This window comes from Suilimivivens aceti (assembly GCF_025567405.1).
GTDB lineage: Bacteria > Bacillota > Clostridia > Lachnospirales > Lachnospiraceae > Suilimivivens > Suilimivivens aceti.
This window is the reverse complement of sequence record NZ_JAOQKJ010000002.1, coordinates 229767-287437: the sequence shown is the minus strand read 5'-3', so window position 1 is coordinate 287437 and position 57671 is coordinate 229767. Positions and strand designations below refer to the sequence as shown.

The 57671-nt window shown below is 44.7% G+C and carries 48 protein-coding genes and 1 pseudogene (2 of these 49 cut by a window edge); 42 read left to right on the top strand and 7 right to left on the bottom strand.

Annotated elements, in window-relative coordinates:
- The 9 genes from OCV77_RS03115 to OCV77_RS03075 form a co-directional block, all read left to right on the top strand.
- Positions 1-172, top strand: partial view of a hypothetical protein gene (locus OCV77_RS03115; protein WP_118796864.1) — the 3' portion only. 122 nt of this gene lie to the left of the window's left edge; 172 of the gene's 294 nt are visible here — the last part of the coding sequence; the start codon falls outside the window, past its left edge; its stop codon occupies positions 170-172.
- A gap of 104 nt (positions 173-276) precedes the next feature.
- Positions 277-891: a PilZ domain-containing protein gene (locus tag OCV77_RS03110; protein ID WP_262573252.1), complete on the top strand. Its 615-nt coding sequence runs from the start codon at positions 277-279 to the stop codon at positions 889-891.
- Between the two features lie 121 nt (positions 892-1012).
- Positions 1013-2194, top strand: coding sequence for a class B sortase (gene srtB / locus OCV77_RS03105; protein WP_262573250.1), 1182 nt, complete (start codon positions 1013-1015; stop codon positions 2192-2194).
- 49 nt (positions 2195-2243) lie between these two features.
- A complete protein-coding gene (locus tag OCV77_RS03100; protein ID WP_262573249.1) occupies positions 2244-7322 on the top strand; it encodes a leucine-rich repeat protein in 5079 nt (1692 codons plus the stop codon).
- Between the two features lie 19 nt (positions 7323-7341).
- Entirely contained in the window at positions 7342-10098 is a 2757-nt protein-coding gene (locus OCV77_RS03095) for a leucine-rich repeat domain-containing protein (protein ID WP_262573248.1), read from the top strand.
- Between the two features lie 66 nt (positions 10099-10164).
- Positions 10165-11076, top strand: a complete 912-nt coding sequence (locus tag OCV77_RS03090; RefSeq protein ID WP_262573246.1) for a S8 family peptidase — start codon at positions 10165-10167, stop codon at positions 11074-11076.
- A 61-nt stretch (positions 11077-11137) separates the two neighbouring features.
- On the top strand, positions 11138-12550 hold the full coding sequence (locus tag OCV77_RS03085) for a beta/alpha barrel domain-containing protein (protein ID WP_262573245.1): 1413 nt from the start codon (positions 11138-11140) through the stop codon (positions 12548-12550).
- 17 nt (positions 12551-12567) lie between these two features.
- Positions 12568-13266 carry a GntR family transcriptional regulator gene (locus OCV77_RS03080; protein WP_118796870.1) on the top strand — a complete coding sequence of 233 codons (699 nt, stop codon included), beginning with the start codon at positions 12568-12570 and terminating at the stop codon, positions 13264-13266.
- A gap of 14 nt (positions 13267-13280) precedes the next feature.
- Positions 13281-14489 carry an NADP-dependent isocitrate dehydrogenase gene (locus OCV77_RS03075; RefSeq protein WP_118796871.1) on the top strand — a complete coding sequence of 403 codons (1209 nt, stop codon included), beginning with the start codon at positions 13281-13283 and terminating at the stop codon, positions 14487-14489.
- On the opposite strand, the gene OCV77_RS03070 is transcribed toward OCV77_RS03075, so the two are convergent.
- Entirely contained in the window at positions 14484-16403 is a 1920-nt protein-coding gene (locus OCV77_RS03070) for an ABC-F family ATP-binding cassette domain-containing protein (protein ID WP_262573244.1), read from the bottom strand. The two genes, OCV77_RS03075 and OCV77_RS03070, sit on opposite strands and share 6 nt — an antisense overlap.
- A gap of 137 nt (positions 16404-16540) precedes the next feature.
- On the opposite strand from OCV77_RS03070, the gene OCV77_RS03065 reads away from it, so the two are divergent.
- The 30 genes from OCV77_RS03065 (at position 16541) to OCV77_RS02920 (ending at position 48616) form a co-directional block, all read left to right on the top strand.
- Positions 16541-17185 carry a redox-sensing transcriptional repressor Rex gene (locus tag OCV77_RS03065; RefSeq protein WP_262573243.1) on the top strand — a complete coding sequence of 215 codons (645 nt, stop codon included), beginning with the start codon at positions 16541-16543 and terminating at the stop codon, positions 17183-17185.
- An 18-nt stretch (positions 17186-17203) separates the two neighbouring features.
- Positions 17204-17839: a hypothetical protein gene (locus OCV77_RS03060; RefSeq protein ID WP_262573241.1), complete on the top strand. Its 636-nt coding sequence runs from the start codon at positions 17204-17206 to the stop codon at positions 17837-17839.
- A gap of 48 nt (positions 17840-17887) precedes the next feature.
- Entirely contained in the window at positions 17888-19423 is a 1536-nt protein-coding gene (locus OCV77_RS03055; protein ID WP_262573240.1) for an NAD(P)H-hydrate dehydratase, read from the top strand.
- A gap of 2 nt (positions 19424-19425) precedes the next feature.
- Positions 19426-20619, top strand: a complete 1194-nt coding sequence (alr, locus tag OCV77_RS03050; RefSeq protein WP_262573238.1) for an alanine racemase — start codon at positions 19426-19428, stop codon at positions 20617-20619.
- Between the two features lie 87 nt (positions 20620-20706).
- The gene (locus OCV77_RS03045) at positions 20707-21048 is read left to right on the top strand and encodes a type II toxin-antitoxin system PemK/MazF family toxin (protein ID WP_118796876.1); all 342 of its coding nucleotides are present in this window, start codon (positions 20707-20709) and stop codon (positions 21046-21048) included.
- A gap of 73 nt (positions 21049-21121) precedes the next feature.
- Entirely contained in the window at positions 21122-21988 is an 867-nt protein-coding gene (locus OCV77_RS03040; protein WP_118796877.1) for a hemolysin family protein, read from the top strand.
- Between the two features lies 1 nt (position 21989).
- On the top strand, positions 21990-22718 hold the full coding sequence (locus tag OCV77_RS03035; protein WP_118796878.1) for a YebC/PmpR family DNA-binding transcriptional regulator: 729 nt from the start codon (positions 21990-21992) through the stop codon (positions 22716-22718).
- Positions 22672-23823 (top strand): hypothetical protein, encoded by a 1152-nt coding sequence (locus OCV77_RS03030; RefSeq protein WP_262573237.1) that lies wholly within the window; start codon positions 22672-22674, stop codon positions 23821-23823. The genes OCV77_RS03035 and OCV77_RS03030 overlap by 47 nt, the downstream gene beginning before the upstream one ends.
- A 184-nt stretch (positions 23824-24007) precedes the next feature.
- Positions 24008-24739: a ClpP family protease gene (locus OCV77_RS03025; RefSeq protein WP_262573236.1), complete on the top strand. Its 732-nt coding sequence runs from the start codon at positions 24008-24010 to the stop codon at positions 24737-24739.
- Positions 24740-24804: 65 nt separating this feature from the next.
- The gene (locus tag OCV77_RS03020; RefSeq protein ID WP_262573235.1) at positions 24805-27540 is read left to right on the top strand and encodes an FtsK/SpoIIIE family DNA translocase; all 2736 of its coding nucleotides are present in this window, start codon (positions 24805-24807) and stop codon (positions 27538-27540) included.
- Positions 27541-27568: 28 nt separating this feature from the next.
- Positions 27569-29239 carry a formate--tetrahydrofolate ligase gene (locus OCV77_RS03015; protein ID WP_262573233.1) on the top strand — a complete coding sequence of 557 codons (1671 nt, stop codon included), beginning with the start codon at positions 27569-27571 and terminating at the stop codon, positions 29237-29239.
- 10 nt (positions 29240-29249) lie between these two features.
- Complete coding sequence (gene folD / locus OCV77_RS03010; protein WP_262573230.1) at positions 29250-30095, top strand: bifunctional methylenetetrahydrofolate dehydrogenase/methenyltetrahydrofolate cyclohydrolase FolD; 846 nt, start codon at positions 29250-29252, stop codon at positions 30093-30095.
- Between the two features lie 33 nt (positions 30096-30128).
- The gene (locus OCV77_RS03005) at positions 30129-31577 is read left to right on the top strand and encodes a chitobiase/beta-hexosaminidase C-terminal domain-containing protein (protein WP_262573228.1); all 1449 of its coding nucleotides are present in this window, start codon (positions 30129-30131) and stop codon (positions 31575-31577) included.
- A 19-nt stretch (positions 31578-31596) separates the two neighbouring features.
- Positions 31597-32484, top strand: a complete 888-nt coding sequence (locus tag OCV77_RS03000; RefSeq protein WP_118796885.1) for a sulfide/dihydroorotate dehydrogenase-like FAD/NAD-binding protein — start codon at positions 31597-31599, stop codon at positions 32482-32484.
- A complete protein-coding gene (gene gltA, locus OCV77_RS02995) occupies positions 32484-33869 on the top strand; it encodes an NADPH-dependent glutamate synthase (RefSeq protein WP_118796886.1) in 1386 nt (461 codons plus the stop codon). Before OCV77_RS03000 ends, gltA begins: the two co-directional genes overlap by 1 nt.
- Positions 33870-34889 (top strand): MORN repeat-containing protein, encoded by a 1020-nt coding sequence (locus tag OCV77_RS02990; protein ID WP_262573225.1) that lies wholly within the window; start codon positions 33870-33872, stop codon positions 34887-34889.
- A gap of 24 nt (positions 34890-34913) precedes the next feature.
- The gene (locus OCV77_RS02985) at positions 34914-35405 is read left to right on the top strand and encodes a hypothetical protein (RefSeq protein ID WP_262573223.1); all 492 of its coding nucleotides are present in this window, start codon (positions 34914-34916) and stop codon (positions 35403-35405) included.
- Positions 35402-35881 (top strand): 23S rRNA (pseudouridine(1915)-N(3))-methyltransferase RlmH, encoded by a 480-nt coding sequence (gene rlmH, locus OCV77_RS02980; RefSeq protein ID WP_262573222.1) that lies wholly within the window; start codon positions 35402-35404, stop codon positions 35879-35881. Before OCV77_RS02985 ends, rlmH begins: the two co-directional genes overlap by 4 nt.
- Before the next feature lie 21 nt (positions 35882-35902).
- Positions 35903-37207, top strand: coding sequence for a pyrimidine-nucleoside phosphorylase (locus OCV77_RS02975; RefSeq protein WP_262573220.1), 1305 nt, complete (start codon positions 35903-35905; stop codon positions 37205-37207).
- Positions 37208-37271: 64 nt separating this feature from the next.
- Positions 37272-37541 carry a YabP/YqfC family sporulation protein gene (locus tag OCV77_RS02970; protein ID WP_262573218.1) on the top strand — a complete coding sequence of 90 codons (270 nt, stop codon included), beginning with the start codon at positions 37272-37274 and terminating at the stop codon, positions 37539-37541.
- A gap of 30 nt (positions 37542-37571) precedes the next feature.
- Positions 37572-38804, top strand: a complete 1233-nt coding sequence (locus OCV77_RS02965; RefSeq protein WP_262573217.1) for a sporulation protein YqfD — start codon at positions 37572-37574, stop codon at positions 38802-38804.
- Positions 38805-39836: a PhoH family protein gene (locus OCV77_RS02960; protein ID WP_262573215.1), complete on the top strand. Its 1032-nt coding sequence runs from the start codon at positions 38805-38807 to the stop codon at positions 39834-39836. It begins immediately after the preceding gene.
- Positions 39772-40983, top strand: a complete 1212-nt coding sequence (locus tag OCV77_RS02955; protein WP_262573213.1) for a hypothetical protein — start codon at positions 39772-39774, stop codon at positions 40981-40983. Before OCV77_RS02960 ends, OCV77_RS02955 begins: the two co-directional genes overlap by 65 nt.
- Positions 40967-41470, top strand: coding sequence for an rRNA maturation RNase YbeY (gene ybeY / locus OCV77_RS02950; protein ID WP_262573212.1), 504 nt, complete (start codon positions 40967-40969; stop codon positions 41468-41470). The genes OCV77_RS02955 and ybeY overlap by 17 nt, the downstream gene beginning before the upstream one ends.
- A 16-nt stretch (positions 41471-41486) precedes the next feature.
- On the top strand, positions 41487-43109 hold the full coding sequence (locus OCV77_RS02945) for an MATE family efflux transporter (protein WP_262573210.1): 1623 nt from the start codon (positions 41487-41489) through the stop codon (positions 43107-43109).
- A gap of 62 nt (positions 43110-43171) precedes the next feature.
- Positions 43172-43798 (top strand): hypothetical protein, encoded by a 627-nt coding sequence (locus OCV77_RS02940; protein WP_118796897.1) that lies wholly within the window; start codon positions 43172-43174, stop codon positions 43796-43798.
- A gap of 16 nt (positions 43799-43814) precedes the next feature.
- Complete coding sequence (locus tag OCV77_RS02935; protein WP_262573206.1) at positions 43815-45038, top strand: aminoacetone oxidase family FAD-binding enzyme; 1224 nt, start codon at positions 43815-43817, stop codon at positions 45036-45038.
- Positions 45039-45107: 69 nt separating this feature from the next.
- Complete coding sequence (locus OCV77_RS02930; protein ID WP_262573203.1) at positions 45108-46802, top strand: NAD(P)/FAD-dependent oxidoreductase; 1695 nt, start codon at positions 45108-45110, stop codon at positions 46800-46802.
- Positions 46759-47355, top strand: coding sequence for a 5-formyltetrahydrofolate cyclo-ligase (locus OCV77_RS02925; protein ID WP_262573202.1), 597 nt, complete (start codon positions 46759-46761; stop codon positions 47353-47355). Before OCV77_RS02930 ends, OCV77_RS02925 begins: the two co-directional genes overlap by 44 nt.
- Before the next feature lie 16 nt (positions 47356-47371).
- A complete protein-coding gene (locus tag OCV77_RS02920; protein ID WP_118796901.1) occupies positions 47372-48616 on the top strand; it encodes a glutamate-5-semialdehyde dehydrogenase in 1245 nt (414 codons plus the stop codon).
- A gap of 45 nt (positions 48617-48661) precedes the next feature.
- Here OCV77_RS02920 and OCV77_RS02915 read toward each other — a convergent pair whose 3' ends face one another.
- The 5 genes and pseudogenes from OCV77_RS02915 to OCV77_RS02895 all read right to left on the bottom strand — a co-directional run bounded on the left by OCV77_RS02915 (position 48662) and on the right by OCV77_RS02895 (position 52991).
- Positions 48662-49720, bottom strand: a complete 1059-nt coding sequence (locus tag OCV77_RS02915; protein ID WP_262573199.1) for an ABC transporter substrate-binding protein — start codon at positions 49718-49720, stop codon at positions 48662-48664.
- A 51-nt stretch (positions 49721-49771) separates the two neighbouring features.
- Positions 49772-50537 (bottom strand): annotated as a pseudogene (locus OCV77_RS02910) (ABC transporter permease); the annotation flags it as partial.
- The gene (locus tag OCV77_RS02905; protein ID WP_262573197.1) at positions 50534-51355 is read right to left on the bottom strand and encodes an ABC transporter permease; all 822 of its coding nucleotides are present in this window, start codon (positions 51353-51355) and stop codon (positions 50534-50536) included. The pseudogene OCV77_RS02910 and the gene OCV77_RS02905, both read right to left, overlap by 4 nt.
- A complete protein-coding gene (locus OCV77_RS02900) occupies positions 51348-52424 on the bottom strand; it encodes an ABC transporter ATP-binding protein (RefSeq protein WP_262573196.1) in 1077 nt (358 codons plus the stop codon). Before OCV77_RS02900 ends, OCV77_RS02905 begins: the two co-directional genes overlap by 8 nt.
- Before the next feature lie 27 nt (positions 52425-52451).
- Positions 52452-52991 carry a helix-turn-helix domain-containing protein gene (locus tag OCV77_RS02895; protein ID WP_262573195.1) on the bottom strand — a complete coding sequence of 180 codons (540 nt, stop codon included), beginning with the start codon at positions 52989-52991 and terminating at the stop codon, positions 52452-52454.
- Positions 52992-53245: 254 nt separating this feature from the next.
- Here OCV77_RS02895 and OCV77_RS02890 point away from each other — a divergent pair, with 254 nt between their 5' ends.
- The gene (locus OCV77_RS02890) at positions 53246-54322 is read left to right on the top strand and encodes a lactonase family protein (protein WP_262573193.1); all 1077 of its coding nucleotides are present in this window, start codon (positions 53246-53248) and stop codon (positions 54320-54322) included.
- Positions 54323-54359: 37 nt separating this feature from the next.
- Here OCV77_RS02890 and aroC read toward each other — a convergent pair whose 3' ends face one another.
- Positions 54360-55460 carry a chorismate synthase gene (gene aroC / locus OCV77_RS02885; protein WP_262573192.1) on the bottom strand — a complete coding sequence of 367 codons (1101 nt, stop codon included), beginning with the start codon at positions 55458-55460 and terminating at the stop codon, positions 54360-54362.
- A gap of 223 nt (positions 55461-55683) precedes the next feature.
- Here aroC and OCV77_RS02880 point away from each other — a divergent pair, with 223 nt between their 5' ends.
- Both OCV77_RS02880 and tgt read left to right on the top strand, forming a co-directional pair.
- On the top strand, positions 55684-56736 hold the full coding sequence (locus OCV77_RS02880; RefSeq protein WP_262573190.1) for a M15 family metallopeptidase: 1053 nt from the start codon (positions 55684-55686) through the stop codon (positions 56734-56736).
- 8 nt (positions 56737-56744) lie between these two features.
- On the top strand, positions 56745-57671 hold the 5' portion of the coding sequence (gene tgt, locus OCV77_RS02875) for a tRNA guanosine(34) transglycosylase Tgt (RefSeq protein ID WP_262573188.1). 219 nt of this gene lie beyond the right edge of the window; only the first 927 of its 1146 coding nucleotides appear in the window; it begins with the start codon at positions 56745-56747; the stop codon falls past the right edge of the window.

Here is a 57671-nt window from a genome sequence, read left to right as displayed (position 1 = left end):
TGTGGGAACAGCGGGTGCTGTGACCGGGCAGACACAGATCACGGCACAGGGAATGTATGGCGCTATTCTTCTGCATGAGGATGCCGGGGGCTATGTGCTGACAGGAGTTGTTTCTTTTGCGGCGGCAGTCGTGATTACTGCATTGTGTATCAGATTGAAAGAAAAGAAATGAACTGTTGCACATTATGTAAGAATGGAAGAAGCATACATTGACTTTAGGAGCTGGATGAGGGATAATAAGCAGGATGAAAAGAACCAAATCAAAGGAGATCAGCCATGAGATTATCCGAATTAGCAGAAGGAACACCGATCAGACTGGAGGCATCCCGGGACGGCGAAAAGAAAACTGAAATCTGGGGAAAAATACGAAGGAATTCCGAGAAGAGATGCCAGATCGATATTTATTACTATGAGGGACTGAATATTGATTTGAATTCTCCGGATTATGATATAGAGGCAGTTGCATTTGACCATGGTGAAAAGAAGATCGAATGGATCAACAGAGCAGAAGTTGGTAATGAGAAAAAAGAGGACAGGCTTCAGGAAAAGAGGGAGTCGTTCCGTATCTACATAGGGATCCCGGTAGACTGCCAGATTGAGGGAGAAGACAGCTTTGTGCTGCTCGTGGATGTCAGCGAAAAGGGCTTCCGTATCGTAAGAAGAGAAAGCACAGCACTGAAGGAAGGAACTTTTGCAGAGCTTCATGTTGAAGACGAAGAATTTGACTTTGTGATTCAAGGGATTATCGTCTGGAGCAAACAGATTGATGATGGCAAGATCATGTATGGCTGTAAGCTGCTGAAAGAAAAGAGCAGCGAGGAGCTGCTTCCTTACATCAAGGTAAAGCAGAAAAAGCTTCTGGAAGAACTGACAAGAGAAATTGGACAATGAAAAGAAGGAACTGTTTTGCGGCAGTTCCTTTTTCCTATTTCGATATATAGCGAAAAGTCTTGAATAAATTTCAACATATAGTAAAATAAATTATATATGTCATAAAGGAGAAGTGGGCGCCATGACGGCAGATATGCTGACAGTAGCCGGCAGACGTTTCAGAACCAGAGCTGATTATGAAGCAGCGCTGCGGGATCTGAAAAAGATAGAGCAGATCAAAAAGAAACTGGATCAGGAGAATCCGAAGCAGGTATATGAATTATATGCAGAGCTGCAGAGTGGGAGCTTCCGGTTTGAAACAGTAGTTGGTACTGATTTTGATGATGAGATATATGAAAAAATAGAAGCTTTTAAAGCACAGGGAATCACCGCCAGTAATGCAGGCACTAAAAGAAAATACATAAAAGAGAAAAAAGCAGGAAGAAAAGAAAAATCCGCAGAAAAGAAAAAAAATCAGACTGTGCACTCAGCGCAGTTTGACAAAAATCTGGAGAAACAGATCCAGAAGGAGCTGAAGAAAAGAGAAAGAAGACGGAAGCTGATCGTAGTGCTGGCTTCCGGGATCGCAGTGGTCTGCTTTGGGTATTTTGGTTTTTATTATTTTCAGAGTACAAGGACAGGCATGGATTATGAAAGTCTTGCAGAATTAAAAGGAAGCAGGACACTGAGCCAGCTAAATATGGGCAATGATGTTACAGTACACAGGACATCAGAGGATATGCCTGAGATACTCGACGAATATAAAACCTTATTTGAAAAGAATAAAAAGCTAATCGGATGGCTTAAAATTGACGATACAATAATAGATTATCCTGTCATGCAGACATCGGATAACAAGTATTACCTTGAGCATAATTTTAATCAGGAATATGACAAAAATGGCAGTCTTTTTCTGGACTGCTCCTGTAGTGTGTATCCAAGAAGCACGAACCTGATCATATACGGGCATCATATGAAGTCCGGGCAGATGTTTGGACAGCTTCAGAAATATGCCAAGGAATCCTATTATGAAAAACATAAAGAAATTCAGTTTGACACCATCTATGAAAAGGGAACCTATGAGATAATGTATGTATTCCGTTCCCAGGTGTACAACGAAGATGATCTTGTTTTTAAATATTATCAGTTTATTAATGCAAATTCCGGAACAGAGTTTCAGTCATATATGGAGGAGATGAAGAAGCTTTCCTTATATGACACGGGAGTGACAGCAGGCTATGGAGACAGCCTGTTAACCCTGTCTACCTGTGATAATTCGCAGAAGGACGGAAGATTTGTGGTAGTGGCAAAAAAGATTTTATAAGGTCTTTGATCGATAGAAGGATACAAAGATGAATAGGGAGAAAAATCTGATGGCAAAAGCAAAGGAAACAAAGGTAAAAAATCTCAGACTCAGAAGAAGGATAAGGAAAACAGTCGGTGCACTGTTTATGGCATCTGCGGTAGCAGTAGCAGCGATACCTGTGCAGGATATAGAGGCCGAGACTTTGAAAGCTGATTCTGTAAAAGATACCAGAAATAACATTTCTTATAATTCAGCAAATCATGATATTTCTTATGATATGCAGACAGCATTGTCAGGGCCTGGAAATAAGCCGACAAATACTTCCTACTATGTAAGAGACAATGGCGGTACATGGTCCCTGAACTGGCAGTTTAAATATTATGTGGTACAGGTTAATAATGCGAATGCAGCTATTATTTCTGATTACAATGATACCTTTCAGGAATCAGAGATTAATATAGACAGTTATACCTCCAATGAGTATATGAAGGTAAACAAGACGGAATTCGATAGCTTCTATAACACAGGAACAGGAAGCCAGAAAACTTCATTTGCCTATGATCCAGATTACCTGAATTACAATTCGAGCGGACAAAAGACAAAAGAAATGGAGTGGATTGAAAAGTATCGTAAGGAGGAATACGATACCTTCATGGAAAAATGTGATTATTACCTGAAGTATACAAAAGCAGAAAAAGCATATAATGACGCTATTGATGAGTGGAACAAAGCTGGAGCCATAGAAGAGAACAAACCGGAAAAGCCTGCCATATTAAATGATCCTGCACCATCACAGCCAACAAAACTGGAATATGTGCCTGCTAATGATTTTTCACCTGCCGAGAAATATAAGTATTATTGTGACCAGACACCTGCAATCAGTGTGTATGGTGACTTTGCACTGGTACCGGCAAAAGATGGTACGCCGGAAGCAACAGAAGCAGATATTTATCTGGTAAAGGCAGATACGGCTACTTCAGATACAGATAAACTGGGCTTCCTTGTAACTGGAACGGCACCGATGCCTGTTCTTGGTGTAGCAAGTAATGCATTTAAGGGTGTTACGAACGTTAATACTCTGAATATGCCTGATACACTGAAATATGTAGGAGATGAGGCTTTTGTAGGAAGCTTTATCCAGAATGTGGAGCTGAACAATGTACAGCATATCGGGAACAGAGCCTTTAAAAACTGTTCTGATCTGAAAACGGTATCCCTGTCATATACAAGTAAGATAGGAGCGGAATGCTTTTATGGCACAGGAATTACACAGGTAAGCTTTCCTTCCCTGCTTTCAGAGATCGGATATGGCGCATTTGCAAACTGCTCCAATTTAAATGAAGTGAATTTAAATACGATCACGACAGAATGCACGATCGATGATTATGCGTTCTATAATGATCCGGCTATCCAGAGTATTCAGATGGACACCTCCGGTGTTATTGACTTGGGCGAAGGTGTATTTGCTCTTTCCAGTGCACCGACAGGGGGACTTAAAAATATCGCCTTACCCAATGGCATTACAGGAGAAAAGAATAAAAGTGAGCTGGGAGATTTGCTGTTTGCAGGAAGAACCGATCTTGAAACTGTAAAATTCCCGAGCAACTACGGTACTGGAATTTCCAATAAGGTGAATGTTCCTTCCGGAATGTTCCGAAGCTGTGCAAGCTTAAGGGAAATTGATTTTTCGCCAGCAAAAGGAAGCAATATCAATGGATTCGTCGGTTTTAACGCAACTGATACGTCAGCAGATTATAATCTGTTATTCCTGGATGTGATCAATCCTGATTTTCAGGTTAAGGGACCGGAGACGAATCTTTCCGGACAAACTGCATTTCCAAGAAAATCCACCTGGAATGCCTTTACTAAGGTTTCCAATTTTGTACCCTACAACTACGTGGATTCCAATGGAGTAAATTGCTATGAAGTAAGTGATGGTAAATATCTGCTGCAGGCAAATGAAAATGGTGAACTGACCTCCTGCGAGCTGATAGACAGAACCACCAGTGCATATCCGATCGATCTCATTATTCCGAGCAAGGTCGGAAATTATCCTATTACCAAAATAAGCAATGGCTGTTTTGCAGATGATAAGCTGAGAGATGCAATCAGGTCTATTACGATTGAGGATAATTCTATCCAGACGATCGATGCAGAAGTATTTAAGGGACTTGGTAATCTGGAAAGCGTTGAAATAGGAGATTCTGTAAAGAGCATAGGGGACAGTGCTTTTGCAGATTGCCCTAAACTGATCGATGTAACATTCCATACACCGTCAGTTGGATATGATGGCTTTACAATTGGAAATAATGCATTTAAAACGACCAGTAATGAACTGACCTTCCATGGAGATATTGTGCCTGGATATGCGCCGTTTGATTTTGCAACTGATAAAGACAGCAGTAAAATAGATGATGCAGGTAAAAGAATATGTTACAAGAGTCTGGCACCGGATTTCCTGACTGTTATGTATGACAATAAGTCTGGTGAAGTAACGCTCCTGGATTATCCCAAGTATAATGAGCTTGATGAGCGTAATGCGGACTACTGTGCTGCAATGGAGAAGTATTATACAGAAAAGTATGGAAGCAGTCAGACTGCTTATGACGGATATCGTATTGACTTTACTAAGCAGTGGGCAGCTGCTACTACACCGGAAGACCAGGAAAATGTGTATAAAGGTGTTTATTATGGACCGTGGATTGATGACGATTATGTAAAGGATTTTAGTACATGGTGTACAAATAGCGGAGTATTGAGTGCAAAAACACCGGGTGCCTTTTATAAATTGCCGGAAAACAAGTATAGTATACAGAAAAATTATGAACGGGGAAGCAGTGCCAGAGGAGAATTTGAAGCTGTTACTGATGAAGAGCTGCAATGGATCAACTCCTGTCTGAATATTGTGGTTCCTGCTGGAGTAACCTCTATAGATGCAACTGAATTTTTCGATGCAACTGAGAACACAAGAAATGTGACTACATATTTTGATTCCTCGGATGAGGGATATAAGAGTTACCAGATGTGTACCAGAAGCACAGATGATTCCATTCCCGGGCTCTTCAGCGGCTATTATAAGGATTATGATAGTGGAAGTGTTGAAGAAAAGCAGTATGAAACAGAAAATAAGGGAAATGATAGAATTCTGTCTGTTACGATGACAGATGTGAAATATCTGCCGGATTATGCCTTTGATAGCTGTGAAAGACTGCAAAGTGTTACATTGGGCAGTGCATGTACTGATATTGGCACAGCGCCCTTCAGGGGATGTGATTCATTAACTGATATTACGGGAAATGATTATTTCGCAGCGGAGAACCGTATTGTATATTCTGTGAATGAAGATGGAACTTACACGATAGAAGAGTGTCTGCCCTCCAGAGGAAAGACGGGAAGCAGTCCTATCGTAGCATCATCGACGGATCCTATTATTTCTAATGTCAGTGAAATTAAGGATGGAGCCTTTGAAGACTGTGATGATGTCGTAAAGGTATATCTGGATGATGCCAAAAATCTGAAAATAATTCCTAAGAACTGCTTTAATGACTGCGATATGCTGAATGAAGTCGGACTTCCAGATTCAGTAAACCGTATAGACACAAAAGCTTTTGGTGGAAACACAGGAATTGAAGTAACGATTCCCGGCAAAGAAGTACATATTGTAAGTGATGCCTTTGAGCATGTATCTACCAATACGATTAATACCTATAAGGGTACCTCGGCAGATGATTATGGTCAGTATTATAATATTAATGTAGAGTACTTATCTGACCTGTATACGGTAAAATTCCTGGATTATGATGGAACCCTTCTGAAAGAAGTAAAGGATGTCGAAGCCGGAAAGAGTGCTGAACCGCCGGCTAACCCGACAAGAACTGGATATACATTTACCGGATGGATGCCTAAGGATGGTTATAATAACGTAACATCAAATGTAACACTGATCGCCCAGTATTCGGATAATTCCGGATCTTCCAACAGGCATACGGTTACCTTTTACGCATATGATGGAAAGACGGTCATAAGTACACAGTATGTAGACCATGAAGGTGCAGCAACGGCGCCAATGCCGCCAGCAAGGAGTGGCTATAAGTTTGTAGCGTGGATACCGGATACCTTCTCAAAGGTAACACAGGATATGAGTATAGTAGCATCCTATGAGAAAGGTGATTCTGAAAATAATGGAGGCGGCAGCGGAAGTGGTTCCAAGTCCTCCGCATCTCCGTCACCTACGGCAAGTCCAGGAGCAGGAGATTCTACGAAGAAATATACCGTAAGTGTATCCGGTGGAAGCGGAAGCGGCAGCTATGCAGCCGGGGCAGTAGTAGCGATCAACGCATATTTTATGGGTGAGGGACAGACCTTTGATAAGTGGACAACATCTACTGCAGGAGTAGGCTTTGCCAATGCCAGTGCATCTTCTACAACATTTACGATGCCGGCAGCCAATGTTGCGATCACAGCAACCTATAAGGCAGGGAAAGGAACTGCAGCAACGGGTAGTGGCGGTTCCGGCAGCAATGGCGGAAGCAGCAACAGCAGCAATGGAGCAGCTAATACAGGAAATAATTCAGGAACAGTAGTAGAGATCACGAAGCCGGGTGTATCCAATACAGGACTGGCCGGAGCAACTGTAACAGGAGCAACGGATAATTTTGTTGTCAAGATCACGGAGGATCAGAGCGCTACGGATGCTGTAACAGCAGCATTGCAGGCGGAATATGGTGATATCAGCAGGATCCAGTATTTCCCGATGGATATCAGTCTTTATGATTCAACCGGAAGGACCAAGATAGCAGATACGACAGGAATTTCTGTCAATATTACCATGCCGATCCCGGATGAACTGGTACAGTATGCAGGCAATAACAAGGCCGGTGCAGTTGCTAACGGAAGCCTGGAAGGTCTTGGCGTGAAGTTTACAACAGTAAATGGTGTTCCCTGCATTAACTTTACAGCGACCCATTTCTCTCCGTATACGATTTATGTAAATACAGCTGACCTGACAGCTTCAGGTACGATTGATGCAACACCTAAGACAGGTGACCCGATCCATCCCAAGTGGTTCCTGGCAATCGGTATGGCATGTATTTCACTGGTACTGTTCTTTAAGAAGGACAGGGTGTATATAAAAAAGGCAGGCTGATTGGAAGAGTGGAGAAATTATGAGCAGGAAAATAGCGAAACTTCTGAGTGCCATGCTGCTGGCGCTTGCCATAGCAGTCACTCAGATTCCTGTGTCAGATGCGCAGGCCAGTGTGGTGGTATCTTCTGACTTTCAGACAGATGGAACTAAATTATTAAAATATACAGGCACGGCTCAGACCGTGTCTGTTCCTGATGGGATAAAGGAAATTGGAGAAGAAGCGTTCTCTGGGAATGATGATCTGATCCAGATTGATCTTGGAGATCAGGTGGAAAAGATTGATTACAGAGCCTTTGCAGACTGTGGAAGCCTTCGGACTGTGAGATGTGGAAATGGCATGCAGGAGATCGGTATGGGTGCCTTCAGTAATGATACATCGCTTGTCAATATGTCGCTTGGAGATCAGGTGAAGGAGATAGGAAGCGGTGCCTTTGCCGGCTGCAGCAGCCTGAAGAGTGTGGAGCTCTCTGCAGGAAATACCTATTTAAGCTACAGTAACGGAGTGATTTATGACGATGAACAGAAGATCATCTATGCACTTCTTCCCGGCTATGAGAAGGAGGCTTTTACCCTTCCATCTACAGTAGAGGAGATCAAGGGATATGCCTTCTGGGGGAACCCATATCTGTCTTATGTGAAGCTGGACAGTGCACTGACGAATATTCCGGCATATGCCTTTTCCAATTGTATGAATCTTCAGGAGGTTTCGATTCCTCTTCCGGTAAGAACCATAGAGGCAGATGCGTTTCAGGATTGTGTGAATCTGGCGAAGGTCAATCTGCCGGAATCTATCAATAATATTCACGATACAGCCTTTGATGGCTGCAGTAAGGTGGAGTTTGAAACAGTTCCAGGAACCTATGGGGCGGCCTATGCGGCAGACAGAAAGGCAGCCCAGGCAGATACTGTAGAATATGAAGAGACCGGGGATACCCAGGTAGTTTCACCGGATGCAGTTACAGGAAATGCTGATGCACAGAGTACAGGAACAGATGAAGCTGCAGATGGGCAGCTATCAGCGTCACCACCACCATTACCATCACCATCACCGTCAGCCACAGTGCCTCCTGAGGTTCATGTGGTACAGGGAAGCTATAACAGTGAAAGGCTGCTTGGGGAATCCAGTATTGTAGCTGGAAAGGCAGTTGTATTTATTGATAATAAGCAGTCCGATGTAGTTGCCGGAAACAATGGGAAGGTCAATCTGCAGGATGCGGCAAATACTGACAACAACAGTGGAGATACAGAAGGCCTTGGGGCTTTACTGGCACAGAATGCAGAAAAAGGAAAGGATTTTCCAAAGTATACAGTAGTCGGGGATAAGATTGCCTCTAAAGCCTATTATCAGGATGGGACAATTGATACTTATGAGATAGAGGACGGGATCCATGAGATCGGAGAGTTTGCTTTTGCAAGAAGTGCACTTAAGGAAATACAGCTCCCGGATGGCATAACAACGATCGGATATGGTGCTTTTTATCATTGTGACAGTCTGACGGAGGTTTCAATCCCGGACAGTGTGACACAGATTGAGGGTAATGCCTTTGCAAAGACACCCTGGATCCAGAATGCCATGAGAGCTTCGGCGTCCTATCCTTATCTGGTAGTGGGAGATGGGATATTACTTGCCTATGATGGAAATGACAGTATTGTAAATATCCCTGCAGGTGTAAAAAGGATCGTGCCGGAATGCTTCAGGGATCATATGGGCATTACAGCAGTAAATCTGCCGGACAGCCTGACCGGAATCGGTGAAAACGCTTTTGCGGGCTGTAAGAATTTAAAAACGGTAAATGGTGGAAAAAAATGTAAAGTGATCGGTGCCGGAGCATTTCAGGACTGTCCGTTATCAAAGATCGTGATCCCGGCATCTGTAGAAAGTATCGGAATCGCGGCCTTTGACAGCAAAGGAGGAACTGATACGGTAACCTTTGAAGGAGATACGCTGCCTGTCATGACGTTTGGAAGCAGTGCAGAAAGACTTTCCATGCCACAGTCCAGAAGTCTGGTATTTTCCGGCTGCAGGACGGCAGTTGTCAGTGACCAGATCACAGATTTAACAGGAACAGTACTGGAGAATGGAACCTTTGGTATGAAGGGAAGTGTCAGACAGGAAAACCAGAATGTACTGGCAGAGCTGGCAGGACCACAGGCACAGACCACAGAAACAGGGGTAAGTGTCCGGATAAACAGCAGCCAGATCAGAAATGACGGGACAGACACCATGGCAACCATGCCGGGAAATGATGGGAGCTACCTGCTGACGGTTGATGATTCCGATGATGCAGCAGCAAAGATTACCGCTGCTTATGGAGAATTATATGGAGGTGCACAGCCCTCTGACCTGAAAGCATTTGATATTTCCCTGAAAGACAGTACAGGACAGATCCCCATAAAGAAACTGGGAAGACAGTATATGACAATACAGCTTCCGGTACCGGATGGACTTTCAACGGATAATCTTCATCTTGTGACACTGGATGAGGATGGACAGCTTGAGGCTGCAGAGTTCCAGGTACTTTCCCTGGAGGATGGCGACTACATCCAGTTTACAGCAAGACATTTTTCACCTTATGGGCTGTATCATGGCAGTAAAGCAGTAGGACAGGGACAAGTGATCAATGGCGGTGCACTGATCGGACTTTCCGGAAATAAAGATGATACTCCGGATACCGGTGATTATTCCCATCCCAAATGGGCATTTGCAGCCGGATTGTTTTTTGCTTCTGTAGCATTGTTTTTCTACAGGGGAAATGAGAAACGAAAAAAGAAATAAAAAGAAATAAAAGCGCATCAGAAAGACTTCTGGCATAGAATAATTAAAAAGCCGGGAGTCTTTTTTATGTTTCGTGTCAGAGAACAGCTTGGGTTTAGTGATAAACTGCTTGCAGAATGTGGGAGGGACAGAATTACAGTAGCTATGCTGGATACAGGAGTAGCCAGACATCCGGATTTTGATGACAGGCTGCTTTTGTTTCGGGATTTTGTCAATGACCGGAAGGATTTTTATGATGACAGCGGGCATGGTACTCATGTAGCAGGCTGTATCTGTGGAAGCGGAAGGGCTTCTATGGGAAGATACCGGGGGATTGCTCCCGGATGCAGACTGATCGTAGGAAAGGTTTTGGATTATCGTGGAGACGGCATGCTCCAGAGCATGACAAGGGCTTTGGAGTGGATATTGAATAATCAGGAAGAATTTCAGATCAGGATACTGAATATTTCTATTGGTATGGGTGAAGCATCAGATGAGGAACGGATGCGGGAGCTGCTTTCGTTGGTAGATGAGGTGTGGAACCGGGGGATCATTGTGGTATGTGCAGCCGGAAATGGAGGTCCGGGAGCAATGACCATTTCACCTATTGGAGCACGTAAAAAGGTGATCACGGTAAGCTGCAATGAGGATGGATATTTTGGAGAAAGGGAAGATCTCTGCGAGGAGTACAGCAGCCGGGGACCAAGTCCCTATGATATGAGAAAGCCGGATATTGTGGCACCGGGAACAGATATTATTTCCTGTAATGCTTTCTTTGAAAAAAGAGGGTTCCGGTATCGGAATGCCTATACCAAAAAGAGTGGAACTTCTATGGCAACACCGATCGTGTCAGGAGCTCTGGCACTTCTTTTACAAAAATATCCGAAGATGACAAACGAACAGGCAAAGCATAAGCTGATAATGACAGCAAGAGATCTGAATGAGCCGTGGAGCAAGCAGGGAGCTGGCATGATAGAGATAAATTCTTTGTTGACATGAGATGTTTTATTGTATACAATTATACATGGACTTTGGGAATAGTTCAGGAGGAGATAGTGCGATGGCAGAAGAAAACAATGTTTTTTTAGACAGACCGGTGTTTTTAAATTCCAAGAATAATCTGCTCGAGATAGAAGAGCATATGTATATTCTGGATGATGTAGAGAAACCGCAGGTATTCAGAAATATGTTTCCTTATTCAGAGGTACCTAAGATCCCTTTTAATGACAGGATCGTGCCTCACAATATGCCTAAGGATATCTGGATCACAGATACTACCTTTCGTGATGGACAGCAGTCAAGAGCACCTTATACCACAGAGCAGATTGTAAGGATCTATGACTATCTGCACAGACTGGGCGGACCAAATGGTATGATCCGTGCCAGCGAGTTTTTCCTTTACAGCAAAAAGGACAGAGATGCTGTATACAAGTGTATGGAGAGAGGATATCAGTTTCCTGAGGTGACAAGCTGGATCCGTGCCAGCAAGGAGGATTTCAAGCTGGTCAAGGAGATCGGAATGAAGGAAACCGGTATTCTTGTGAGCTGTTCTGATTATCATATTTTCCTGAAATTGAAAATGACAAGACGCCAGGCAATGGAGCATTATTTAAGCATTGTCAGGGACTGCCTGGAAGAAGGCATCAGTGTCAGATGCCATCTGGAGGATATCACAAGAGCGGATATTTACGGTTATGTCGTGCCATTCTGTCTGGAGCTTATGAAGCTGATGGAGGAGTATAAGATTCCGATCAAGGTAAGAGCCTGCGATACCATGGGCTATGGTGTCAATTATCCGGGTGCTGTTATCCCGAGAAGTGTACAGGGTATCATTTATGCGCTGCATACCCATGCAGGTGTACCACATGAAATGATCGAGTGGCATGGACATAATGATTTCTATAAAGCAGTGGTCAATTCCACAACGGCATGGCTGTATGGATGCTCCGGTGTCAATACATCTCTGTTTGGTATCGGTGAGCGAACCGGTAATACGCCTCTTGAGGCCATGGTATTTGAGTATGCCCAGCTAAAGGGAGATTTAAATGGTATGGATACCACTGTGATCACTGAGCTTGCCGAGTACTATGAAAAGGAGATCGGCTATCATATTCCGGAGAGGACGCCTTTCGTAGGAAAGAACTTTAATGTGACACGTGCCGGAGTTCATGCAGATGGACTGTTGAAAAATGAGGAGATCTATAATATATTTGATACGGACAAGTTTTTAAACCGTCCGGCACTCTGTGCAGTCAGCAACACATCCGGTCTTGCAGGAATTGCACACTGGATCAATACTTATTTCAAGCTGAAGGCTGAGAAGCAGCTTGACAAGTCAAGCCCACTCGTTGCAGAGGTCAAGAAATGGGTAGACAAACAATATGAAGAAGGCCGTGTGACTGTCATAACAGATGCAGAGCTGATCGAGCAGATCGCAATAGCCTGCAAAAGGCTTGACACAACTATCGGTTAGAGGGCAATGATAACAGAATGAGCAGTTATGATGTAAAAAAAGAAGTAACAGATAAATATTCCTTAAGAGGCAGAGTGTTTAACAGGCTCCGGGAGGATATTTTAAGCGGAAAGTATGAAGAGCACGAGGAGCTGAAGGAGGTTGCCATAGGGGAAGAGCTGGGAGTCAGCAGAACGCCTGTAAGAGAAGCCTTCAGGCAGCTTGAACTGGAGGGACTGATCCAGATCATTCCCAATAAGGGTGCCTATGTGACAGGTATTACCGCCAAGGATGTAAAGGACATTTACATGATCCGTTCCTCCCTGGAGGGAATGTGTGCAAGACTTGCCACGGAGAATATCACAGAGGAGCAGCTTGAAGAACTGGAAGAGAATGTATATCTGGCAGCATTCCATGCGTCCAAGGGGCATATGGAACAGATGACGGAGCTGGATAACAGGTTTCATCATATCCTGTATGATGCCTGCAATTCCAAGATGCTGGAAAGACTGCTTGTAGATTTTCACCAGTATGTAGCAAGGATCAGACAGAAGACGCTTTCCACGAAGGAAAGAGGAATTGCATCCAATAATGAACACAGACAGATCATGGAGGCTATCAAGGCAGGCAATGCAGATGAAGCAGAAAGACTGGCAACCCTGCATATGAATAATGCCTATAATAACATGGTAAAGAATGGCCTGTACGATATTTATAAGAATGAAGAGCAGGAATAGGAGAGAAAGAGCATATGGCTGAGAAGATAAAAATGACCACCCCGCTCGTGGAAATGGACGGGGATGAAATGACCAGGATCCTCTGGAAGATGATCAAGGATGAGCTGCTTATTCCTTATATTGATCTGAAGACAGAATATTATGATCTTGGGTTGGAACATAGAAATGAGACTGATGACAGGGTAACAGTGGAGAGTGCGGAGGCTACGAAAAAGTATGGTGTGGCTGTTAAATGTGCGACCATTACACCAAATGCAGCCAGAATGACAGAATATAATCTGAAGGAGATGTGGAAGAGTCCGAATGGTACGATCCGTGCGATCCTTGATGGAACTGTATTCCGTGCGCCCATCGTAGTAAAGGGAATCGAGCCCTGTGTCAGAAACTGGAAGAAGCCGATCACACTGGCACGTCATGCCTATGGTGATGTCTATAAAAATACAGAGATCAAGGTGCCGGGACCTGGAAAAGCAGAACTGGTGTTTACAGCAGAGGACGGAACAGAGACAAGAGAACTGATCCATCAGTTTACAGGAAGCGGTATTATCCAGGGAATCCATAATACAGACAAATCCATTACCAGCTTTGCGAGAGCATGCTTCTCCTATGCATTAGCAACGAAGCAGGATCTGTGGTTTGCAACTAAGGATACTATTTCCAAGAAATATGATCATGACTTTAAGGATATTTTCCAGGAGGTATATGAAAAGGAATTTGAAGCGCAGTTTAAGGATGCAGGAATCACCTATTTCTATACGCTGATCGATGATGCGGTAGCCAGAGTCATGAAAGCAGAGGGCGGCTTCATCTGGGCCTGTAAGAATTATGACGGTGATGTGATGAGTGATATGGTTTCTTCTGCGTTTGGATCCCTTGCCATGATGACCTCTGTGCTGGTATCCCCTGCCGGTGTTTATGAGTATGAGGCAGCACATGGAACGGTACAGAGACATTATTATAAGCACCTGAAGGGGGAGGAAACCTCTACAAACTCTGTGGCAACGATATTTGCCTGGACCGGGGCACTCCGGAAAAGAGGGGAACTGGATGGCCTTGATGATCTGATCGCCTTTGCGGACAGGCTGGAAAAAGCAACTTTAAAGACGATCGAAGACGGTAAGATGACAAAGGATCTTGCCCTGATCACATCCCTTGAAAATGTAACAGTTCTGAACAGTGAGAACTTTATCAAAGAAATCAGAAAAACGCTGGAAGCCTTATAAGGCCTCCAGCGTTTCCCATTTTTCATATAATTCTTCAAGTCTTGCAGAGATGCTTTCTTTTTCCTTTGTCAGCTCCTGAAGCTTTGCCACATTGGTCGCATTTTCGGGAAGTGCCATTTCGTTATCAAGCTGTTTATCTTTTTCTTCCAGCTTTGCGATTTCTTCTTCACATTTCCGGATATCATTTTCCTTCTTGCGCTGCTTTGCCTGCTGCTCCTTCTGGGCTTTCCAGTCCTGCATGCCCTCGGAGGGCGGGGCAGGGGTTTTGGAAACAGTATTTTTCACAGCAAGATCTCCGTTTGGAAGATCACCGGTTTTCTTTTCCAGATAATAATCATAGTTTCCAAGAAAGCCGGTAAGCTGGCCGCCAGATAGTTCCAGGATCCTGGATGCCGTCCGGTTAATGAAGTATCTGTCATGGGAAACATACAGGACAGTTCCTTCATAGGCATTTACCGCATCCTCAAGGATTTCCTTGGAGGCGATATCAAGGTGGTTTGTCGGCTCATCCAGGATCAGGAAGTTGGATTCGGAAAGCATGAGCTTAGCCAGAGAAACGCGGCCTCGTTCTCCACCACTTAAATCACGGATCAGTTTGAATACATCATCACCGGTAAACAGAAAAGCTGCAAGTGTATTACGGATCTGGGTACCGGTAAGAGAAGGGTACTCATCAGAAATTTCGTCAAAAAGCGTTTTGTCCGGATGCAGGACATGATGCTCCTGATCGTAGTAGCCAATATGTACATTTGTACCAAGCGTGATCGTACCACTGTCGGCAGGAACAAGGTCATTGATGATCTTAAGGATCGTGGTTTTCCCTGTACCGTTATCACCAATGATGGCTACGTGTTCGCCTCTTTTAATATCTATGCTGATATCCTGGAACAGGGAAAGGTCATCGAAGGATTTGGCAAGATGCTCTATATGAAGAACATCATTTCCACTCTGACAGCGGGGAGTCAGTGTCATATGGATATCAGCCCGGGCTTCCGTTGGCTTTTCAAGGACTTCAATCTTATTCAGCATCTTTTCCCGGCTTTCTGCCCGTTTGATGGATTTTTCACGATTAAAGCTTTTCAGCTTTTCAATGACTGCCTCCTGATGACGGATCTCCTGCTGCTGGTTCAAATAGGCATTTCTTGCAGCAGTACGCAGAATTTCCTTTTTGGCTGCGTAAGCTGTGTAATTGCCAAGGAAGGTGGTAGCCTTTGTCTGATCAATTTCAATGATCTTGCCGGCAAAACGATCCAGAAAATAACGGTCATGGGAAACAGTAAGAACGGCACCCTTATAATTCAGAAGATAGTTTTCAAGCCAGGCAATTGCATTCAGGTCGAGATGGTTTGTTGGCTCATCGAGGATGATCAGCTCCGGTTTTTTCAGGAGGAGCTTTGACAGGGCGACTCTTGTTTTCTGACCACCGGAGAGAGTGGAAATCTGTTTGCCAAAATCCTCTTCGGCAAAGCCAAGTCCCTTTAGCACACCGCCGATCTCACTCTGATAGGCATAGCCGTTTTCCAGTTCGAACTGATGGTTCAGCCTGGCATAGTTTTCCATGAGGCTGTCCAGCTCACGGCCGTTTACAGTATGCATTTTTTCTTCCATTTCACGGAGCTGTTTTTCCATGGCAATGACAGGTGCTTTGACAGAGAGTAATTCTTCATAAATGGTATTTTCACTGTTTACATTCTGGTTCTGCGCCAGATAGCCGAAGGAGGCCTCCTTTTTCAGGGTGACGATACCGGAATCAGCAGGCAGCTCCCCGACGATGATACGCAGCAGAGTAGTTTTGCCCACTCCGTTGATACCAACAATTGCTGCTTTGTCGTGCTCTTCAATATGGAAGGAAACATCCTTGAGGATGGGTTTTTCGTTAAAGGCTTTGGATAGATTCTGACAGGATAAAATCATAAAAAATGTCCTTTTCGTATTTGTTTTTATCATCTTAGAGTGTAGCGTTTTAGCGGCTTTCTGTCAATGCAGGAAGAATTGACATTTTTTTAACATTGAGCTATGATAAAATTATTAATCATATGGGAGCTGGTATTGTGGAAAATAAAGGAATATCACAGGCCGTCATAGGACGGCTGCCAAGATATTTCCGGTATCTTGGTGAACTGAAGGACCAGGGGATCGAGCGGGTTTCCAGTCAGGAATTAAGTGATATTATGAAGGTGACTGCTTCCCAGATCCGGCAGGATTTTAATAATTTTGGTGGCTTTGGACAGCAGGGCTATGGATACAAGGTAGAATATCTCTATGGCGAGATCGGTAAGATACTTGGTCTTGATCAGACACATAATCTGATCATCATAGGTGCCGGAAATCTTGGTCAGGCGCTGGCCAATTACATGAACTTTGAAAGAAGAGGATTTTTATTCCGGGGGATATTTGACAATAATCCAGCGCTGTATGGCAGGAGAATCCGGGATATGGAAGTGCTTCCCATGAAAGAGCTGTCGTCCTTTGTCAGAGAGAATGCGATCGACATTGCAGTGCTTACCATTCCAAAGAACTGTGCAGTAGAAGTAGCCGAGGAACTGGTCAAGGAAGGAATCCGTGGCATCTGGAACTTTGCACATGTGGATCTGAATGTGCCGCCGGATGTACAGGTTGAGAATGTACACCTTTCAGACAGTCTCATGAAGCTGACCTATAATATTAACCGATATGAAACACATTATGATGCCTGATGATTGGAGTGAGGAAACGTGGCAAAATCAGACGAAGAATTCAGACATGCCCTTTCTGGCAGGAAGCTGCCGCCATTGACATTGGATCACCAATGGCACCAGCTGGTTGTAAGCATAGGGGCAGAGAAGAAGATTCACACACTATCTGCAGAACAGACAGAGCTGTTAAAACAGCAGGCCGGTGCGGCAAATGAATTGAAGAAGCTGAAAAAACTGAAAAAAAGACTGATGGACGAGATTGTTATACTGGCTGAGACCGGATGTGACGGGACAGATAAGAAGGCTGAAAAGAAGCTGGATGAGCATAAAGCACTGATAGAAGAATGTAACAGAAAGATTGATGAATGCGAGGATCTTCTGATCAGTCTGCCGGGAGAACTGGATGAGGTCAATCGTAAGCTGATGCTGAAGACCATGGAGATTTCCTATGACCTGCTTAAGAAAAATGGGCAGGAAATTGAAACTCTCACAGAATGGATTGATTCTACGAGAGAAGAATTAAAGGAAAAGCTGGTGAGAAGGCAGGAGATGCAGGGAACCAGCCAGAATATTTATACTTATATGCATAATGTCTTCGGACCGGAAGTAGTCGATATATTTGATCTTCAGAATTTTAAGCCTGTTATAAAAGAACAGGAAGAAAAGAAATCATAGAAAGTCTGCCCGCTGGCGTACTTTCTATTTCTTTTTGAAGGGGGTTTTATGGAGTATATTGTTACATCCAAAGAGATGAGAGAGTGTGACATGACAGCGATCAAAGACTGTGGGATACCTGCCATGGTACTGATGGAGAGAGCGGCACTTTCTGTGTTCTCAGAGATAGAGGCATTTCTCTCTGAAACGATCCGTATTGCAATATTTGCAGGCTGCGGAAACAATGGGGGAGATGGACTTGCACTTGCAAGGCTGCTGGCAGAAAAGGGGATCCACGCTGATATTTTCCTGATAGGAAATACAGAGAAGCTGAGCATGGAGTGCGGGAGCCAGCTCTCAATCCTGAAACAGCTTGGTATTACAGTCAATAGCAAATCAGCAAAAGCAGAATATGATATGGTAGTGGACTGTTTGTTTGGAACAGGGCTGACAAGAGAGATCACAGGGATATATGAAGAAGCTGTCAGGGCAATCAACTGTTATGGTGAAAAGGGAAGCAGAGTAATCGCTGTGGATATCCCTTCAGGAGTCTGTGCAGATTCCGGGAAGATACTGGGGTGTGCAGTGAAAGCTGAGCTTACTGTTGCTCTTCAGTATGGAAAAGCAGGACACTATCTGTATCCGGGGAAAATGCTGTGTGGTCATACCGTGGTTCATAATATTGGTATCCCGGAGTCTTTCAAATCAGGAAAGGAGCCTTCGTTTTTTTCATACAGGGAAGAAGATATACATGGGATTCTGCCAGAGAGAGCAGCGTTTGGCAATAAAGGAACCTTCGGGAGGATACTGCTTGTAGCGGGAAGCAGGGATATGGCTGGAGCAGCGCTACTGTGTGGAAAAACAATTTTAAGAAGTGGTGCCGGTATGCTGAAGATCATTACAGCTGCCGAAAACAGGGATCTGATCTTAAGGGAGCTTCCGGAAGCCATGATCTACACTTACGAGGGTAAGCCTGAGGAAGAAAAAGTAAGGCAGAGTATAGCATGGGCAGATGTGATCGTGGCAGGATGCGGGATCTCTACAGATGAAAACGCAGAGCTGCTGATGGAAATGATCCTGGAACAGGGAGAAAAAAGAGCAGTTATTGATGCGGATGGTCTGAATCTGATCGCAAGGGAAGGCTCTCTGCAGGAAAAGCTGTTAAAATATCAGAAGGGCAGGGTGATTCTGACACCCCATCCAGGGGAATTTATCCGTCTTGCAGGCATTTCCATGAATACCTACAAAGAAAATCCGGCATTTTATTTAAAGAAGCTGGCAAAGGAGTATGGCTGCGTGATAGCAGGCAAGGATGCGGTAACACTTGTTGCGTCACCGGATGAAAGGATGGTTTATCTGAACAGGACAGGAAATGACGGGATGGCTACTGCAGGAAGCGGGGATGTGCTTGCCGGTGTCATCGGGGCACTGTCTGCTTCACTTGAATATTTTCAGGCAGCATGCTGTGGAGTATTCCTCCATGGGCTTGCCGGAGATATGGCTGCAGAAAAGCAGGGAAAACGAGGAATGCTGGCATCTGACATTTCTGCTGAACTGAAAGAACTGCTGAAGGAAGAAACAGCAGAGAGGGAAAAGAGGATCTGATCATGAAGGAAGAATATCAGAGGGTATATGCACAGATCGATCTGGACGCACTGATCCGGAATGTGCAGCATATAAAGACCAATATGAAGCAGGGGGTAAAGCTGATCTGTGTGATAAAGACGGATGCTTACGGACATGGCGCAGTGCCGGTCGCAAGAGAGCTGGAGCAGCTTGAGGAAGTAAGTGGTTATGCTGTGGCAACAGCAGAGGAAGCACTGGCTCTCCGGAAAGCGGGTGTGCGGAAAATGATCCTGATTCTTGGGTATACATTTCCCTACAGCTATAAGGAATTGATACGGGAAGATATCAGAATGGCGGTATTCCGGGAGGATACGCTCATGCAGCTTGCAGAGGCCGTCAGGGAACTGGAGAAGGAGGGGATACACAAGAAAGCAATAGTCCATGTGAAGGTGGACACAGGTATGAGCAGAATTGGGATCACACCGGATGAAAGAGGACTTTCCTTTGTACAGAAGCTCCTTGCGGTGAGGGAGATTGAAGCAGAGGGGATTCTGACACATTTTGCAAGAGCAGATGAGGAGAATAAGGCTTTTACAGAGAAGCAGTTTGAAAGCTTTTCTTCCTTCATCAGACTGATAGAGAAGGAAACCGGCCATATTTTTGCAATCAGGCACTGTGATAACAGCGCAGGGATCATTGAGTTGCCACAGGATGATCTGGATGCCGGGAGAGCAGGGATCATTCTTTACGGTCTCTGGCCATCTGATGTGGTGTCAAGGGAGATCGTTGAACTGACACCGGTACTGTCCCTGCATAGCAGTATTATTTATATTAAGGAAATAGAGAAGGGAACACCGGTAAGCTATGGAGGCACCTTTGTTGCAGACCATACCATGAAGATAGCGACCATACCGGTAGGATATGGAGATGGCTATCCAAGGGGACTTTCCGGTAAGGGAGAAGTACTGATCCATGGAAAAAGAGTGAGAATCCTCGGAAGGATCTGTATGGATCAGTTTATGGCAGATGTTTCTGATATAGAAGATGTCAAAATGGGAGATGAGGTAATCCTGATCGGAAGAGATGCCGGAGAAGAGATCACTATGGAAGAGCTTGGCAGGCTTTCCGGCCGGTTTAATTATGAACTTGCCTGCTGCCTCTCAAAGAGAGTGCCAAGGGTCTATACAAAGGAAGGGGAAGTCCGGTATATCCAGGATAATTATCAGGACATATAACGGATTTTCTCCTGTGAATTGAATACCTTCAGATATAAATGGAAAGAATCAGTACTACAGAACATTTAGAATGAAGGGTGTGTGTAGATGAAAAGAGGAGATATTTATTATGCAGACTTACGGCCGGTGATCGGATCAGAGCAGGGAGGCATCCGTCCGGTACTTATCATACAGAATGATATTGGCAACAGGCACAGTCCGACGATCATCTGTGCAGCTATCACTTCACGCATGAACAAGGCGAATCTTCCGACGCATATAGAATTGCAGGCAGGAAGGTATGACATGATGAAGGACTCGGTCATTTTGCTGGAGCAGCTGCGTACCATTGATAAGCAGAGACTGAAGGATAAAGTGTGCCATCTGGATGAGGACATCATGAAAAAGGTGAACCGTGGTCTGATGATCAGTCTGGAACTGACTACATAAACTTGACTAGCGGCTGTGAAAATGATATATTTTATCGTGATATTCTGTCTGGCGTGTACAAAGGAGATGAAAAATGAAAAACAATTTGTTCCGCAAGCTTGGGATCTACGGGGAAGAGACTCCTGACAATGTGGAAGAAGAAATTATTTCCATGGTGAATGAAGGTCATGAGCATGGAGTGCTTCATGAGACAGAAGCGGAAATGATTACCAATATTTTTGAGTTTGGCGACAAGGAAGCCAAGGATATTATGACAAACAGGTCAAATATCCTGGCCATAGACAGAGAAATGACATTGTCAGAGGCTCTTGATTATATGCTCAGTGAGAATAAGAGCAGATTTCCTGTATATCATGAAAATATCGATCATATAGAAGGAATCCTTCATTTCCGGGATGCGGTACGTTCCCATAATATTCCGGGAAATCTGGAGAAACCTGTAGGAGAGATTGAGGGACTTGTCAGGGAAGCCATGTTTGTTCCGGAAACAAAGAATATTGCAGATCTGTTCAGAACCATGCAGAAGACCAAAACCCAGATGGTTATCGTGGTAGATGAGTATGGACAGACGCTTGGACTGATTGCCATGGAAGATATTCTGGAAGAAATCGTTGGAAATATCATGGACGAATATGACGAAGAAGAAAAGCATATCCGTGAAACCGGAAATACCGATGAGTACATAATTGAAGGTGTGACCAAGCTGAAGGAGCTGGAAGAGAGATTTGGTATTTCCTTTGAGGAACAGGAGTTTGAAACGCTGAATGGATTCCTGATCTCCAAAATGGATAAGATTCCTGAAGAGAATGAAAAATTTTCTATTGTTGTAGACGGCTATGAATTTAAAATACTGTCAGTGGAAAACCGGATGATCAAAGCCGTGTTGGTGAAGAAGCTGGCAAAAGAAGAAAAAGAAGATAAGAAAAAAGGAGAAAACTGAGATGTCAGGACATTCAAAATTTGCAAACATTAAGCATAAAAAGGAAAAGAACGATGCAGCCAAGGGCAAGATCTTCACAATCCTTGGAAGAGAGATCGCTGTAGCTGTAAAGGAAGGCGGACCGGATCCGAGCAATAACTCAAAGCTTGCCCAGGTAATTGCAAAGGCAAAGGCCAACAATATGCCAAATGATACTATTGAGCGTGGGATCAAGAAGGCAGCAGGAGATGCTTCCAATGTAAATTATAAATATATCACTTATGAAGGATATGGTCCGAATGGTATTGCCATTATTGTTGATGCACTGACAGATAATCAGAACAGAACAGCAGCCAATGTAAGAAATGCATTTACCAAAGGAAACGGTAATGTAGGAACACCTGGCTGTGTATCCTTTATGTTTGACAAGAAGGGTCAGATCATCATTGACAAGGAAGAGTGTGACAAGGATGCAGATGAACTGATGATGCTTGCACTGGATGCCGGAGCTGAAGATTTTTCCGAAGAAGAGGACAGCTTTGAGATCATCACAGATCCCGATGCGTTTGATGAGGTATTAAAGGCAGTTCAGGAAGCCGGTGTAGAGGCAGCTTCTGCAGAGATCACCATGATCCCGCAGAACTATGTAGAGCTTACTGATGAAACAGCGATCAAGAATTTAAACAGGATTCTGGATCTGCTGGATGAAGATGATGATGTACAGGCCGTATACCACAACTACGATGAATAAAAAAAGAAAAATAACAGCAGGAATATTATTTTGCCTGATATTTGTATTGTGTGCAGGGATCAGGGGATTTCTGCTGGCAGACGGGCAGATTCCACTCAGTGATGACGCATCTCTTTATGAAGCATCCATGATCCGCGAAGAAAAAAATGAGCCGGTGATGACAAGCGGAGTCGTTTTTGCCTATACAGAAATCCTGACAGATGTACTGAAATTTACGGGAAATAAACTGGAAGCAGTGGCTGTGATGCAGCTGCTGCTTCAGTGTGCTACTGTAGTGCTTTTATACTTTGGCTGCTTTGCCCTATCAGGAAGGACAGCAGCATTGTTGGAGGCACTCTTTTTTTCTGTATTTCCATTTTTCTGGCAGCTTATGTTTGCGGCAAGACCGGAAAATATCTATCTGGCAGGCTTTGGCTTTTTACTGCTGCTGACTGGCCTATGCAGGCAGAAAATAAACAAGGGAGGCTTTCACAGAAGGAGCATGGATGAATTCCTGATTTTTCTGACAGGATTTGTAAGCGGGGTGCTTCTGATCTGGCATCTTATGACAGTTTTCCTGATTGTTGTATTTCTGGCAGTGGCAGCTTTCCATGCAGCACAGCTTCTGGAGAGACGGAAAGATTCTAAAAACAGGATTTTCCTTATTTATCCGTGCGGTATTTTGCTTGGCTGTTTTGGCACCCTGATGAAATATACAGGGATAACAGGAAATACTCTTATAGAGCAGTTTTCCTGGTGGACCAGTTCTTTCACAGCTGTACAGTTTCAGGGACTGTCGCCATTTTTTGTGTTTCTTCTGCCAGGATCCGTACTTGGCACTGCAGGAATACAGCTCCTGATGGATAGGATCGCAGAAAGAAAAGGATCTTCATTGTCAGTTGACGAGGCAGTGGAAGAGGTGGAAAGGGCTTTGACAGAGGAACCGGAAAGCAGAGGGGAGATGGAGACGGTGGAAGAAAAGAAAGAAAAAAAGAAAGTCAATTATATAGAAAACCCGCTTCCTTTACCGAAGAAGCATGTGAAACGGAACTTTGATTTCAAACTCGATAAGCGAAAAGATGATTTTGATATTGATATCGAAGAGGGGGACGATTTCGATATCTGATCCATAAGACAGCTGTCTGGATCCTGCAGGTGCATTTGCAATAATCGCATCTGCAGGATTTTTCATTATCCTGCGCATAATCAAAAAAGGATCCGATGGATCCATTTTAATTGCAGGAAGAGCGGTTCTGTATAGACATTATAAAAACTCATATACTAAGGAAAAAGAAAGGATATGAGGAAAAATGTCTGATAAGAAAAATGAAAAAATAGAAGCAGAAAGGCACAGAAGTGAAAAAATAGAAGAAAGCGGGCAGGCTACACTGGACCGGAATGATAAAAACAGGACCATTCATCTGATCTCCATTATAGGGGAGGTAGAGGGGCACGATAATCTGGGAAGCAATTCCAAAACAACCAAATATGAGCATATCCTGCCACAGCTTGCAGCCATAGAAGACAGCAGTGAGATCGATGGGGTACTTGTGCTTCTGAATACCATGGGCGGGGATGTGGAAGCAGGACTTGCCATAGCAGAAATGATCGCATCTCTGAGCAAGCCTACCGTATCTCTTGTACTTGGAGGCAGTCATTCCATTGGCGGTCCCATAGCGGTCAGTACAGATTATTCGTTTATTGTTCCTACAGGGACCATGGTGATCCATCCGGTGCGGATGAACGGAATGGTGATCGGCGTGCCGCAGACCTTTGATTATTTCAAACAGATACAGGACAGGATCACAAGCTTTGTCTGTGATCACTGTGAGGTTTCACAGAGGCGTTTTGAGGAGCTGATGATGGAAACCGGAGTCCTGACCAAGGATGTAGGTACCATACTGGTCGGGGAAGAGGCTGTGGAAGAGGGGATCATTGACGAAGTGGGAGGTATCAGGGAAGCAATGAAAAAGCTTTATGAACTGATCGAAAAAAAGAACACTAAAAAAGGAAAAAATCTTAAGGGTGACAAGAGAGGATGAAAATGATATACTATATCTTGTTACGCTTTGTAAACAAAGAAGTGCGGAAGGAAATGTTTTTGTAGATGGCACAGGCAAAAAAAAGTTCCGGCAGAAGCAATTATAACAACAGCAGAAAATCAGCCGGAAACAGTCAGAGAAAGACAACTTCGGGAAGAAAATACAGTAGCAGCACACAGAAAAGAAGCAGTGCACCCATGGATTCTGCGATCAGAAATGAGATTATACTGATCGGCTTACTTGCGGTAGCAGTGGTTCTCTTTTTGTGCAATTTTGGAGTAATTGGTGTAGCAGGAGATCAGATCAGCCATGTGATGTTTGGAATTTTTGGGCTGCTGGCTTATATTGTACCAATTGCTTTTTTTATAATGATCGCATTTGGCATGGTAAACAGCGGAAACAGTATTGCCACCAGGAAGCTGATCGCAGGGGTTATCCTGTTTCTGCTGATCGGCAGTGTATTCGATCTGTTTACGGGACGCCCTTCTTTGGCAGAGAGTTATCAGATCAGAGAAATCTATACGGGATGCAGCGAGAACAAAAACGGTGGAGGTGTCATTGCAGGAACCTTGGCCTATCTGATGTATCATTTTCTTGGACTTGTAGGATCCGTGCTGGCAATTCTTGTCGGAGCGGTCATCTGTATCGTTGTGATCACAGACAAATCCTTTGTTACCGGTGTCAGAAAGGGGAGCCAGAAGGTGTATGAGCGGACCAGGGAGGATGCCAGATACCGGAAGGAGCGTGCGAGGATCCGCAGGGAAGAGCAGGAAGAGGAAAGAAGAAGAGCTGCAAGAGAGCGGCAGCTTTATGAGGAAGAGCTGGAGAATGAAAAAATTCTCCGTATGGATAAAAAGGTCAGTGGTGTCATGATGGATACGTCACTTGCAAGAGATGAGAAAGAAGAGAAAACAAGGGATGACATGCATGAGATCAATCTGAAGAGCGTGTCTGATCATGGGCAGAGAGAGACAGCAGAGGAAGAAGAGATAGAAAAACTGCCATCAGGAGCCTCAGATTCTGCAGCTTCTTCGTACTATGAAGAAGAGGATGGCAGTGATGCCATGATGGAGATTACCGGAGCAGATTTTGTACAGGATGAGGAGATGCCTTATCCGGAGGAGACGACATCTTATCAGGAAGAGCCTGTATATGAATCCCCGGCAGCTGTACCGGTAAGGCAGGAACAGCCAGTCAGAAAAGAAACACCAGTAAAACCGGTAGCAGCACTGAAGAAGGATCCTGGTGCGGTCAGAAGCTCTTCCGGTGCGGTAGGCACGGTTGTGACAGGAGAAATGTATCAGAAGCTTCATGAGAAGAAGCCTGTGGAGAAGGAATATCATTTCCCGCCAATAGACCTGCTTAGGAAAGGGAAGGCAAAGAGTGTAGATTCTTCCAGAGAGCTGCGTGAGACGGCAGAGAGGCTGCGGCAGACACTGCAGACCTTTGGCGTTAAGGTGACGATTACGGACATCAGTCAGGGACCTGCAGTTACAAGATATGAGCTGCAGCCGGAACAGGGAGTTAAGGTCAGCAAGATCGTGGGACTTTCCGATGATATCAAGCTGAATCTGGCGGCTACCGATATCCGTATCGAGGCACCAATACCCGGTAAGGCAGCCATTGGAATCGAAGTACCGAATAGAGAGAATACAGCAGTTGCTTTAAGGGATCTTTTGGATACAAAGGAGTTTAAGGAGTTTGACTCAAGGCTTGCCTTTGCAGTTGGAAAGGATATTGCCGGTAAGACGGTGGTAACAGATATTGCAAAGATGCCGCATATGCTGATCGCCGGAGCAACAGGATCCGGTAAATCCGTATGTATCAATACTCTGATCATGAGTATTCTCTATAAGGCGAAGCCAGATGAGGTGAAGCTGATCATGGTGGATCCAAAGGTGGTAGAGCTGAGTGTATATAATGGTATTCCTCATCTGCTGATCCCGGTAGTGACAGATCCCAAGAAGGCTGCGGCAGCCCTTCACTGGGGCGTTGCGGAAATGACAGACAGATATCAGAGATTTGCTGATTTCAATGTCCGTGACCTGAAGGGGTATAATAAAAAGCTGGAAGAAATGCAAGCCAGGGGAGAAACGGAAATACCTGCAAAGATGCCGCAGATCGTGATCATCGTAGATGAGCTTGCTGATCTGATGATGGTAGCTCCTGGGGAGGTAGAAGAATCCATCTGCCGTCTGGCGCAGCTTGCAAGAGCGGCCGGTATCCATCTGATCATTGCTACGCAGCGTCCTTCCGTCGATGTTATTACCGGTCTGATCAAGGCCAATATGCCAAGCCGTATCGCCTTCAGTGTATCCAGCGGTGTGGATTCCAGAACTATCCTTGATATGAACGGGGCAGAAAAGCTTCTTGGAAAGGGCGACATGCTCTTTTATCCACAGGGCTATACCAAGCCGGCCAGAGTACAGGGCGCCTTTGTATCAGACAAGGAAGTATCAGATGTGGTTGAATATCTGAAGAATCAGAGACTTGGCAATGTTTACAGCAGTGATATCGAAGAAAAGATCGCAGATATGGGAGCAGCCTCTGCAGGAGGCAGTGCAGATACGACGTCTGATAAAGACGAATATTTCGTGGAGGCCGGAAAGTTCATCATTGAAAAGGACAAGGCATCCATTGGTATGCTGCAGAGAATGTTCAAGATCGGTTTTAACCGGGCAGCAAGGATCATGGATCAGCTCAGTGAAGCCGGCGTGGTAGGCGAAGAGGAAGGTACCAAGCCAAGAAAGGTACTGATGAGCATGGAACAGTTTGAGCAGTACATAGAGGAACAGCTATAAATCATAGGGGAGAGAAAGGAAGCAGGGCATGAAAACAGATATTCAGATTGCGCAGGAGGCGGAGCTTTTACCGATCAGAGAGGTAGCGGAAAAGCTTGATATTACAGAGGATGAGCTGGAGCTATACGGAAAGTATAAAGCCAAGCTTTCTGATGAATACATGGAAAGAATCAGTAAAAACCCGGATGGAAAGCTGATTCTTGTGACAGCGATCAATCCGACTCCGGCAGGAGAAGGCAAGACAACGACAAGTGTAGGTCTTGGACAGGCCTTTGGCAGACTGGGAAAGAAAGCGGTGATCGCATTAAGAGAGCCTTCCCTTGGACCGTGCTTTGGGATCAAAGGCGGTGCGGCCGGAGGCGGCCTGTCACAGGTGGTTCCTATGGAGGATCTGAATCTTCACTTCACCGGTGATTTTCATGCTATTACTTCTGCCAATAATCTGCTTGCAGCTATGCTGGACAATCATATCCAGCAGGGAAACGAGCTTGGGATTGATACAAGAAGTGTTGTATGGAAACGCTGCCTTGATATGAATGACCGTGTTCTTCGTAATGTTGTGGTTGGTCTTGGGGCAAAGACAGACGGTTTTGTCAGAGAGGATCATTTTGTGATCACTGTAGCATCTGAGATTATGGCGGTTCTGTGCCTTGCTGATGATATGAAGGATTTAAAACAGCGTCTTGGAAGAATGGTGGTTGCCTACAATTATGAAGGAGAGCCTGTCACTGCAGCGGACTTAAAGGCAGTGGGCGCCATGGCAGCTCTTTTGAAGGATGCGTTAAAGCCCAATCTGATCCAGACGCTGGAGCATACTCCTGCGATTGTACATGGTGGGCCTTTTGCCAATATTGCCCATGGCTGTAATTCTGTCAGAGCAACCAAGATGGCACTTAAAATGGCTGATTATGTGATCACAGAGGCTGGATTCGGTGCAGACCTTGGTGCAGAAAAGTTTATGGATATCAAATGCCGTATGGCAGGATTAAAACCGGATGCGGTTGTTCTGGTTGCGACTGTGCGGGCATTGAAATATAATGGAGGTGTTCCAAAAAACGAACTGTCTGCAGAAAATATGGATGCACTCCATAAGGGAATCGTCAATCTGGAGAAGCATATAGAAAACCTGCATAAGTTCGGCGTACCGATCGTGGTGACGCTGAACAGCTTTGTAACAGATACAGAGGCAGAAATTTCCTATATCCGGAAATTCTGCGAAGAGAGAAACTGTGAATTTGCACTTTCTGAAGTATGGGAAAAAGGCGGTGAAGGCGGTATTCCTCTGGCTGAAAAGGTACTTGACACACTGGAGAACAAAGAAAGTGATTTCCATGTTCTGTATGAGAATGAGCTTTCCTTAAAGGAAAAGATTGAGACAGTTGCCAGGGAGATTTACGGTGCTGATGGAGTCAATTATACTTCAGCCGCTTCAAAGCAGCTTAAGAAGTTGGAGGAGCTCGGATTTGGAAAGCTTCCTGTATGTATGGCAAAGACCCAGTATTCCCTGTCAGATGATCCGATGCTTCTTGGAAGACCGGAGGGCTTTTCCATCAGTGTCAGAGAGGCCTATGTATCCGCAGGAGCCGGATTTGTGGTGGTACTGACAGGCGCTGTCATGACCATGCCGGGACTTCCGAAGGCACCGGCAGCCTTTAATATTGATGTTAATGAAGAGGGTGTGATCACCGGTTTATTTTAAGGGGGACAGTATGGCACAGATTATCGACGGAAAGGCAATTTCTCTTGCCATTAAGGATGAACTGAAAGAAAAAGCGGCGAAGCTGAAGGCGGAGGGAACGGAAGTTACCCTGGCTGTGATTCAGGTTGGCAACAATCCGGCTTCGACCGTGTATGTAAGAAATAAAAAGAAGGGCTGTGAATATATCGGGATCGGATCCCTTTCTTATGAGCTGCCGGAGGAAACTACAGAAGAAGAGCTCCTTTCGCTGATCCGTGAACTGAATGGCCGAAAGGATGTAAATGGTATTCTTGTCCAGCTTCCGCTGCCTGCACATATCGATGAAAACAAGGTGATCCGCACGATCAATCCAAAGAAGGATGTAGACGGATTCCATCCGGAGAGTGTAGGTGCACTCTGTATTGGACAGCCTGGCTTTGTGTCCTGTACACCGGCAGGTGTGATCGAGCTCTTAAAGCGTTCCGGTATTTCCATAGAAGGAAAGGAATGTGTGATCCTTGGGAGAAGCAATATCGTAGGCAAGCCGATGGCACTTCTGATGCTTCGTGAGAATGCTACAGTTACCGTGGCTCATTCCAGGACAGCAAACCTGAAGGAAGTAGCAAAAAGAGCAGATATTCTGATCGCAGCCATTGGAAAACCGAAGATGATCACAAGGGAATATGTAAAAGAAGGTGCAGTTGTGATCGATGTGGGTATCAACAGGGATGCAGATAATAAGCTGTGTGGAGATGTGGATTTTGATGATGTTGCAGAGATCTGCAGCGCCATTACACCAGTTCCGGGCGGTGTCGGACCGATGACGATCGCAATGCTTTTGAATAACTGCATCCAGTCTGTAGAACTGCAGAAATAAAAGGCACAGGAAACAGAGCAGGGAGTGTTTTATATGAAATGTCCGTCGTGCGGGAAAGAGATCGAACCTGGACATCTCTATTGCGAATCATGTGGACTTGAAATCAGGATTGTACCGGATTTTGAGCCAGAAATAGAAAACAGCATAACAGAAACTCTGTCAACGGTTGGAGAAGAGATTAAGGAAAGAGAAACAGAGGGAAACGGACAGGAGGCTGAAACAAACGGCAAGGAGCATGAAGGATTCTTTCTGGAAGAAATGAACAGAAGCCGTATCCGGTCAAGGGTGATCAGTCTTGCTGCGGCACTGCTTGCCATAGTGATATCTGTTCCTCTTCTGTATATTCATTATTCTGCTTCCTACCAGACACAGAAGGCTGAAAAGCTGGCTGATCAGGGAAAATACCGGGAAGCTGCGGCACTGCTTGAAAAAGCGGGAAGGCAGGAGGGAGATATAGTCAGAAACACATTGCTTCTGGCATCGTGCTATGAACAGCTTGATGATACAGAAAAAGCAATCCAGGTACTGACAGAAGAAATCGATAAAGGACAATTTCCGTCTGAAGAAATGGAAAAGCTTTATGAAAGGGTGATCCGGCTTTATGAAAAGCAGGGGCGGTTTGATGCGATCAATGATCTGCTTTCAGACTGCAGAGATGAAAGCATTACCACTGCCTTTCAGCATTATATGGCGCTTCCTCCGGTGTATAATTATGAAAGTGGAAATTATGATGAGGTTCTTTACCTGCGGCTGCAGGCCAATACGACCGGGCATATTTACTACACACTGGATGGAACAACGCCTACAGCTTCCTCAGAGATATACACATCCCCAATTTTTCTAGAAGCTGGCAGATATCAGGTTAACGCCGTTTTTATCAATGAATATGGTATAGAAAGTGACGTAGTAAGAAACTGGTATTCCATTAATCTGACAGTACCGGAGGCACCGGCGGTATTACCGGAGAGTGGGAAATATCAGGTGCCGACCCTGATTGAGATGGATATTCCGGTGGGCTGCAGCATTTACTATACAACAGATAAATCAGAGCCTGACAGCAGCAGTATTCTCTATACAGAACCTATTTCCATGCCTCTTGGAAGAAGTAATTACAAGTTTGTTGTGATTTCAGCTGAAGGTGTAAAGAGCGAAGTGACAAGCAGAAGCTATGAATTTACCATGGATGGCAGTGTTTCCTTAAATACAGCTTCCTCAGCTGTTATCAGGGCGCTGATGGCACAGCATATCCTGACAGATGAAAAGGGACATGCCTTTGGTGAGACGGGAATTCATTCCTTTGTGTATGAAACTGTTGTGCAAATTGGAAATAGCTATTATTATATATTTGGTGAGTATGTCACCGATGGCAATGGCAATAGGAAAAAAGAAGAAAGAATGTATGCCGTGGAAGTTTATACGGGAACCCCAAACAGACTGATTTATGATGAAAACGGTCAGATGGGACTGATCCCGTTAATATAAAACAGGAAAGGATATAGAGATGTACAAGATTTTAGAAGCAAAAGAACTGACACCCAATATTTATTACATGGTGGTGGAAGCAAAAAGAGTGGCAAGGTCCTGCCAGCCGGGACAGTTTGTGATCGTAAGAACAGATGAAAGGGCAGAAAGAATCCCACTTACCATCTGTGATTATGACAGGGAAAAGGGAACCGTTACTATCGTATTCCAGGTAGTCGGAGCCGGAACAGAATTTATGTCTCATTTAAAGACAGGTGATGCCTTCCACGATTTTGTAGGTCCTCTTGGACAGCCTTCTGAGCTGGTTCACGAGGATAAGGAAGAACTGAAGAAAAAGAAAATCCTTTTTGTTGCGGGTGGAGTGGGAACTGCACCTGTTTATCCGCAGGTAAAATGGCTCCATGAGAACGGCATTGATGCAGATGTCATCGTTGGTGCAAAGACAAAGAGTATCCTGATCCTTGAAAAGGAAATGGAAGCAGTTGCAGGCCGTCTTTTTGTTACCACAGATGATGGCTCCTATGGAAGAAGCGGTATGGTAACGCAGACCATTACCGATCTTGTAAATGAAGGTAATCATTATGATGTATGTATCGCCATTGGACCCATGATCATGATGAAATTTGTCTGCAAGCTGACAAAGGAACTGAATATCCCTACTGTGGTCAGCTTAAACCCTATTATGGTAGACGGAACCGGTATGTGCGGCGCCTGCCGTGTCACTGTAGGAGGAGAAGTGAAGTTTGCCTGCGTTGACGGACCGGAATTTGATGGACTGCAGGTTAATTTTGATGAAGCTATGCAGCGTCAACAGATTTATAAGACTGCAGAAGGAAGGGCCTATCTTGCAGCAAAAGAAGGAGCAACCCATCACGGCGGCTGCGGAAACTGCGGAGGTAATGACTAATGGACGTATTAAAGAAGACACCTGTCAGAGAGCAGGATGCGAAGGTAAGAGCAACCAATTTTGAAGAGGTCTGCCTTGGCTATAATGGAGAAGAAGCAAAAGAAGAAGCAAGCAGATGTATCAACTGCAAGAATGCCCAGTGTATGAAGGGATGCCCGGTATCCATTAACATTCCGGGATTCATTGAGAAGGTAAAGAATGACGATATCGAAGGTGCTTATCAGATCATTTCCGAATCCTCTGCACTTCCGGCAGTCTGCGGACGTGTATGTCCTCAGGAGAGTCAGTGCGAAGGCAAATGTATCAGAGGTATCAAGGGAGAGCCTATCTCCATCGGAAAGCTGGAGCGTTTCGTAGCAGACTGGGCTTCCGAAAACGGAATCAAACCCCAGGGAGCTGCAGAGAAGAACGGTAAGAAGGTTGCTGTGATCGGATCCGGCCCTGCAGGACTTACCTGTGCCGGCGATCTTGCCAAGATGGGCTATGATGTTACGATCTTTGAAGCACTTCACGAAGCAGGCGGTGTACTGGTTTATGGTATTCCTGAATTCAGACTTCCGAAGACCAGAGTCGTAGCGAAGGAAATCGAGAACGTTAAGTCACTTGGTGTAAAGATTGAAACCAACGTGGTTGTCGGAAAATCCGTTACCATTGATGAGCTGCTGAATGAAGAGGGCTTCGATGCCGTATTTATCGGATCCGGTGCAGGGCTTCCGAAGTTCATGGGTATTCCCGGTGAGCAGGCAAACGGAGTATTCTCTGCCAATGAGTACCTGACAAGAAGCAATCTGATGAAGGCATTTAATGAAGATTCCAATACTCCTATCATGAGAGGTAAGAAGGTTGCTGTTGTAGGCGGTGGTAACGTAGCCATGGATGCAGCAAGAACAGCACTCCGTCTTGGCAGTGAGGTTCATATCGTATACAGAAGAAGCGAGGAAGAGCTGCCTGCCAGAGTAGAAGAAGTACATCATGCAAAAGAAGAGGGCATTATCTTTAATCTGCTGACTAACCCGGTAGAGATTCTTGAAGATGAAAAGGGCTGGGTAAAAGGCATCCGCTGCATTAAGATGGAGCTCGGAGAGCCTGATGAATCCGGCAGAAGACGTCCTGTGGAGGTTCCTGGATCTGAGTTTGTGATTGATGTGGATACCGTTATCATGTCCCTTGGAACTTCTCCGAATCCGCTGATCTCTTCCACGACCAAAGGTCTTGAGATCAACAAGAGAAAATGTATTGTTGCAGCAGAAGAGAATGGACAGACATCCAAGGAAGGTGTTTATGCCGGTGGCGATGCGGTAACAGGAGCAGCGACTGTTATTCTGGCAATGGGTGCCGGAAAAGCAGGAGCAAAAGGCATTGATGAGTATTTGAGAAATAAATAAATGAAAAAAGAATTTGATCAGGAAAAAGCAAAAATTATTGTAACAATCCTTCCTTTTGTGCTGATCGTACTGGTTTTGTTTATCACTTTTGTGGTATCTGCTGTCAAAAATAAAAATAACAGTGAAAGCCGGAATGAAGATCTGCAGGAAAGCATTATGGATTATGCTGATGAGAATATGCCGGAGCAGAATGCAGGTGAGAAGCAGGAAATAGCAGCTGCAACTCCCGCACAGACCGGGGCGGAGGAGAAAACGGACGGGAAGGCAGATGCCTCCCCGATTCCGGAACAGACCCCCTATCAGGAAATTATGCAGAATGGTACTGTGGACTACAGCAAGATTACCTATGACAAAGATAGTCAGCTTAAGGAAATGATGGGGTACTGGGCTGACAGCAATCAGAAGGCACTGGATGATCTGGCATCCCTTGACCGCTTCCGGGCCATGAGCTACAGCCTGCGGGGTTCTACAGATTTCTACTATTATGGAGATAAGGACAGCAATGGATTTCCTTCCGGAACGGGAATTGCCGTTTATGCAGACAACCAGTATTATTATGGAACCTGGAAAGACGGAAAACGGGATGGCAAGGGAACCTTTATCCATTATCATGTGCATAATGACAGCAAAAATACAGATCTGTATACGTATCATCAGTACACGGGCGGATTTGCAAATGATCTGCCGGATGGAGAAGGATCCGAGCATTTTGATTTTAATACGGCGAATTTCAAGAAGGGTGAACGTTATGTGGGCAACCGGATCGGCGGTTACAGTGGTGGACTTCTGAACGGGGATTTCTATGTGACAACAACAGACCTGAATGATAAGATGGAGGAATGGGAAGGCACAGCAGACCATGGAACCTGGGTTTACCAGAATGCCAATAAGGATAAAAAGGGAAACCGCACTATTCTTGTGATGATCGGGGATGAAGAGAACTTTATATGGATGCAGCCGTCTGTAAATAAAAATATAGGGGTACCGTGTCTGATTTCGAAGTATAAAATAGCAGAGTGATCTGCGTCCCGGGGAGGTGTTTTTATGGCTTCGTATGTAAATAATACAGAGAAAGCAGAGAATAACAGGTCTTCTGCCTATACTCTGCTGATCGTGGGTATAGCTGGATTTATTCTGGTTGTCCTTTATTTTCTGGATGTGATACCGGTCAGAGGGCTGAACAAGTATATGATCAGCGGCGTTATGGGGGCGCTTTTTCTGCTTTTCATCATTATGGGCTGTGTTTCCTTGAGAAGTGCCAGAATATTTGAAAAGAAGGCCGGCAGTGAGAACAATCTGACAAGTGAGATCAAAAAGTGGTGTATGACCAATCTTTCGGCAAAGGCCATTGACGAATCACTGCACTTTGATCAGGAGGAGGAAGAAGCAAAGTATTTTGCCAGAACAGAAAGGGTAAAGGAACTGATTTCAGGAAAGTTTATGAATCTGGATCAGGATTATCTGGAACGGCTGGCTGATGAGATCTATGCATCCATTTTTGAAAAGAATGGGCAGGAAAAAGAAACGGATTTATGAAAATAACAGTTATCTGTGTAGGAAAAGTAAAAGAAAAATTTTACCGAGAAGCCATTACGGAATTCAGTAAGCGGCTTTCCGGCTACTGCAGGCTGGAGATCATCGAGGTTGCAGATGAAAAGACACCGGACAGTGCAGGAGAAGCGCTGGAGGAACAGATCAAAAAGAAAGAGGCATCCAGGATATTAAAATATATCAAAGAGGATGCTTTTCTTTTTACACTTGAAATCCAGGGGAAGCAATATGATTCCGTAGGACTTTCAGAGAGACTGGAAAAGCTGATGACGATGGGAAAAAGCCATATCCAGTTTGTGATCGGGGGGTCGCTGGGACTGCATGAGAGTGTGACAAAGAGGGCAGATGAGGCAATTTCTTTTTCCAGAATGACCTTTCCTCATCAGCTTATGCGGGTCATACTGCTGGAGCAGATTTACCGGAGCTTCCGTATCCTGTCAGGGGAGCCTTATCATAAATAAAGGAGAAGGGAGAATGTGATTATGCGCATGTATGATCTGATCATGAAAAAAAGAAACGGAGGCACACTTTCACGGGACGAGATTTTTTTTATGATTGAGGGTTACACAAAAGGGAATATCCCGGATTATCAGATGTCAGCCATGATGATGGCAATCTATTTTAACGGCATGAATGAAAAGGAGACAGCCGCACTTACCATGGCTATGGCAGAGAGCGGGGATCAGCTTGATCTGTCAGGCATTCAGGGAATCAAGGTAGATAAACACAGTACAGGTGGCGTGGGAGATAAGACGTCCCTTGCCCTGACACCTATGGTCAGTGCCTGTGGTGTTAAGATTGCCAAGATGAGCGGAAGAGGACTTGGACATACCGGCGGCACCATTGACAAGCTGGAGAGCTTCCAGGGATTTTCTACTTCCTTAAGTGAAGAAGCATTTATCGACCAGGTGAACAGGATCGGAATTTCCATTATCGGACAGACAAAGAATCTGGCACCGGCCGACAAGAAGCTGTATGCCCTGCGGGATGTAACGGCCACAGTAGATAATATGTCACTGATCGCATCCTCTATTATGAGTAAAAAGCTGGCAGCCGGAGCAGATGCCATTGTCCTTGATGTGAAGACGGGAAGCGGTGCTTTTATGAAGGAAGAAGCAGATGCCATGCTGCTTGCCGGTGAGATGATGACGATTGGGAAAAATGCCGGAAGAAAAATGATGGCTGTGATCTCTGATATGGATCAGCCACTTGGAAATGCTGTAGGAAATGCCCTTGAGGTAAAGGAAGCGATCGAAACACTGAAGGGACATGGACCTGCGGATTTCACAGAGCTTTGCATGACACTTGGAAGCTGTATGCTTATGGTGGCAGAGATCGCAGAGAATGAGCAGCAGGCAAGAGAGATGCTGAAGGAGGCAGTCGACAGCGGAAAGGCACTTGATAAGCTGGCAGAGCTTGTGGAGGCACAGGGAGGCGATAAGAGGATGGTGTATGAAACTGATCTTTTGCCAAAGGCATCCAGTATTACACCACTTCTTTCTGAGAAGGACGGATATGTAGAAAAGATTCAGTGTGATGAGGTAGGGATCTGCTCTCTGATCCTTGGTGGCGGCAGGGAGACCAAAGAGAGTGCGATCGATCTTTCTGTAGGAATTGTCCTTACAAAGAAGGTGGGAAGTCATGTAAAGGCAGGAGAACCACTGGCCTATATTCATTCCAATGAGGAAGCAAAACGTCTTGCCTGTGAGGAACGGCTGCGGAAGGCATTTCATATTGGAGACAAAGTGAAAAAAGAAGGTGCGATCATACATCAGATCCTGAAGTAGTTCTGCCAGCTCTTTTTCTGTCATATAGTATAGCATGATGAAAAAAGAAAAAAAGAATCACAGAATGCAGATCCGGGAAAAAAGGGAGCTGGTGGTGGAGTCTTTAAAGCTTCCAAAGGATTCTCTCCTTGGGGCATCCATCATAACAGTGACCGGAGAAAATGATATTTTCGTGGAAAATTATAAAGGGATACTGCAGTATTCTGATGATCTGATCCTGCTGCAGGGAAAAAACAGAAAGATAGAACTGAAAGGAAAGAAGCTTACGATTTCCTACTATACTAATGAGGATATGAAGATCAGGGGAATGATCGAAACCATCAGTTTCCTGTAAGAGAGCCAAATTTAAGTTGTGAGGTATGGAATGCTGCAGTTGATTCGTTTCCTGAAGGGATATGTGAGGATCCGTCTTAGTGGGTATTCTCCGGAGCGGTTTATCAATTTATGTGGGAATCATAACATTCTGCTGTGGGATATACAGAACCACGGAAGCTTTTATACGATGTCAGTCAGCCTGAAGGCATTCTGGCAGCTGAAAAAGATCACAAGAAAGACAGGAACAAGGGTAGTCATAACGAAACGTTGTGGACTGCCCTTTCTTATGGTAAAGGTTCAGAAACGAAAAATTTTTCTGGCTGGCATTGTCTTAAGCCTGCTTTTCTGGATCCTTATGTCAGGCTATGTATGGAATATCCGGGTCACAGGAAATCATTATGTAACAGAAGAGGTTCTTATGGATTTTCTGTCTGAAAACAATATTAAAACCGGAATGAAAAAAAAGCAGCTTGCCATGGAAGATGTGGAAAAGAAGATCAGGAATGAGTTTCCGGTTGTCACATGGACGTCTGCAAGAATGGACGGAACCAGTCTTGTGATCCAGATCAGAGAAAATGAAAAACTCCCGGAAATAAAAGAAGGGGAGGAAGGCACACCCGATGAGGGCTATGATCTGGTGGCTGACAGGGATGGTACGATCGTAGGCATGATCACAAGAAGTGGCAACCCTGTTGTTAAGGAAGGGGATATGGTACAGAAGGGAGATATTCTGGTAGAAGGATGTGTTCCGATCATGAATGAGAACGGAGAAGTAAGGAGATATGAATACTGCAGGGCTGATGCAGACGTTAGGCTGTCTTTTTCTTTTGACAGGGAATGGAAGTTCCCGGAAAAATATGAGTACAGGACATATACAGGAAGAGAGAAAAAAGGACTGTGGATGCTTGTAGGAAAAAGGGATTTTCATCTGGGTCTCCCGGGGAAAGCATACCGGGAAGGGGATTGTATCATGGAGACAGAGCAGATGCGGCTGTTTGGAAATTTTCTGATTCCCTTTTACCTGATTTCTGAAAAAAACAGGGAGTATGTTACAGAGGAAAGAATTTATGAACAGGCAGAGATCCGGAAGCAAATGGAGCATAAAATTCAGAAATTTGTAGAAACTTTAGAGGAAAAAGGGGTACAAAATATAAAAAAAGATGTTACAATAAAGAAATATAAGGGGATTTATGCCCTTATAGTGGAATTTGAAGTAACGGCACCATGCTCCGGGCTGCAGAAGACAGAGATCCGCATGACCGGAGAGGTGCAGGGAGAATAAATGGAAACAGGCGTGAGAGAAGTACAGGTGTCGGCCGGACATATCCAGAATCTGTTCGGACAGTTTGATAGAAATGTAAAGAAACTGGAGAGACAGTTTGACGTTTCGATTACCGACAGAAATGGGAAGATCATCATAAGCGGAGCAGACCGGAATGCTGAAATGGCGAAGAATGTACTGGAAGAGCTGAATGCTCTGTCAGAGAGAGGAAACAACATCGAAGACCAGAATGTTGATTATGCGATTGCCATGTGTATGGAAGAAAATAAAAGCGATGTATTACTTGAAATAGATAAAGACTGTATCTGCCATACGGTTTCCGGTAAACCTGTAAAACCGAAAACGCTTGGACAGAAGCAGTATGTGGACAGCATACGTAAGAATATGCTAGTGTTCGGACTTGGACCTGCAGGAACCGGTAAAACCTATCTTGCCATGGCTATGGCAATCACAGCCTTCAAGAATCAGGAGGTAGAGAGGATCATCCTGACAAGGCCGGCAATCGAGGCAGGAGAAAAGCTTGGATTTCTGCCGGGAGACCTGCAGAGTAAGGTAGATCCCTATCTTCGGCCTCTGTACGATGCCCTGTATCAGATCATGGGAGCAGAGTCCTTTATGAAAAATATGGAAAAGGGTTTGATCGAGGTTGCGCCCCTTGCCTATATGAGAGGAAGAACACTGGATAATGCCTATATCATCCTTGACGAAGCCCAGAATACAACACCAGCACAGATGAAGATGTTCCTGACGAGAATCGGTTTCGGTTCCAAGGTGATTATCACAGGAGATGCATCACAGAAGGATCTTGCACCGTCTTCTGTTTCCGGACTGGATATTGCGGTACGTGTACTAAAAGGAATTGATGATATTGCATTCTGTAATATGACAAGCAAGGATGTGGTAAGACATCCACTTGTACAAAAGATCGTTAAAGCTTACGAAGTATATGAAGCAAAGGAAAAAGACAGTGCAAAAAGCAGAGCGGGAAACAGAAGCAGAAAATCAGGTTATGGCAAAAGAAAAGATAATTGACAGTATCAGGAAGCTGCTGTTGTTTTTCCTCACTGTGCTTTCTGCAGCATTTGCAGCTTATCTTTATCAGAAAACAGTATATGAAATTGCAGAAACAGTTGTTTTCACGTCAATTGCAGCAGGCGGAATGCTGTTTCAGATGGCAGAGAAGGAACATACGGAAAATACCGGCCGGTTTTTTTTGTTATATCTGCTCTTTCTGATATTAAGTGTGTTTTTTCCACTGATCCCTGAAGGGGGATATCCTTATCTGGCCATTTTCACTGGACTGATGCTTTTTTCGGATCGGATGACTGCCATGAGCGCTGGAAGCACACTGCTGCTTATCAGTGTTCTGCTTTGCAGTGACGGAGATGCGGTACTGTTTATCATGTACTTTGTGATCGGCATGGTGGGAGTTTATCTTTTCTACGGACTGGATGAAAGCTTTCAGGTTGGAAGGCCGCTGCTTTGTTCATTACTGCTGCAGTTTGTATGTCTGAGTGTATGGGAGATCCTGCTGGCAAATGATGGCTTTTCCATGGAAATGCTGATCGTACCGGCATTTAATACGCTGGTCAGCCTGATTCTTATGGTAATTCTGCTGAAGCTGTTTAGTTTTTCAATCATATATCGCACCAGAGATGCTTATATGGATGTGAATGACCCGGAATGCCCGCTCCTTGTCAGACTGAAGGAGCAGTCCAGAGAGGAATATTTTCATGCGATCCATACGGCATATCTGTGTGAACGGATCGCATCAAAACTCTACATGAATGCAGCCGCAGCCAAAGCAGGGGGATATTATCACAAGATAGGGGTACTGCAGAATGATAATTCCTATGAAGCCGTGGAAGGTATTCTGGCGGAATATCATATGCCTGGACAGGCACTGCAGATACTGAAGGAATATCTGCAGCCAGATATACCAATACGTTCTAGGGAAACAGTAGTACTTCTGTTTGCAGATACCATGATATCGTCAATCAGCTATCTCTTCAAAAAAAACAAAGAGGCAGTACTTGATTATGACAAGCTGGTTGAGGCAGTTTTTCAGAAAAAGTTAAGCAGTGGTATCCTGAACCAGAGTGAGATCTCTATTGGAGATCTGGAACAGATGAAAAAAATATTAGCAGGAGAACAGCTATACTATGACTTCTTACGTTGAAAATGAAACTGAGATGACATTTCCTTTTGACTGCAGGGAAATTCTGGAAAGTGTTATGGAGGAGGTTCTTACAAGTGAGAACTGCCCCTATGAAGCACAGGTCAATCTGCTGATCACAGATAATGATGGAATACAGGAATATAACAGACAGTTCAGGGACAAGGATATGCCGACGGATGTTCTGTCGTTTCCCATGATCCCCTTCAGGACGGAGGCTGATTTTTCTGTTGCAGAAGAGGCAGAGGCAGATTATTTTGATCCTGACAGTGGGGAGCTTATCCTTGGAGATATCATTATTTCTGCAGAGCGGGTATTTCAGCAGGCAGAGAGCTTTGGCCACTCACCCAAAAGAGAATTTGCTTTTCTTACAGCTCACAGCCTGCTTCACCTGTGCGGGTATGATCATATGGTGCCGGAAGAGGCGGCAGTTATGGAAAAGAAGCAGGAAGCTGTGCTTGAAAAACTGGGAATAACAAGAGATATTTGATAAATAAGGAGTACTTATGAGCAGAAAGGGAAAAGAGGCAAAGGGGAGAAGAAAGGAAAGCTACTGGACAGTTCTGATCTTTACCTGCATTGCCAGTCTGATCCTCCGGGTTCCCCTGATTTATATGACAGGGGAAAAAGGAGTTGCGTTTGGCAGCTTTGCCATAGAATTATATGTAGCAGCGGGCTGCTTCTTTACGTATGGTTTTTCATCAGCAACAGCTTCACTTGTCAGGTACCGTGTCAGACGAGAACAGTATGGAAACGCCGCCAGAGTCCTGAAGAATGCATTGATTGCCGGGACTTTTGCAGGTATTCTGTGCAGTGCGCTTCTGACCTTATCAGGACCGGAATTTGCAAAAAATGTACTGCACCAGCCGGTTGCAGGTATGTGCATCAGTATCATGGCACCGGCGATTGTGTTTGAGATCATGACAGGAGTATGGAAGGGGTATTTTGAAGGAAATGGATCGCATATTCCTTCTTCTCATTCCATCGTCATAAAATCAGTAGTTATGATCACTGCGTCCCTGATCAGTACAGGGATCCTTTACAGATATGGGCAGAAGGTATCTGCACTTCTGCAGGACAGCATTTATGCAGCTGCATATGGTGCGATTGGTATCAGCATCGGTATTCTGATCTCTTCCGTTGTAGGTTTCCTGCACATATTATTCGTATTTCTGATTTACCGTAAGAGCAGTGGCAGGAAGGAGCAGCTGAAAAATCAGGACAGAGGGCAGCACATTTTTCGTATGCTGATGGGCACAGCACTGCCATTTATGATATATGCCCTTCTGGGAAGAGGGATTCTTTTGCTGGATGGTATCCTTTTTATCAGACAGAAAGAGGGCACGGCTGATACTGTTCTTTTATGGGGAAATTATTATGGAAAGTGTCTGCCGGTGCTGGGGATCATGATTCTTTTCTGTATTCTTTTTCATGAAGGGTATATCAGAAGGATTATCTATTTTATGGACAGAGAAGAATTCCGTATGGCCAGGGAAAGAATGGCAGAGTTTATGCAGCACATCATCTTGATTTCATTTCCGGTGGCTGTATTTACAGCGGTGTTTTCTGAAAATCTGCTGAATCTGTTTTTTAAGGGAAACAATGCATCACTGGCACAGGCGGTAGCGACAGGAAGTATCCTGATCCCGTTATTTGCTATAAGCTATGCATGTGCGGAATTACTGGTCAGAATGAGAAAAATGCGATATGTACTCAGTCTGGAGGGGATTGCAGCGATCACTCACGGTATCCTGATGATTGTTTTGCTGCAGAGTATGGGAGATTCCCTGTTTGGTATTCTGATCGCACAGATTGTACCACTTGCAGTTTTTACTGTGCTGTCTTTTATACTGGTGCTCAGGGGTATCCAGTACAGGATAGATTATATGAGAAGACTGGCTTTTCCGGCAGCAACGGCTGCAGCAGCCGGGCTGGTATGTCTGGCATTCAACAAGCTGCTTAGTTCTTTTGCAGGAAGTACGGTATCCATGATCATTTGCATTCCTGTAGGGATTGTGATCTATATTATATTACTTCTTATATTAAAAGCAATAAGTGAGGATGAGATCCAAAAGCTTCCTCTTGCGGGAATGATTCTGTTTATTGGAAAACTGACAAGGCTCCTGTAGTATAGAATCGGATATTTTGGCTGATACTGTTTATAAAAAGGAATAGTAAAAGGTGAATTGCTATGAAATTTGTAAAACGTATCAGCCTGTTTTTTATCTATCCGGCTGTCATGTTTACGATAGGTGCCTTTTCCGGGGGGATGGCAGAGCGTTTTTTTTATCCTGGAGAAGGAACAACTGTAAAGGAAAAGCAGAAAGAAACAGAAGAAGAATCAGAAGATACTGTGATAGAAACAGGATATCAGAAGACACCGGTTCTGACAGCTGATACAGACTATATCGTTATGACCTATGATGCTTTTACTGGGGAAATGTCAGAAAAGGAAGAAAATGCGCCGCAGAAATATGTAGGACTGACCAGGGAAGAGCTGCAGCAGGAACTGGAGCTTTATGAAAAGAGTCCTTCTCTGACGGATCAGGAAGAAGGTCTGTCCGGTGTTGAACTGTTATCCTTTTCCGGAGACCGAGTCGTTGTACGGAAGAATTATGAAAAAGCTGAAGAAGGATATTATCTTGTTTGTGAAGACCACAAGGTGGTTGTGTACGACAGAAGTCTGACGCATATGTATCTCAATACAGGGATCCTTCTTGAAAATCTGCCATGGGAGCTTCAGAATGAGATCATTCATATGAAGTTGATCAGGACAGAGAGTGAATTGTATCACTTCCTGGAATCTTATTCGAGCTGATGGGAATGGAGAAAAGATGAAAATTGCAATTATAGGCGGCGGAGCGTGCGGAATGATGGCAGCGATAGCTGCCACAGAGCAGAAAGCAAGTGTGACTGTCTTTGAAAAGAATAATAAAGCTGGTAAGAAGATTTTAGCGACCGGTAATGGAAAATGTAACTTCAGTAATCTTGATTTTCATATGGGAATGTATTACTGTAAGGATAAATCAAAACTGGAAAACTTCTTTCATGAATTTTCCTGTCAGGATATGATCAGATTCCTTGAGGAGAACGGGATCCTGATCAGAGAAAGGAATGGTTATCTTTATCCTTATACAGAACAGGCAGCAACGATCAGGGATGTGCTTGAGAGAAACCTTGAAAAACATCATGTAAGAGTTCTGTGTGAGACAGAGATAACAGAGGCCTGTTTTCATCAGAAGAAACAGCAGTTTCTTGTCAGATATGAAAAGAAGGAAGAGGCTTTTGACAGACTGATCCTTGCCTGCGGAAGTCCTGCATCCTTGAAAAAGGGAATGGATTTTTATGGCTATCGTCTGGCTAAAGGCTTCGGGCACCATCTAAATCCAGTAGTCCCGGCACTTGTACAGCTTCGGTGCAGCGATCCTTTTCTGAAGGAAGCAGCAGGGGTCCGGACAAAAGCACGCATCACATTATTGGCAGATGGCAGGAGGCTGGCAGAAGAAGAAGGAGAATTGCAGCTTACTGATTATGGGATTTCCGGGATTCCGGTGTTCCAGTTCAGCAGGGTAGCAGGATATGCTCTTCTTGAAAAAAGAAAAGTGACAGCGGAGATAAATCTTCTGCCGGAATTTACAGAGGAAGCCTTTGAAGAAATGGTCATTGACCGTTATGAAAAGCTGAATGGATATAAAATTTCTGATTTTGTGCTTGGACTTACAAACAGTAAGCTGAATGGAGCCATACTGCATCTGCAGGGATTAAAAAAGGAGCTGGAAATAAAGGAGATCGGGCTCTCCGGAACCAGAAAGCTGATGTCCTGCTACAGGAAGCTTACCGTACATATTGAACAGTCAAATGGTACAGAACATGCACAGGTCTGTGCAGGTGGTATTCCGCTGGAGGAAGTGTCGGAACATCTGGAGTCCCTGAAACAGAAGGGGCTGTATCTTGCCGGAGAGCTTTTGGACGTGGATGGGAAGTGCGGAGGCTATAATCTACAGTTCGCCTGGACAAGCGGTGTCATAGCTGGAAGAAATGCAGCCAGAAGGCAATGATCTGAAAAGACCGTTACAGGGAATGTTGATACGAAAACTTTAGTTAGAAAATACAATAAGGAACTAGAAATGCTCAGAATCAGTCAATTAAAACTGCCGATCACCCATACAAAAGAAGAACTGGAACAGAAGATCCGGAAGGTGCTGCGGCTTTCAAAAACACCGTCCTATACAATCTTACGCAGGTCTGTAGATGCCAGGAAAAAGCCGGAGCTGTTTTTTCAGTACAGTATAGATGTAGAAGCAGAAAAGGAAGATCAGGTTTATAAACGTTGTGACAGGAAACAGGTCATGCAGATGGAAAGATCAGAATATCATTTCCCAGTACAGGGTTATCAGGGGAAAGAGAGACCGGTTATCATTGGTGCAGGACCTGCAGGACTGTTCTGCTGTTATATGCTGGCGGAAGCCGGTTTTAAGCCTGTTCTGTTAGAACGGGGAAAATCAGTAGAGGAACGTACCTGTGATGTCCGGAAGTTCTGGGAGACGGGAGTTCTTGATACGGAGTCCAATGTACAGTTTGGAGAAGGCGGTGCAGGGACCTTTTCAGATGGCAAGCTGAATACCCTGGTAAAGGATAAATCAGGACGGAATCGTAAGGTACTTTCCATCTTTGTCAGGGAAGGGGCACCGGAAGAAATATTATATGATTATAAACCCCATATCGGAACGGATGTATTATATCATGTTATTCAGAATATGCGGAAAACCATCCTTGAAAATGGGGGTGAGATCCGCTTTCAGTCCAAAGTGACGGATCTGCTGATAGAGAATGGGATGATCACCGGTGTTGAGATCAATAACCATGAGACACTGAAAGCTTCTTATGTGGTACTGGCGCCCGGACACAGTGCAAGGGATACCTTTGCAGCACTGCAGAAAAAGAAGGTGCCCATGGAGCCAAAGCCCTTTGCAGTAGGATTCCGGGTAGAGCATCCACAGAAGCTGATCAATCATGCCCAGTATGGAATGGATGAAAATGAGATCCTTGGCAGTGCACCCTATAAGCTGACAGCATCCGTGGGTGGAAGAGGGGTATATTCCTTCTGTATGTGTCCTGGAGGCTATGTGGTAAATGCTTCTTCGGAAGAGGGACATCTGGCTGTGAATGGGATGAGCTATTATAAACGGGACAGTAAAAATGCCAACAGTGCTGTGATTATTACTATTGATCCTTCTGATTATGGAGATGGGACAGACCCGTTGTCAGGTGTGGCTTTTCAGCGGGAACTGGAAAGAAGGGCATATCTTGCAGGGAACGGAAGAGTGCCGGTAGAGCGTCTTGGCACGTTCAGGGAAGCCGTTCTGCCGGGAGAAGCTGACGAAAAAACTGATGTGTCAGGGACAGATGCATCACAGCCCTTTGACAGAAAGGGAAAATGCGCAGAGCATGTTCCACCAGATTTTTCTCCATGTATCAAAGGAGCGTGGGCATTTGGAAAGGTACATGATATACTTCCAAAGGAGCTTTCCAGGGATTTTGTCCGTGGCATGGAGGATTTTTCAAGAGTGATTCCGGGATTTTCAGACAGCAGTGTCCTGATCGAAGGGGTGGAAAGCAGAACCTCATCTCCGGTCAGGATCCTTCGGGATGAACGTCTGGAATCTGATATCAGAGGATTATTCCCGTGTGGAGAGGGTGCCGGTTATGCCGGTGGTATTACTTCTGCCGCTATGGATGGAATAAAGGTTGCTGAAGAAATTGCAGGGAGGATTGCCTATGGAGAACAAAAGCAGGATGCACAAACAGGGTATCAGAAGTAAGTATCTTGGATATCGGGATGCTCTGGGGGCGGAGGTACGGCTCCAGAAGAGTATGCAGATCTGGGAGAACATCAGAAAACAGCCGGAGTTTCAGGAGGCTGAGAATGTACTTGTCTATATGGATTACCGCAGTGAGGTGATGACGACCGGACTGGTTGAGGAGATGTTTCTGTCGGAAGCGCCAAAGCATGTTTTCGCACCTGTGGTAGAGGGAATGACAATTTCTTTTTATGAAATCAGATCCCTGTCTGACCTTCATTCAGGCTATCAGGATATCCGGGAACCACAGGAGGATAAGGGAAAACTGTTCACAGAGGAAATAGCAGGGCAGAAGACACTTGTGCTGGTACCTGGCTCTGTATTTGACAGATCCGGAAACAGGATGGGTTATGGAAAGGGATTCTATGACAGATTCCTTAAGGCTTTTCCCTCTGTAAAAAGTGCGGGACTCGCCTTTGATGTACAGATCGCACCGGTTACAATACCCTGTGAGGAACAGGACAGAAGGGTGGATATGGTGATCACGGAATCTGAAGTGATCAGACATATCTGAGAGAAAGGGGAAGTATATGACAGCTTTACAGGAAACAGGGCAGAAAGCCGTGCAGGCAAAATATGAGGTACAGAAGCTTTCTGAAAAGGAGAAGAACCGGGCACTGCTTACGATAGCAGAAGCCCTTGTGACAGAGACAGACAGGATCCTTGCGGCTAATGAAAAGGATCTTGCAAGAGCAGAAGAAAAGGGAATGAAGGCAGGACTGATCGATCGTCTCAGACTGACAGAAGAGAGAATAAAAGGAATGGCAGAAGGGATCGAAAAGGTAACACAGCTGCCGGATCCTGTAGGAGAGCTGCTGGAAACCATTCACAGACCCAATGGTCTTGTAATCGAAAAGAGAAGAGTGCCGCTGGGAGTTGTCGGGATCATCTATGAATCCAGACCAAATGTGACGGCAGATGCTTTTTCACTTTGCTTTAAAAGCGGCAATGCCGTAATATTAAAGGGTGGAAGTGATGCTCTTTATTCCAATAAGGCGATCGTTTCCGTGATCCGTGAAGGACTTGAGAAAAGCGGTGTGACAGAAGATGCAATTTCCTTTATTGATGCCACAGACCGGGCGGTGACCATGGAATTTATGAAAATGAAGGAATATGTGGATGTCCTGATCCCGAGAGGTGGAGCCGGACTGATCCGCAGTGTGGTGGAAAACAGTACCATACCGGTTATCGAAACAGGTACCGGGAACTGTCATATTTATATTGATGAGGATGCAGACCTTGCAAAGGCTATTCCCATTATCATCAATGCCAAGACCCAGCGCCTTGGCGTATGTAATGCCTGTGAATCTCTGGTAGTCCATGAAAAGATCAGGGAAAAGCTGCTTCCAGATCTGGCAAAAGCACTTTCTGAAAAGAGTGTGGAGATCCGGGGAGATGAGAAAATCGGTGAAGTGATCAATTGTGTACCGGCCACAGAAGAGGACTACGGAACAGAATATCTGGATGCCATTATCTCTATGAAGACGGTAAAGAATGTAGACGAGGCTATTGCTCATATCAATAAATATAATACGAAGCATTCTGAGGCGATCATTACAGAAAACAGGGAGCATGCAGAGAAATTCCTGAATGAAGTGGATGCAGCCTGTGTTTATGTAAATGCCTCTACCAGGTTTACTGATGGATTTGAATTTGGCTTTGGTGCTGAGATCGGGATCAGTACCCAGAAGCTCCATGCAAGAGGCCCTATGGGACTTAGAGAGCTGACCAGCTATAAATACAGAATTACCGGTAACGGTCAGATCAGACCGTAATAGAACAGGGACGCAGACAGGTCAGACCTTCTGCGTCCCTGTATTCTATTGTGCCTTTACTTCTTTCCAGTAATCGTTATAAAGAGCATCACCCTCTTCACCAAGATACTGGAAGGTTTCCAGATTCTGGTAATCAGAGAAATCTGGGAATGCGATGGAGGAGTTTTTGATATCCTCATCCTCGATCAACTCACGGGCAGCCATGTTGGGGGTAGAATAGGTGATGTATTTAAAATTCATCAGGGCAATATCCTCCCGGCACATGAAGTTGATAAAGGCCTCTGCGTTTTCCTTATTGGATGCGTTCTTCGGGATCACCCAGCTGTCGATCCAGACATTGGTGCCTTCCTTCGGGATCACATATTCAAGATCAGGATTTTCTCTCTGCGTATAGATAGCTTCCCCGGAATAGATCACACCGATAGCAGCTTCATTGCCGATCATTTTATCTCTGACCTGGTCGATGACATAGGCCTGCACAAGGGGCTTCTGGGTGATCAGAGAATCTCTGGCAGCAGCAAGCTGGCTTTCATCCAGGGTATTCATGGAATAGCCGTTCAGCTTCAGGGCTACCATGAAGGCATCTCTGACAGAATCCTGCATCAGAATGCTGTCTGCGTATTTTTCATCCCAGAGAATGGACCAGCTGTCTACCGGCTCATCCACCATGGTCTTGTTATACAGGATGCCAACAGTTCCAAAGCAGTATGGAACGGAATATTTATTTTCCGGGTCAAATTCCCTGGATTGTTCAAAGTACTGGTCACCGATATTTTTCACATTGGGGATATTGTCAAAATTGATCTCGGCAAGAAGATCATTCTGGATCATCTTCTGGATCATATAATCGGATGGGCAGATCACATCATAGGCAGTGGCACCGGCCTCAACCTTGGGATACATGATCTCATTGGTCTCAAATTCATCATAAACCACATGGATTCCGGTTTCTTCCTCAAACATGGTCAGAGTATCAGGATCGATATATTCTCCCCAGTTGTAGACAACAACTTCACCGTTTTCACTTTTTGCAGCGCCGCAGCCTGTCAGCAGCAGGGAAAAGGTAAAGGAAAGGCAAATGGCAGCAAGTAATTTCTTTTTCATTGTTGTAGTATCTCCTTCATCATAAATAAAATATATCTTAGGCTTTCTGCTTTTTGTCAGCAGGCGCTTTATTGATCAGTAAGAGCAGGATCAGTACCGTTATAAAGATCAGTGTGGAAAGGGCATACATTTCCGGCTTGATCCCTTTTTTGACTTCGGTATAGATCTTGGTGGAAAGGGTATCCACACCGGCACCCTTGGTAAAGTGGGTGATGATAAAATCATCCAGTGACATGGTAAATGCCATCAGGAAGCCGGATAGGACACCGGGCAGGATATCCGGCAGTACCACTTTGAAAAAGCTGTATACAGGCCCTGCACCAAGATCCAGGGCAGCCTCGAAGGTACTGGTATTAAACTGCTTCATCCTCGGCATGACACTTAGGATTACATACGGGATGCAGAAGGTAATATGGCTTAACAGGATCGTTCCATAGCCAAACTTAAGTCCTAGACTTAAAAAGAGCAGCATCAGGGAAATACCGGTTACGATATCCGCATTCAGCATGGGGATATTAGTGATCCCCATCCAGATGGCTCTGGATTTCTTTTTCATATTGATAATGGCAATGCAGGCAATGGTTCCGATGACGGTAGCTGTCAGGGAAGCAATGAGAGCAATGGTAAGTGTATTGAGCAGGGCGTTCATAATGGCATCATTCCGGAACAGGGAAACATACCATCTGGTAGTAAAGCCGCCCCATTTTGCCCTTGTCCTGCTGGCGTTAAAGGACAGAACGATCAGTGTGACAATGGGCGCATATAAAAAGAGAAAGATCAGAAACACATAAAACTTTTTAGCAGCCGTTTTGATCATAATACAGAGCCCTCCCCCTCTTTATCGAAGATTGCAGAAACGATCATGTTCAGCAGGATAAACAGCATCAGGACGATGGAAAGTCCACTTCCAAGATGCCAGTTGCTGGCCTGTGTAAATTCCTGTTCTACGACATTGCCGATCAGAAGAACCTTACTTCCCCCAAGGAGATTACTGATCACGAAGGTTGTCAGTGCAGGGATAAATACCATGGTAATACCACTGATGATGCCAGGGAGTGTCAGGGGAAGCATTACCTTGAAAAATACCTGGACCGGACTGGCACCAAGATCCCTGGCGGCATTGATCACGTTTTCATCAATCTTTGCAAGGGCATTATAAATCGGCAGTACCATAAAAGGCAGGAAATTATATACCATGCCAAGGACGATGGCCTGCGGCGTATTGATGATATTTAAAGCCGGCAGATGCAGGAAAGAAAGGATACTGTTGATCACGCCGGTCTTTTCGAGCAGTGTCTGCCAGGCAAGGGTACGCAGCAGGAAATTCATCCACATGGGAAGGATGAAGATAAATACGATCACGCTGTGCTGACCGCCTTTCCTGCTGCACAGGATCATGGCAAGCGGGTAAGAGAGCAGCAGACAGATCACAGTTGCGATCAGGGACAGAAGGAGCGAGAGCCATAATGCCTTGCTGTGTTCCCTTGTTGTGACTGCTATGATATTTTCCAAGGTAAAGGCACCACTTTTATCTGTCAGACCGTAATAAAACACCATGCATAAAGGAATGATGATGAACAGCACGGACCAGAAAAAGTAGGGGGTACCGGGCAGTTTTTTGCGAAAGTTATTCATCGATCTTTACAGCCTCCTCATCTTCAGATGCAGGCTTGTGCATGATCTGGATATTAAAAGGATCCACATCAATACCAACCTGTGTGCCTACAGGATACATACCGGTAGAATGGACAAGCCATTCATAGCCATCAGGGGTGGTGACCTCCATTTCATAGTGGACACCCTTGAAGATCAGATGGGTTACGATACCGGTCAGTCTTCCGTCTGCAGGAGAAGAGAGGATGACATCCTCAGGGCGGATCACAACGTCAACGGGACGGTTTGTCCCAAAGCCGGTATCCACACAGGGAAACCTTGCAGAAAGGATCTCTACCAGCTTATCCTCGATCATGATGCCGCCGATGATATTACTATCGCCGATAAAGTCAGCAACAAAAGCATTCTCAGGCTCGTTATAGATCTTTTCAGGAGAACCGATCTGCTGGATATAGCCCTGATTCATGACCACGATCGTATCAGACATGGTGAGCGCTTCTTCCTGATCATGTGTGACATAGATGAAGGTAATGCCAAGCTCATTTTTCAGACGGATCAGCTCATACTGCATATCCTGTCTGAGCTTTAAGTCAAGGGCACCAAGGGGTTCATCCAGAAGAAGAACCTTGGGTTCGTTGACAATAGCTCTTGCGATAGCGATACGCTGCTGCTGGCCGCCGCTTAAGGAATCAGGCATACGGTTGCCGTAGCCTTCCAGATTCACTAATTTCAGGGCATAGGCGATCTTGTCGTTAATATAGGACTTTGATTTATTCTTGATTTTCAGACCAAAGGCGATATTTTCAGCAATGGTCATATGGGTAAAAAGGGCATACTTCTGGAATACGGTGTTTAACTGCCGTTTGTTTGGCGGAAGCTTTGTGATATCCTGATCATCAAAGATCACATGACCACGATCAGGTGTTTCAAAACCGCCCAGGATACGCAGGGTAGTGGTCTTGCCGCATCCGCTTGGCCCAAGGAGAGTCAGAAATTCATTTTCACGGATATAGAGATTTAAATCGTCCAGGATCATCTGGCCGTCAAAGGATTTGGTAATATGCTGCAGATCGATTAATTTCTTGTTCATTACGGTTCTCCTTGTTGGATTTATGGTTTAAAAACTGGGGGGTGTACTGACCCAGATCAGTGTTGCACCGGTTTTTTCACTGGCTCTGATGTAGTGTGTGGTATTAGCAGTAAAGTAAAAGGATTCTCCTTTTCTTACACGGATGATACGGTTTCCGAGGATCAGACAGATGCTGCCGGACAGTACGTAACCGAATTCTTCTCCCTCATGAGGGTTGTCCGGGTAAGTAGAGCCTCCTTTTTCCAGTGTAATACGGATCGGCTCCATCATATTTTTCTGTGCATTCGGGATGATCCATTCAATCCGGTTACCGAGAGCTTCATCTGTTTTTTCAAAATAATCGGTTTCCTTAAAGCTGATCTGGTCATCATCAGAGTCATTAAAAAAGTGCTTCAGGTCAGTGCCAAGACACTGCAGGATATCGATCAGTGTGGCAATGGAGGGAGAAGTTAAGTCCCGCTCCAGCTGGGAAATGAAGCCTTTTGACAGCTCACAGCGGTCAGCAAGCTCCTCCTGTGTGAGATTTTTCTGGATACGAAGATCTTTTATTCTTTTTCCAATTTCCATAAATACTCCAGTCTGCCAGCAAAAGAGTGATGAAGAAATAATAAACTTGAAGTTTACTTTTACTAAACCGGCACTGCCATTTATTATACATACAGATAAAGGAAAGTCAACAGATTTTACAGGAAAATTACAAAATAAAAAAAGAGGTTTATTTTGATTGATTTGAGGCAGGACAGGAGATATAATAAACGCAGACGAAAGGAAGAAACTTTCATGTCTGACGATATCCAGAAAGAAGCAGGAAGGACACGACTATGAGTAAAGGAAAATATGTAGCGTATGTATCCGCTTATACCTCTGGCAACCAGAGTAGCTGCGGAATTCGAATTTATGATGTGGATATGAACCATGGAAGGTTTACAGAAAAGGACAGAGTAGAGATCACCAATTCTTCTTATGTGACGATTTCCCATAACCAGAAGTATCTTTATTCCATTACCGACTTTGGGGTAGAGGCTTACCGGATCCTGAAGGATGGTACGCTTGAAGCAATCAACCGGGCATCCATCAATGGAATGAGAGGATGCTATCTTTCTACTGATTATGATGATAAGTTTTTATTTGTTGCAGGCTATCATGATGCCAAGCTGACGGCACTCCGTGTTAATTCTGATGGTTCTGTCGGTGAGATCACAGATGAGATCTTTCACAGAGGACTTGGCAGCATTGCAGAGCGGAATTTCAGGCCGCATATCAGCTGTGTGAAGATGACAAGGGATAACAGATATCTGTGTGCTGCAGATCTGGGAATGGATCATATTGTTGTTTATGAACTGGATCATGAGAGCGGCAGGCTCCAGCAGGTTGATATTATCAGAAGTGAGCAGGAATCGGCACCACGGCATCTGAAGTTTTCCAAGGATGGCAGATATATGTATGTGGTACATGAGCTAAAGAATTATATAGATGTATATCATTATTACATAGATGAACATCATGATTCACCGGAATTTGAGAAGATACAGACCATTTCCACACTGAATGACTATCATGCAGGCGGATCCGCAGCCAGTGCACTGAACATATCTGATGATTTCCAGTATCTGGTAAGCTCCAATGCCGGTGATAACAGCGTAGTGGTTTATAGGATCGACCAGAGAAATGGTATGCTTGAGAAGCTGTTCTGTCTACCGATCAGTGGAGATTATCCGAAGGATGCGACACTGTTCCCTGACAATAAGCACCTTGTTTCACTGAACCATGAATCCAATACCATGACATTTTTTACTGTGGATTTGAAAAAAAATATTATTGTGATGAACGGGAAGGAAATTGATGTTGACCAGCCGAACTGTGTAATCTTCCATAAGCTCACATCAGAAGAACCGTAAGGAAAGACAGGAGATCTGCCAGAAGGCTTCTGGCAGATTAAGACTGATAGAAATCTACCAGATAGTCAAGCCTTGCTGTCATGTTTTTCATGCAGGCATCCAGGATGGTAAGGGCAGTCATACACTCCACCACCACAACTGCTCTTGGAACAACAACGGGGTCATGGCGGCCTCTGATCTCAAGCTCTGTATTTTCGAGGGTATTTGTTACCGTATGCTGTTTCTGGAAGATGGAAGGTGTTGGCTTGAAGTGTGCCCGGAGAATAATCTCTGAGCCGTCACTGATGCCGCCAAGGATACCTCCTGCATGATTTGTCTTCTTTTTGATCTGACCATGATCTGCATAGAAAGCATCATTATTTTCAGACCCCTTTCTGGAAGCAGCCGCAATTCCGTCACCAATCTCTACTGCCTTCACAGCACCAATAGACATCACAGCCATGGAAAGCATGGCATCGAGCTTCTCAAATACCGGATCACCAATCCCGGCAGGAACACCACTTACCACACATTCTACTACGCCGCCGGCAGAATCGTGTTCTTTCATGCACTGTGCAAGGAAAGCGCTGGCTCTTGCATCTGCCTCTCTGTCAGGCATACAGGTTGAAGTTTCGGAGATTGCTGACGGATCAAAATGATCGTCGGAAATGGAAACAGGACCGATGGATTTTGTATAGGCTGTCAGATGTATTCCCATGGAAGAGAGAATTTTGCTTGCAATAGCACCGGCAGCTACCCGTGCTGCGGTTTCTCTGGCTGAGGATCTTCCGCCCCCTCTGTAATCCCGAAATCCAAATTTGGAATCAAAGCAGAAATCAGCATGACCTGGTCTGTAGGTAACTGCGATCTCACCATAATCTGAGGAACGCTGGGAAGTATTGGGGATCATCATGGCAATAGGTGTACCGGTAGTTTTTCCCTCGAAGACACCGGAGAGGATCTCGACCTGATCATTTTCCTTTCTGGGTGTGGAGATCTTCGTCTGACCGGGCTTCCGCCTGTCAAGAAAAACCTGGATATCATGCTCGGAAAGTGAAAGACCTGCGGGACAGCCGTCTACGATGACACCGAGAGCTTTGCCGTGGGATTCTCCAAATGTTGTGATTTTAAAAAGCGTTCCAAATGATGAGCCTGCCATGGATGTATCCTTTCCCTGATTTATAATCTGAAGTATTCTGTTAATTTCTATTAACATAATGCAGTATGATATTGATTATATCGAAAACTTATGTTTCTGGCAATAAAATTTATAACAGGTGCAACTTATTTCATGAAACCCCTGTACAAATGTTATAGTTGTGTATTATGATAAAAGTGTGTGTAAAAGCATGGAATTACGAAAAATGATACATGGTGGACAAATGAAAAGGTCGTTAAAAGAACGGGTTTTAGATTATTTCATTTATATGGGCAGAAAAAGCAGGCTGCTGAAAATACCGGCTATCATCGGACTTGCTGTAAGTATCTGGTTCTTCAGGGTTGTTGAATATTTTAAGGGTGGCACCAAACGTTTTACCTGCGTGATGTTTATCCTGCTTTGTTTCATGGCGGGAAACAGCTTTGCCTATCCGGTATTCCAGAAGGACAGTGGCTTTGTGGATGGAGAAAAGGGGCAGGTAGAGGCTGTGTCGGAGGATGATTCCATATCCTTTGCAGATCAGGATGAGGGAAAGGATCCTTTTGCGGAAGAAGAGCAGAAAGAAATCCTGGACAGTCATGGTACCTCCGCAGAATATCAGTATTCCCTGTCAGAGATCCTGGATGAAGACAAGCTGTCTGAAATGCAGATCAGTAACGAAAATACAGACAGTGCTGCAGAAGAGGTGAAAGGATTTTCAACAGATGACTGGAAGCTGATCCTGATCAACAAGCAGCATCCGCTTCCAGATGATTATGAACTGACTCTTGGCAATATCATGACGATCAAGGGAACGATGAAGTGCGATGAAAGGATTATAGAGGAGCTGCTTGTCATGATGCGGAATGCTGAGAATGAGGGTGTGACGCTTGCTATCTGTTCGCCTTACAGGGATCTGAATTACCAGGAGGGACTGTTCAACAGAAAAATAGAAAATTATATGAAAAAAGGAATGACTTATATGGAAGCCTATATACTGGCTTCCCAGGCGGTAACAGTACCGGGAGCCAGTGAACATCAGGCAGGACTTGCCTTTGACATTATTTCCAATGATTATGTAACTCTGGATGAAGGTTTTGCAGAGACAAAAGCTGGACAGTGGCTTTCGGAGAACAGCTGTAAGTATGGCTTTATCCTCCGCTATCCCAAGGGAAAAGAAGATATTACCGGGATTGAATTTGAACCATGGCATTTCAGATATGTTGGCAGGGAAGCTGCAGAAATCATAAATAAAGAAGGGATTACCCTGGAGGAATTCTGGGATAAATATTTATAGGTGCTGTTATGTATAAAGTATTGAAGCAGGAAGGCAGAGCTAAAAGAGGAGAACTGACCACTGTACACGGAGTGGTACAGACACCGGTTTTTATGAATGTCGGAACGGTAGCGGCGATCAAAGGAGCCGTATCTACGGAGGATCTTGAGGGAATCGGGACACAGATAGAACTGTCAAATACCTATCATCTCCATGTCAGACCGGGAGATGAGATCGTAAAGAAGATGGGAGGACTGCACAAGTTCATGTCCTGGAACAAACCGATTCTGACAGATTCCGGCGGATTTCAGGTGTTTTCCCTGGCAAGCATGCGGAAGATCAGGGAAGAAGGCGTTACCTTCCGTTCCCATATCGACGGACATAAGATTTTTATGGGACCGGAGGAAAGTATGCGGATCCAGTCCAATCTGGCATCTACCATTGCCATGGCATTTGATGAATGTCCTTCTGCACTGGCAGAGAAAACCTATGTGCAGAATTCTGTGGACAGAACCTACAGATGGCTGGTACGATGCAGGCAGGAGATGACAAGACTCAATTCTCTTGAAGATACCATCAACAGGAACCAGATGCTTTTTGGTATTAATCAGGGAGCTATATTCGCAGATATCCGGAGGGAACACGCAAAGCGCATTTCTGAGCTTGAGCTTGATGGCTATGCCATAGGAGGTCTTGCTGTCGGGGAGAGCCATGAAGAAATGTATCATATTATAGAAGAAACTATTCCGTATCTGCCGGTAGATAAGCCGACTTATCTGATGGGAGTAGGCACACCGGCCAATATACTGGAGGGTGTGGAAAGAGGGATCGATTTCTTTGACTGTGTATATCCTTCAAGAAATGGACGGCATGGACATCTGTATACCAATCAGGGAAAGATTAATCTGTTTAATGCTAAGTATGAGCTGGATGAGAGACCGATCGAGGAAGGCTGC

Coding starts and splice junctions, on each gene's coding strand:
- OCV77_RS03110 (WP_262573252.1), top strand. CDS start 277: ATGAGATTATCCGAATTAGCAGAAGGAACACCGATCAGACTGGAGGCA.
- srtB (WP_262573250.1), top strand. CDS start 1,013: ATGACGGCAGATATGCTGACAGTAGCCGGCAGACGTTTCAGAACCAGA.
- OCV77_RS03100 (WP_262573249.1), top strand. CDS start 2,244: ATGGCAAAAGCAAAGGAAACAAAGGTAAAAAATCTCAGACTCAGAAGA.
- OCV77_RS03095 (WP_262573248.1), top strand. CDS start 7,342: ATGAGCAGGAAAATAGCGAAACTTCTGAGTGCCATGCTGCTGGCGCTT.
- OCV77_RS03090 (WP_262573246.1), top strand. CDS start 10,165: ATGTTTCGTGTCAGAGAACAGCTTGGGTTTAGTGATAAACTGCTTGCA.
- OCV77_RS03085 (WP_262573245.1), top strand. CDS start 11,138: ATGGCAGAAGAAAACAATGTTTTTTTAGACAGACCGGTGTTTTTAAAT.
- OCV77_RS03080 (WP_118796870.1), top strand. CDS start 12,568: ATGAGCAGTTATGATGTAAAAAAAGAAGTAACAGATAAATATTCCTTA.
- OCV77_RS03075 (WP_118796871.1), top strand. CDS start 13,281: ATGGCTGAGAAGATAAAAATGACCACCCCGCTCGTGGAAATGGACGGG.
- OCV77_RS03070 (WP_262573244.1), bottom strand. CDS start 16,403: ATGATTTTATCCTGTCAGAATCTATCCAAAGCCTTTAACGAAAAACCC.
- OCV77_RS03055 (WP_262573240.1), top strand. CDS start 17,888: ATGGAGTATATTGTTACATCCAAAGAGATGAGAGAGTGTGACATGACA.
- alr (WP_262573238.1), top strand. CDS start 19,426: ATGAAGGAAGAATATCAGAGGGTATATGCACAGATCGATCTGGACGCA.
- OCV77_RS03045 (WP_118796876.1), top strand. CDS start 20,707: ATGAAAAGAGGAGATATTTATTATGCAGACTTACGGCCGGTGATCGGA.
- OCV77_RS03040 (WP_118796877.1), top strand. CDS start 21,122: ATGAAAAACAATTTGTTCCGCAAGCTTGGGATCTACGGGGAAGAGACT.
- OCV77_RS03035 (WP_118796878.1), top strand. CDS start 21,990: ATGTCAGGACATTCAAAATTTGCAAACATTAAGCATAAAAAGGAAAAG.
- OCV77_RS03030 (WP_262573237.1), top strand. CDS start 22,672: ATGAAGATGATGATGTACAGGCCGTATACCACAACTACGATGAATAAA.
- OCV77_RS03025 (WP_262573236.1), top strand. CDS start 24,008: ATGTCTGATAAGAAAAATGAAAAAATAGAAGCAGAAAGGCACAGAAGT.
- OCV77_RS03020 (WP_262573235.1), top strand. CDS start 24,805: ATGGCACAGGCAAAAAAAAGTTCCGGCAGAAGCAATTATAACAACAGC.
- OCV77_RS03015 (WP_262573233.1), top strand. CDS start 27,569: ATGAAAACAGATATTCAGATTGCGCAGGAGGCGGAGCTTTTACCGATC.
- folD (WP_262573230.1), top strand. CDS start 29,250: ATGGCACAGATTATCGACGGAAAGGCAATTTCTCTTGCCATTAAGGAT.
- OCV77_RS03005 (WP_262573228.1), top strand. CDS start 30,129: ATGAAATGTCCGTCGTGCGGGAAAGAGATCGAACCTGGACATCTCTAT.
- OCV77_RS03000 (WP_118796885.1), top strand. CDS start 31,597: ATGTACAAGATTTTAGAAGCAAAAGAACTGACACCCAATATTTATTAC.
- gltA (WP_118796886.1), top strand. CDS start 32,484: ATGGACGTATTAAAGAAGACACCTGTCAGAGAGCAGGATGCGAAGGTA.
- OCV77_RS02990 (WP_262573225.1), top strand. CDS start 33,870: ATGAAAAAAGAATTTGATCAGGAAAAAGCAAAAATTATTGTAACAATC.
- OCV77_RS02985 (WP_262573223.1), top strand. CDS start 34,914: ATGGCTTCGTATGTAAATAATACAGAGAAAGCAGAGAATAACAGGTCT.
- rlmH (WP_262573222.1), top strand. CDS start 35,402: ATGAAAATAACAGTTATCTGTGTAGGAAAAGTAAAAGAAAAATTTTAC.
- OCV77_RS02975 (WP_262573220.1), top strand. CDS start 35,903: ATGCGCATGTATGATCTGATCATGAAAAAAAGAAACGGAGGCACACTT.
- OCV77_RS02970 (WP_262573218.1), top strand. CDS start 37,272: ATGCAGATCCGGGAAAAAAGGGAGCTGGTGGTGGAGTCTTTAAAGCTT.
- OCV77_RS02965 (WP_262573217.1), top strand. CDS start 37,572: ATGCTGCAGTTGATTCGTTTCCTGAAGGGATATGTGAGGATCCGTCTT.
- OCV77_RS02960 (WP_262573215.1), top strand. CDS start 38,805: ATGGAAACAGGCGTGAGAGAAGTACAGGTGTCGGCCGGACATATCCAG.
- ybeY (WP_262573212.1), top strand. CDS start 40,967: ATGACTTCTTACGTTGAAAATGAAACTGAGATGACATTTCCTTTTGAC.
- OCV77_RS02945 (WP_262573210.1), top strand. CDS start 41,487: ATGAGCAGAAAGGGAAAAGAGGCAAAGGGGAGAAGAAAGGAAAGCTAC.
- OCV77_RS02940 (WP_118796897.1), top strand. CDS start 43,172: ATGAAATTTGTAAAACGTATCAGCCTGTTTTTTATCTATCCGGCTGTC.
- OCV77_RS02935 (WP_262573206.1), top strand. CDS start 43,815: ATGAAAATTGCAATTATAGGCGGCGGAGCGTGCGGAATGATGGCAGCG.
- OCV77_RS02930 (WP_262573203.1), top strand. CDS start 45,108: ATGCTCAGAATCAGTCAATTAAAACTGCCGATCACCCATACAAAAGAA.
- OCV77_RS02925 (WP_262573202.1), top strand. CDS start 46,759: ATGGAGAACAAAAGCAGGATGCACAAACAGGGTATCAGAAGTAAGTAT.
- OCV77_RS02920 (WP_118796901.1), top strand. CDS start 47,372: ATGACAGCTTTACAGGAAACAGGGCAGAAAGCCGTGCAGGCAAAATAT.
- OCV77_RS02915 (WP_262573199.1), bottom strand. CDS start 49,720: ATGAAAAAGAAATTACTTGCTGCCATTTGCCTTTCCTTTACCTTTTCC.
- OCV77_RS02905 (WP_262573197.1), bottom strand. CDS start 51,355: ATGAATAACTTTCGCAAAAAACTGCCCGGTACCCCCTACTTTTTCTGG.
- OCV77_RS02900 (WP_262573196.1), bottom strand. CDS start 52,424: ATGAACAAGAAATTAATCGATCTGCAGCATATTACCAAATCCTTTGAC.
- OCV77_RS02895 (WP_262573195.1), bottom strand. CDS start 52,991: ATGGAAATTGGAAAAAGAATAAAAGATCTTCGTATCCAGAAAAATCTC.
- OCV77_RS02890 (WP_262573193.1), top strand. CDS start 53,246: ATGAGTAAAGGAAAATATGTAGCGTATGTATCCGCTTATACCTCTGGC.
- aroC (WP_262573192.1), bottom strand. CDS start 55,460: ATGGCAGGCTCATCATTTGGAACGCTTTTTAAAATCACAACATTTGGA.
- OCV77_RS02880 (WP_262573190.1), top strand. CDS start 55,684: ATGAAAAGGTCGTTAAAAGAACGGGTTTTAGATTATTTCATTTATATG.